General features: G+C 50.9%; 39 protein-coding genes (2 of these 39 cut by a window edge). 14 read left to right on the top strand and 25 right to left on the bottom strand.

The genetic code is table 11. The features are described 5' to 3' along the window. The 8 genes from HGH92_RS15005 to HGH92_RS14970 form a co-directional block, all read right to left on the bottom strand. Positions 1 to 923 carry the 5' end (the start) of an alpha-L-fucosidase gene (locus HGH92_RS15005; RefSeq protein WP_168871621.1) on the bottom strand. Its footprint begins 937 nt before the window's first position, so 923 of the gene's 1,860 nt are visible here — the first part of the coding sequence; the start codon lies at positions 921 to 923; its stop codon lies beyond the left edge, outside the window. Further along, positions 920 to 3,448: a glycosyl hydrolase family 95 catalytic domain-containing protein gene (locus tag HGH92_RS15000; protein ID WP_168871620.1), complete on the bottom strand. Its 2,529-nt coding sequence runs from the start codon at positions 3,446 to 3,448 to the stop codon at positions 920 to 922. The genes HGH92_RS15005 and HGH92_RS15000 overlap by 4 nt, the downstream gene beginning before the upstream one ends. Positions 3,449 to 3,471: 23 nt before the next feature. Beyond that, positions 3,472 to 5,949, bottom strand: coding sequence for a glycoside hydrolase family 2 TIM barrel-domain containing protein (locus HGH92_RS14995; protein ID WP_247654949.1), 2,478 nt, complete (start codon positions 5,947 to 5,949; stop codon positions 3,472 to 3,474). Between the two features lie 650 nt (positions 5,950 to 6,599). Further along, on the bottom strand, positions 6,600 to 7,202 hold the full coding sequence (locus tag HGH92_RS14990; protein WP_168871619.1) for a response regulator transcription factor: 603 nt from the start codon (positions 7,200 to 7,202) through the stop codon (positions 6,600 to 6,602). A gap of 959 nt (positions 7,203 to 8,161) precedes the next feature. Then, a complete protein-coding gene (locus HGH92_RS14985) occupies positions 8,162 to 9,508 on the bottom strand; it encodes an alpha-L-fucosidase (protein ID WP_168871618.1) in 1,347 nt (448 codons plus the stop codon). A gap of 32 nt (positions 9,509 to 9,540) precedes the next feature. After that, the gene (locus HGH92_RS14980) at positions 9,541 to 11,697 is read right to left on the bottom strand and encodes an alpha-galactosidase (RefSeq protein WP_168871617.1); all 2,157 of its coding nucleotides are present in this window, start codon (positions 11,695 to 11,697) and stop codon (positions 9,541 to 9,543) included. Positions 11,698 to 11,721: 24 nt separating this feature from the next. Next, positions 11,722 to 13,509: an alpha-L-fucosidase gene (locus HGH92_RS14975; RefSeq protein ID WP_168871616.1), complete on the bottom strand. Its 1,788-nt coding sequence runs from the start codon at positions 13,507 to 13,509 to the stop codon at positions 11,722 to 11,724. A gap of 424 nt (positions 13,510 to 13,933) precedes the next feature. Next, positions 13,934 to 14,131, bottom strand: coding sequence for a hypothetical protein (locus tag HGH92_RS14970; RefSeq protein WP_168871615.1), 198 nt, complete (start codon positions 14,129 to 14,131; stop codon positions 13,934 to 13,936). Between the two features lie 1,487 nt (positions 14,132 to 15,618). On the opposite strand from HGH92_RS14970, the gene HGH92_RS14965 reads away from it, so the two are divergent. The 7 genes from HGH92_RS14965 (at position 15,619) to HGH92_RS14935 (ending at position 24,584) form a co-directional block, all read left to right on the top strand. Continuing rightward, the gene (locus HGH92_RS14965) at positions 15,619 to 16,191 is read left to right on the top strand and encodes a TetR/AcrR family transcriptional regulator (protein WP_168871614.1); all 573 of its coding nucleotides are present in this window, start codon (positions 15,619 to 15,621) and stop codon (positions 16,189 to 16,191) included. Between the two features lie 45 nt (positions 16,192 to 16,236). Beyond that, a complete protein-coding gene (locus tag HGH92_RS14960; protein ID WP_168871613.1) occupies positions 16,237 to 16,674 on the top strand; it encodes a universal stress protein in 438 nt (145 codons plus the stop codon). A 223-nt stretch (positions 16,675 to 16,897) separates the two neighbouring features. Next, a complete protein-coding gene (locus tag HGH92_RS14955) occupies positions 16,898 to 18,565 on the top strand; it encodes a hypothetical protein (protein WP_168871612.1) in 1,668 nt (555 codons plus the stop codon). A 33-nt stretch (positions 18,566 to 18,598) separates the two neighbouring features. Continuing rightward, entirely contained in the window at positions 18,599 to 19,522 is a 924-nt protein-coding gene (locus HGH92_RS14950) for a hypothetical protein (protein ID WP_168871611.1), read from the top strand. A gap of 13 nt (positions 19,523 to 19,535) precedes the next feature. Further along, positions 19,536 to 21,143, top strand: coding sequence for a T9SS type A sorting domain-containing protein (locus tag HGH92_RS14945; RefSeq protein WP_168871610.1), 1,608 nt, complete (start codon positions 19,536 to 19,538; stop codon positions 21,141 to 21,143). A gap of 103 nt (positions 21,144 to 21,246) precedes the next feature. After that, positions 21,247 to 23,832 carry a phosphatidylglycerol lysyltransferase domain-containing protein gene (locus HGH92_RS14940; protein WP_168871609.1) on the top strand — a complete coding sequence of 862 codons (2,586 nt, stop codon included), beginning with the start codon at positions 21,247 to 21,249 and terminating at the stop codon, positions 23,830 to 23,832. 44 nt (positions 23,833 to 23,876) lie between these two features. Continuing rightward, complete coding sequence (locus tag HGH92_RS14935; RefSeq protein WP_168871608.1) at positions 23,877 to 24,584, top strand: AcvB/VirJ family lysyl-phosphatidylglycerol hydrolase; 708 nt, start codon at positions 23,877 to 23,879, stop codon at positions 24,582 to 24,584. A gap of 102 nt (positions 24,585 to 24,686) precedes the next feature. Here HGH92_RS14935 and HGH92_RS14930 read toward each other — a convergent pair whose 3' ends face one another. From HGH92_RS14930 to HGH92_RS14910, 5 genes are all read right to left on the bottom strand, one after another. After that, complete coding sequence (locus HGH92_RS14930; protein ID WP_168871607.1) at positions 24,687 to 25,016, bottom strand: LytR/AlgR family response regulator transcription factor; 330 nt, start codon at positions 25,014 to 25,016, stop codon at positions 24,687 to 24,689. A gap of 423 nt (positions 25,017 to 25,439) precedes the next feature. Next, complete coding sequence (locus tag HGH92_RS34350) at positions 25,440 to 25,592, bottom strand: hypothetical protein (protein WP_235021499.1); 153 nt, start codon at positions 25,590 to 25,592, stop codon at positions 25,440 to 25,442. A gap of 352 nt (positions 25,593 to 25,944) precedes the next feature. Beyond that, the gene (locus HGH92_RS14920; RefSeq protein ID WP_168871606.1) at positions 25,945 to 27,312 is read right to left on the bottom strand and encodes a peroxiredoxin family protein; all 1,368 of its coding nucleotides are present in this window, start codon (positions 27,310 to 27,312) and stop codon (positions 25,945 to 25,947) included. A 408-nt stretch (positions 27,313 to 27,720) separates the two neighbouring features. Next, complete coding sequence (locus tag HGH92_RS14915; RefSeq protein WP_247654948.1) at positions 27,721 to 29,859, bottom strand: DUF5916 domain-containing protein; 2,139 nt, start codon at positions 29,857 to 29,859, stop codon at positions 27,721 to 27,723. Between the two features lie 256 nt (positions 29,860 to 30,115). Further along, on the bottom strand, positions 30,116 to 32,725 hold the full coding sequence (locus tag HGH92_RS14910; protein WP_247654947.1) for a family 20 glycosylhydrolase: 2,610 nt from the start codon (positions 32,723 to 32,725) through the stop codon (positions 30,116 to 30,118). Positions 32,726 to 33,126: 401 nt separating this feature from the next. On the opposite strand from HGH92_RS14910, the gene HGH92_RS14905 reads away from it, so the two are divergent. Next, positions 33,127 to 34,590: an FMN-binding glutamate synthase family protein gene (locus HGH92_RS14905; RefSeq protein ID WP_247654946.1), complete on the top strand. Its 1,464-nt coding sequence runs from the start codon at positions 33,127 to 33,129 to the stop codon at positions 34,588 to 34,590. Between the two features lie 38 nt (positions 34,591 to 34,628). Here the strand turns inward: HGH92_RS14905 and HGH92_RS14900 are convergent, their stop codons facing one another. The 7 genes from HGH92_RS14900 to HGH92_RS14870 form a co-directional block, all read right to left on the bottom strand. Then, positions 34,629 to 35,387, bottom strand: coding sequence for an amidohydrolase family protein (locus HGH92_RS14900; RefSeq protein ID WP_168871604.1), 759 nt, complete (start codon positions 35,385 to 35,387; stop codon positions 34,629 to 34,631). Between the two features lie 172 nt (positions 35,388 to 35,559). Then, positions 35,560 to 36,285 (bottom strand): 6-phosphogluconolactonase, encoded by a 726-nt coding sequence (gene pgl / locus HGH92_RS14895; protein WP_168871603.1) that lies wholly within the window; start codon positions 36,283 to 36,285, stop codon positions 35,560 to 35,562. A gap of 123 nt (positions 36,286 to 36,408) precedes the next feature. Beyond that, on the bottom strand, positions 36,409 to 37,914 hold the full coding sequence (gene zwf / locus HGH92_RS14890; protein ID WP_168871602.1) for a glucose-6-phosphate dehydrogenase: 1,506 nt from the start codon (positions 37,912 to 37,914) through the stop codon (positions 36,409 to 36,411). A 24-nt stretch (positions 37,915 to 37,938) separates the two neighbouring features. Further along, a complete protein-coding gene (gndA, locus tag HGH92_RS14885) occupies positions 37,939 to 39,360 on the bottom strand; it encodes an NADP-dependent phosphogluconate dehydrogenase (protein ID WP_168871601.1) in 1,422 nt (473 codons plus the stop codon). 162 nt (positions 39,361 to 39,522) lie between these two features. Then, positions 39,523 to 42,102, bottom strand: coding sequence for a phosphoenolpyruvate carboxylase (locus HGH92_RS14880; RefSeq protein WP_168871600.1), 2,580 nt, complete (start codon positions 42,100 to 42,102; stop codon positions 39,523 to 39,525). A 363-nt stretch (positions 42,103 to 42,465) separates the two neighbouring features. After that, positions 42,466 to 43,311 carry an energy transducer TonB gene (locus tag HGH92_RS14875; protein ID WP_168871599.1) on the bottom strand — a complete coding sequence of 282 codons (846 nt, stop codon included), beginning with the start codon at positions 43,309 to 43,311 and terminating at the stop codon, positions 42,466 to 42,468. 585 nt (positions 43,312 to 43,896) lie between these two features. After that, positions 43,897 to 44,766 carry a hypothetical protein gene (locus HGH92_RS14870; protein WP_168871598.1) on the bottom strand — a complete coding sequence of 290 codons (870 nt, stop codon included), beginning with the start codon at positions 44,764 to 44,766 and terminating at the stop codon, positions 43,897 to 43,899. 508 nt (positions 44,767 to 45,274) lie between these two features. On the opposite strand from HGH92_RS14870, the gene HGH92_RS14865 reads away from it, so the two are divergent. The 6 genes from HGH92_RS14865 to HGH92_RS14840 all read left to right on the top strand — a co-directional run bounded on the left by HGH92_RS14865 (position 45,275) and on the right by HGH92_RS14840 (position 51,017). Beyond that, positions 45,275 to 46,105: a YitT family protein gene (locus tag HGH92_RS14865; protein ID WP_168871597.1), complete on the top strand. Its 831-nt coding sequence runs from the start codon at positions 45,275 to 45,277 to the stop codon at positions 46,103 to 46,105. A gap of 114 nt (positions 46,106 to 46,219) precedes the next feature. Continuing rightward, positions 46,220 to 47,341 carry an acyltransferase family protein gene (locus HGH92_RS14860; RefSeq protein ID WP_168871596.1) on the top strand — a complete coding sequence of 374 codons (1,122 nt, stop codon included), beginning with the start codon at positions 46,220 to 46,222 and terminating at the stop codon, positions 47,339 to 47,341. Positions 47,342 to 47,426: 85 nt separating this feature from the next. Next, positions 47,427 to 48,212 carry an SDR family oxidoreductase gene (locus HGH92_RS14855; protein WP_168871595.1) on the top strand — a complete coding sequence of 262 codons (786 nt, stop codon included), beginning with the start codon at positions 47,427 to 47,429 and terminating at the stop codon, positions 48,210 to 48,212. Between the two features lie 65 nt (positions 48,213 to 48,277). After that, on the top strand, positions 48,278 to 49,021 hold the full coding sequence (locus tag HGH92_RS14850; protein WP_168871594.1) for a (Fe-S)-binding protein: 744 nt from the start codon (positions 48,278 to 48,280) through the stop codon (positions 49,019 to 49,021). A gap of 9 nt (positions 49,022 to 49,030) precedes the next feature. Continuing rightward, complete coding sequence (locus tag HGH92_RS14845; protein ID WP_168871593.1) at positions 49,031 to 50,446, top strand: lactate utilization protein B; 1,416 nt, start codon at positions 49,031 to 49,033, stop codon at positions 50,444 to 50,446. Next, entirely contained in the window at positions 50,427 to 51,017 is a 591-nt protein-coding gene (locus tag HGH92_RS14840) for a lactate utilization protein C (RefSeq protein ID WP_211092650.1), read from the top strand. Before HGH92_RS14845 ends, HGH92_RS14840 begins: the two co-directional genes overlap by 20 nt. Here the strand turns inward: HGH92_RS14840 and HGH92_RS14835 are convergent. The 5 genes from HGH92_RS14835 to HGH92_RS14815 all read right to left on the bottom strand — a co-directional run. After that, positions 51,014 to 51,640, bottom strand: a complete 627-nt coding sequence (locus HGH92_RS14835) for a hypothetical protein (RefSeq protein WP_168871592.1) — start codon at positions 51,638 to 51,640, stop codon at positions 51,014 to 51,016. The two genes, HGH92_RS14840 and HGH92_RS14835, sit on opposite strands and share 4 nt — an antisense overlap. 134 nt (positions 51,641 to 51,774) lie before the next feature. Beyond that, a complete protein-coding gene (locus HGH92_RS14830; RefSeq protein WP_211092649.1) occupies positions 51,775 to 53,205 on the bottom strand; it encodes a SusD/RagB family nutrient-binding outer membrane lipoprotein in 1,431 nt (476 codons plus the stop codon). Between the two features lie 14 nt (positions 53,206 to 53,219). Beyond that, positions 53,220 to 56,402: a SusC/RagA family TonB-linked outer membrane protein gene (locus HGH92_RS14825; RefSeq protein ID WP_168871591.1), complete on the bottom strand. Its 3,183-nt coding sequence runs from the start codon at positions 56,400 to 56,402 to the stop codon at positions 53,220 to 53,222. 455 nt (positions 56,403 to 56,857) lie between these two features. After that, the gene (locus HGH92_RS14820; protein ID WP_168871590.1) at positions 56,858 to 57,244 is read right to left on the bottom strand and encodes a hypothetical protein; all 387 of its coding nucleotides are present in this window, start codon (positions 57,242 to 57,244) and stop codon (positions 56,858 to 56,860) included. A 191-nt stretch (positions 57,245 to 57,435) separates the two neighbouring features. Further along, a protein-coding gene (locus tag HGH92_RS14815; RefSeq protein WP_247654945.1) for an N-acetylmuramoyl-L-alanine amidase crosses the window boundary here: on the bottom strand, positions 57,436 to 57,671 show its 3' portion. Its footprint extends 598 nt past the window's final position; 236 of the gene's 834 nt are visible here — the last part of the coding sequence; its start codon lies off the right edge, out of view — the gene reads right to left on this strand; the stop codon is at positions 57,436 to 57,438.

The following is a 57,671-nucleotide window of genomic DNA, read 5'->3' as shown; positions in this document are numbered from 1 at the left end:
GGCCTGTCGGAAGTGTTTTTATAGTCACCGAAGGAAATATTGCCGGTACGCGCCAGTCTTCCGTTCACCACCACGTTTTTATCCACCGCGCGGATAGCTTCCAGGATACGGATATTTTCACTCAGCGGCAGCTTGTGCGGTGTATCAAACCAAAGGATGTCCGGGTGGTATTTGCGCAGCAGTTCCTGAATCTGCGGAATGGATTTTTCGTTGACATACCTTACCGCTTTGGGCAGTAGTTCCGGATGTGCGTCGTACCAGTTGCCGCCGCCATGCAGGTTTTTATCTCCGCCGGGATTATTATAATCCCAGTCGTTGCCGGGAGCGTCCGGATGTTCCCAGTCAAACGCATGGGAATAATAGAACCCGAAACGGATGCCATATTTCTTACAGGCGGCAGAAAGGGCAGCCATGGGGTCCTGTTTAAAAGGCGACTGGCCGATACTGTAATCACCGATGGCGGTGGGATACATGGCCACGCCATCGTGATGTTTGGCGGTAATGATGAGGTAACGCATGCCTGCGTCACGGATCATTTTCACCCAGGCATCGGCATCAAAGTGTACCGGGTTAAAGTGCTGTATCAGTTTTTGCGCGTACTCCTGCCGGCTGATTTTCTCCTTGCGCATCAGGTGTTCGGCATAACCTTCCACTTTTTTACCGTTCCATTCGCCACCTGGCACGGAATATACGCCCCAGTGGATAAAGCAGCCGAAGCGCGCTTCGCGCCACCAGGCGATGCGCTGGTCGTGGTTTTTCATGGAGGCGGTCCACCAGCCGTTGACAGCGGTATCGATGGCCGCTTTATCCCGGCTGGCAGCCCGCTGTGCAAGGATGCCGTCGTCATCACCCTTTACCTGGGCAACAGCAGCAGTGGATATAACGCCAACGGCTATACTTAATATTGTTTTTCTAAAAGTCATTGTATGTCGTAGGTTTTACCGGCCACGGTAGGCACATCATACTCATATGCTTTTTTAAGTGACAGCTCCGCCAGTTTGGAGGCATCTTTCACTTCTGTCTTTACTGGTATGGGCAGGGGATAAAAAGGATTGTTGTTGATACCGGAGGCTTGCTGCAGCGCGGCGCCATTGATTTTCACCGGGCTGGACGTGCGTATGCGCAGGTTACCGCCCAGTGATGAACGTACCACCGCATGGGTGAGCTGACCGTTTTTCCATTCCATATCGACTTCAAAACCACCGCGTGCCTTTAACCCCTTTACGCTGCCGGCAGGCCACACGTCGGGCAGGGCGGGCAGCAGGTGAACGACGCCGTCATGGCTCTGTACCAGCATTTCAGTGATGCCGGAAGTAACGCCGAAGTTACCGTCTATCTGAAAAGGCGGATGGGCATCGAACAGGTTGGGATAAGAGCCGCCGCTGTTGTCGGCTACGCTCACTTCCTGCCCGCCGGCGAGAAACAGTTGTTTATTCAGCATCGTATAGGCGTGGTTGCCATCTTCGAGGCGCGCCCACCAGTTGATCTTCCAGGACTTGGACCATCCGGTGCCACCATCACCGCGCAGCAGCAGGCTGCGTTTGGCCGCTGCGGCGAGCGTTGCGTCCCGGCGCGGGTTGATGAAGTTGCCCGGAAAGAGACCATACACATGAGAGACGTGCCGGTGGCTGTCTTTCGGGTCGTCCCAGTCTTTATACCATTCCTGCAGCTGGCCATACTGCCCTGCGTGGAAGGGATACATATCTTTCATCCTGTCTTTCATTCTGGCGATCAGGTCAGCATCTTTACCCAACACTGTGGCGGCACGTATCGTGTTGGTAAACAGGTCATGAATGATAGACAAATCCATCGTGGAAGCAATGCTGACAGAACCTTCCCTTTTGCCGTCTATGAGGAAATTATTTTCAGGCGTAGTGGAAGGGTTGGTCACCCACTGACCGTTTTCGTTTTTAATAAGCCAGTCGAGCATAAATTCCGCAGCTCCTTTAAGGTCGGGATACATCTGTGCCAGCTGTTGTTTGTCGCCGGTAAACAGGTAGTGTTCCCACAGGTGACGGCTCAGCCAAGCCCCGCCCATAGGCCATATTGCCCATTTGGGATTTCCGTTGGGGTCGCTGAAATCGAAACCACCTACCGGGTTGGTCATCGCCCAGATATCTGTGTTGTGATGGGCGGTCCACCCGGAGGCACCGTAATTAACGGCAGCGGTTACACGTCCGCGTTTGGCCATTTTATGGATGAAGTCAAACAGTGGCTGGCCGCATTCTGACAGGTTCGCGGTTTCGGAAGGCCAGTAGTTCATCTCCGTGTTGATATTGATCGTGTAATTAGATCCCCATGGTGGCTGCATTTCCTTGTTCCACAGGCCTTGCAGGGAAAGCGCAGGGCCGCCTTTACGGGAACCGGCGATCATGAGATAGCGGCCATATTGGTACAATAGCGTGGTCAGTTGCGGGTCGCGGTTGCCGCCGGCGCCGGTATAGGCTTTCAGCCGTTCATCCGTGGGCAGTTTTTCTCCACCATCCGTGCCGAGGTTGAGGGCAACCTTACTGAACAAGCGTTGGTAATCTGCCAGGTGTGTATTCAGCAACGTTGTGTAGGAAGCGTTTTGTGCCTTCTTCAGTGGCGCCATCGCGGCGGCAGCGGGGTCACCGGCCCAGTCTTCCGGGCTTTTGTAGCTGGTACCGACAGACACCAGCAACATCGCTTCGGTGGCACCATTGACGGTAATACCGGCAGTATCGGTTGTTACTTTTCCACCGTTGGTGTGGGCGTCGATGTGTACTTCATAGTTGATGCCTTTATCGCCGTAAACAATTTGTTTGGCTTCATAAGGGCGGCTGGCCACATATTCCGGGCAACGGCCTTTCATCACAATGTAGTGGTTGTTGAGCGCCTTATTCGTATGTGGCATCGGGTTAGCGAAGCTGGTATGGAAACGCAGCATGCCCGGTTTACTGGCGGTATAACGGACAACCAGCAACTGTGCGGGATAACTCGAAAATACTTCCCGGGTGTAATGCACACCGTTGGCCGTATAGGAAACTTTGCTGACGCTGCGGTTGAGGTCTAGTTCGCGGTAATAATTCTCAGCGTTCTGCGGCACGTCGGCTTCAATAAAAAGGCTCCCCAGTGTAATGTAACGCGCGCTATAGGTGCCCATCATTTTTTTGGCCAGCTTGTCGGCTTCTTTGTATTTGCCTTCGTTGAGCAGCTGGCGCATCTGTGGCAGTGTTTCTTTGGCAAGCGGGTTGTCGCCGTTGCGTGGCGTGCCGGACCACAGAAAACCTTCATTGAGCTGAAGTTCCTCTTTTTGCACACCGCCGAAGACCATTGCGCCAATGCGGCCATTGCCCACGGGCAGCCCCTCTACCCATTGCCGGGCAGGCTGTCGGTACCAGAGCTTCAGCAGGGAATCGGCCGGGGTGGCGGCATTGGCCTGCCACGAAAAAATCAGCAGCCCTATCCCGGTAAAAATTTTTTTCATGAGCACATCGTGTTTGAGTACAGTTAATAGGTAATGGTAGTGAAGCCGGAGGTCATGTCTTTAGCAGCAACGGCTATTACAGCGGTGCCGGCAGGCTTGTCTGTACGCAGGAAAATACAGCCCTGACCGTTAGCCAGCTGCACTTTGCGGGAGCCGCTGGCAGTGCCCTGATCGATGATCAGCTGGCCATCGCCTGCCAGTGAGAAGGTGATTTCGTTGGCTGCGTCGAGGCAAAGCACACCTTTTTCATCTACAGCTTTTACACGCACCTTACGAAGATGATCGCCGGTAAAGGATTTATCTTCTTCCAGTACCAGTTTTACAGGTTTAGACCAGGCGGCGGTCTGGTATTGCCAGCTGAGTTCATCCGTAACGCTTTCTTTTCCCTGGCGGGCCACCACTTTTATCTGGTTGGCGCCGGTCTGCAATGGCACCTGCCAACGCAGGCCTGCTGCGGGAAAGTCCTGGCTGTTGCGTTTTTTGATGCCGGCGCTTTTACCGTTTACAAACAGCTCTGCTTCCGTGCAGTTGGAATACACCCGTATTTCTTTGGCTTCTCCTTCCCTGCCCCAGCGTACGGGCCAGCCGTGACCGTAAATGTGCGCCATAGGCGCTTTGGTCCAGTACGACTGGAACACGTAGTATATTTCTTTCGGCGTGAGGTCGCGGGCCACAATGCCTTTCTGATTAACATAAGGCACCGGGTTTTCCGGCCGCAACGGTGTGGAAAAATCTTTAAACACCCAGTAGGCCGTGCCGGTCAGCTGAGGCATGGTTTCCTGTTCCTTCAGGTGCCAGTCTACCAGGTTCACCGCGTAAGACTCAGACCAGTCGCCATCTTTGGAGGCCCTTGCATTGCCGCCGGTAAGCGCAAAATCACCAGTGCGTTCATCAGCGCCTTTGCCGGTAGCTATTTGTTTGATGAACTGTTCCGGATCTTCCGCAAAGCGTCCCTGATGACTGTCGGCGCCCCATTCAGCATGGAAGAAATGCGGCACCCGGGCGATCTCTTTCAGGCTTTCGGACTTGTATTCCGTATAGCGCCCGCGGTACCAGCCGGCCCAAATGGAGGGCGAGTATACGTCCACGATATCTTTACAGAAATCACAGCGGCGAATGGTGGTTTTGCGGGTACTGTCCTGCTGATGCGCCATGGTATTAAGTTCCGACATGAATGCGCGGATTTTCTCTTTATCGAATTCCGGGAAATCTCCGGGCCAGTCGTTTTCGTTGCCCAGCCCCCAGAGGATGACGGCAGGATGGTTACGGTGCTGGCTGATCATGTTGGTCAGCATCCTGCGTGCCTGTTCCTTGTATGTATCACCACCGAGGCCGCCTCTGCACCAGGGAATTTCTTCCCATACAAGGATACCGAGGCTGTCGCACAGTTGCAATACAATACGGGACTGCTGATAGTGCCCCAGGCGGATGAAGTTGGCGCCCATGTTTTTAATGAGGAGCATTTCTTTCCGGATCATGTCTTCCGTCATGGCGGCGGCCACGCCGGCGTGGTCTTCATGGCGGTGTGTGCCTTGCAACAGCAGCCGTTTGCCGTTGAGCAGGAAAGGCCCCTGTTTCACAAATTCAAAGTGCCGGAAGCCGGTATGGTCTTTCCATTCGGCGGTACCGGCGGCGGAGGTGAGGCGGGCTTCCACCGTATACAGGCGGGGCTGGTCGGGTGACCATAACACCGGCTTTTTCAGGGAGATGCCTGCCAGTTGTTGTTCACCGGAAGATATATCGATGTCCTGACGGATTTCTTTTACCACCTTATGTTGCGGGTCGGATATCCGCAGTTCCAGTGTGCCGCGGCTGATGTGGCCGGGATTACGGAATGCCGCGCTGATGGTGAGGGTACCGTTGCTGCCGGTGGCGTCTGTAACGGCTTGTATATGCAGTGTTTCGAATGATAACGCCGGCGTATATACGATATTGAGGTACCGGTACAATCCGCCGTATACATTAAAGTCTGACATGTCCGAAGGGATCATTTCGAGGTCGCGGGTGTTGTCGCAACGTATGGACACCGGTACCTTTCCTTTAAAGCGTTTGGCTTCCGGCGATTGCAGGAACTGCTTCACCGCATCGGTGATGTCAACAGTCCATTCATCGTAGCCGCCGGTATGGGAGCCTACTTTGGTGGTATATACGTATACCGCTGTTTTTTGTCCTGCGCCTTCAAAATGCAGCAGCGTACGCCCGTCGGCGTAGGGATTTTTAATATCCAGCAGGGAGCGGTACCAACCGGGGCCTTCGTAGTAGTTTTCTTCCGGGCTTACGGCGTCTGTAGCGTTGAAGCAGTGTGGCAGGGTTACCGGTTGCCACAGGGGCACTGATTCGGGGCTGCCGTCTGCGACGGGCCTTACGGCTTCCCAGATGCCGCCGAGGTCTCCCCGGAGATATTCCCAGTGCCGGGTAAGGCGGGTTGATTGTTGTGCCTGACAAAAGTAACCGCCTGACAACAGGCACCATAACATCCACCAAAATCCTGTTCTTTTCATATACGTTGTTGGTCAAAAATTGTTGGTCAAAAGAAACGCCGTTACCGCCATTGCCATGGCAATTCATTGTATTACGGAGTTCTCAAAGCGATCCTGAATCTGGTTGTTGACGCTATTTCCCGGCAGCTGTTTTTGTCTCATAACGTGTTTTTACAGCAGGCCTGAAATAGAATAGTGAAAGTTATGCAAACGGTTGCATAACTTTCACTATTATTTTGTCTTTTATCGGTATTTTTTTAAACCGTGATGGGCATGATCATGGCTGATCCGTTTGATGGGCGCGGATCGGTACCGTAATCAACTGCCTCTGTGGCAAGTCCCGGGCAGGAGCCCGCACGCCGCCCGCCGATAGTGGAACGGCGCCTGTTTTTAAAGCACCTTTGCTTTCATCGATGATGCCCATGTGCAGCAGGTATATGCAAGAGCTCCCCTGTCGGCGTAAGCGCTTACAGGCTCTCCGTTTTGTCACATTGCTGTTGACACATGTCTTTCATTCAGAAGGATTAGGTTACCGGTATGGGTTATATGCATTTGGCCCGCATACCAGGGTTGGCATTAACATCGGTTTCCATTGAGGGCTTCAGGCACAGGCGCCAGTACTTACACCGGTTGCACTTTCATGGCACAGGTCATCATTTAACCGAAAAAGTTCATACCAGCCGTTCTTTCATGGCTTTCACGATGGCATTGGAACGGGAATTCACGTCAAGTTTACGGTAGATGTTCATGATATGCGAGCGGACCGTTCCCACACTGATATGACAGTGTTCGGCGATCTGCTTGTAAGTATCACCATTGACCAGGCAACGCAGGATTTCTCTTTCACGGGGTGATAATCCATAAGGATCATGAGTACTTCCGCGTTCTTTCCGGAAAAACGCCAATACCTTGTTTACTGCCACCATATTAGATTGCAGCGCTGTTTCGTAGACTTGAGAAATGAACTCGGTCAAAGACACGGGCGGTATATGGTCCGCCTCAAACCCTTCCTCCCGGACGGGCATTTCGGTCAGGGATTTACCTTTCTCATTTAAAGTCAGCAAAATCACGTTTATGTCGGGATACGCAGCTTTTACAATACTGGCAGCCTCAATTGCAGTCAATCCAGGTATCTCTATATCCATAAAAACAAGGTTACAGATATCTTTAGCTAATTGTTGTAACATGTTCGTTGATTCGCTATGCAATGCCGTCACTTCATAAATCTCCCCTTCTCCTAAATGACCAGCATTTATAGGCCCCACTTTTTTCATATTATTCCTTTTGGGTTATGTATATTTCGTATGAAAATCTTCCATTTTTAACCGTAAGTCTGGAAGCTGGTATGGCTGAATATTTTGCATAATGGAAAGTTCACACGGTTTCCATACCCCAAACAAATTTGAAACAATTACTATCAGCAGTCAATCGGATACGTATATGGTTTTTCAATAAATATTAATATACAATTTGTTCAATATTAGAGTAAAAACTAACAACTAACGTGGTTTAAATCAACAAATTAAGGATTAACTGAATTACAATCAACTAGTTATCAGCTTTTTGAAAGCCGGCTATTTTTGCAATTCTAACAAATTATATTTAATCATATATATTACATTTTAACCATTTCTGCACGTTTTTCTACTTCCTTATCTGTTTTTTCAAATTTGGTTTTCCGGTATGGGTTGATGTACACCCGGGAAAACATAGGGCTTCTTGTATGCTTCTACCATTGCTGCTGTTCCGTAACTGGTTGATGAACTTCTCTGACAACCTTACAGTATTGAGTACTTCTTGCTTCATCGGCCCCGGCTGCCGATTTATGGTTTATCCGGGAAAATATGGTTTTAATGGTTTTAGTGTTTCACCGTGGTTCTTCCGGTGCCCGGTATATACGTTCCCGTTACTAACGGTATACACCTGATCACCCGTTGCACCCGGCTGAATAATACGGATATGGTTGCACCATTGCTGTATTGATGACATTGGGATGTCCGGTGTTCCGGCATCCTGAAGCTGATTAAGGCACCGGTTGTGTCATGGTATGTGCTTAATCCTGATTAATAGCTTCATTTCGAATGTTTAACAAAAAGAAATGGTACGATAAAAATAATATCTTTTTTCACAAAAAGAAGTCTTTTTTCTGATAGCTGAAAAAACGCAAAAAGCGGAAGGCTTATTATAACCCTCCGCTTTTGCGTTTTCATACTCATTGCATACAGATGCGGAACTACTCCAGCATCAGCTCGATTACCGGAATTTCCACGTCCGGCTTACGTACCGGCACATCTATGGCCAATGCGCCTTTATCGGTTTCTTTCATTTTCAGTTCAGATCCGTCATGCAGGAACTGCGCATATTTTACCTTGCCTTTCAGTCCCGGCAGCTCTATGCGTTGTAACGGATAATCGAGCAGGTGCACATACAATCTTTTTGTGTCGGGATTATAGGTAAGCAGGGTATTATCCGGCCGTTGAATACCGGCAGGCGCCTCTGTACAACCATAGATGGAACGTCCGTTGACCTTCATCCAGGCGCCCATGCCCTGCAGGCGCTCCTGCGCACGGGCATCGAACAGGCCGCGGGAAGTAGGTCCTACATTGAGCAACAGGTTGCCGCCTTTGCTGACAGATTCTATCAGCAACACCAGCAACTGTTTATTGTCCTTCCAGGAAGTCTCATCGCGGTAATATCCCCAGGAGCCGGAGAAAGTCTGACAGGTTTCCCAATGTATCCGCTTGCCGTTACGGGTAGGCCACTCAGACACCTTGTATTGCTCCGGCGTCGCAAAATCGCCGCCATCATCATATTCACCGAGGTCCAGCCTGTCATTGATAATAATGCCCGGTTGCAGCTTACGCACCATTTTGATCAGCTCCACCGAATTCCAGTCGTTATGGTCCTTTCCATTCGCACCCGGATAAGAGAAGTCTGTCCACAGGATATCAACCTTTCCGTAGTTGGTCATCAGCTCCCGTACCTGGTTAAACAGATAGGTACGGTACTTTTCCATGTCACGGCCTTTATTGAGCCTTTCGTATTCCTTCGGATCATTGACACGCTGCGGATGCACCCTGTCGATGGTAAAGTCCGGATGATGCCAGTCAATCAGCGAATAATAAAACCCGACCTTCAGTCCTTCTGCCCTGAAAGCGTCCACCCATTCCCTGATCAGGTCCTTTTTGGCAGCTGTCTTTGTCGCTTTATAATCGGTGTATTTGGAATCAAAGAGACAGAAACCTTCATGGTGCTTGGTCGTGATCACGGCATACTTCATACCGGCGGCTTTGGCCATGCGGGCCCACTCACGCGGATTATACAGGTCAGGATCGAAGTTGTCGAAATACTTCTGATAAGCGCTGTCTGTGATGCGCTCATAGTTTTTAATCCACTCATGGCGGGCTGGCAGGGAATACAGGCCCCAGTGTATAAACATGCCGAAGCGATCGTGCAACCACCAGGACAGGCGCTTTTCTGTTTGCTCCGGCGTTTCGTTGAAAAGTTTCTTCTGTTGCGCCTGCACCTGTACCTGCAGACAACACAGCAGCGTAATAACGGCGAATGTCAGTTTCTTCATAAGTTGTAATTAAAAAATTTCATGATTGATGTTTACTCTGCTACCAGCCAGGTATACCCGGACGCCGGGATAGTCACTTTCACATGTGCGGTATACTGACGGTCAAGGCTATACGTTTTTAAAGCACCTTCTTTCTCTCTTATTTTCACTGTTTGTGTAAGCCCGGTATAATACAGCGGCAGCGCCACTTCCCGGGTAACCGGCGCGGTGGTGGGATTATAGAGCATCACCATGGCTTTCTGTGGCAAGACGGAACTGACATGCATAATACCATCCCAGTCACGGCCATCGGCACGGCGCAGGTGTATCACGTCGGTATTAAGGATATCCCGGTATTTTTTGTACCAGCCTATCACCTGCTGCACCAGTTGACGTGTGGCATCGGTATCATACAACCGCGGTCCGCGGTAACATGCCTGTATGCCGGCGCCATAGTATTGCATCATTAGTTGCTCATAAGTGCCGAGATGGTCTTTCAACGGCTCCAGCGTAGCATCAGCGCCACCGCCATGGTATTCGCTCAGCGGCACAAAGCCCCAGCTCATGGAAGGTGTTTTTTCCCAGGTACCATCGAAAATATTCTGCCGGTTGAGGATCAGTTGTTCTTCCCTTGGCAGTGAGAAATTCACTTCGCGGTAGCCCAAACCGATTTTATTGGTGCCGTCCATAAAGTACCAGTCAGGCGCATTGATGTACACGCCTTTGGCATTCAGGAAATGGTACAGCCCTTTTTGCAGCTGCATTTGTTTCCACTGGGAATCGTCTTTGCCACTATGCCCCGGATGCGTGGCAGAAGCACAGACATCACCGGGGTAAGGCCCGTCATTTTCGAAAATGTCGAAGCCGGTGGCGGTAATGAAATGTTTCAGTTTATCCAGGTAGCCCAGGCCCCATTTACTGCCCAGGCAAGGGGCGTTGCCGAAGAAAGCGCCACCGGGTTTGCCGGTAGCAGGATTGATCACATCGTCTTCATCACTGATACGCCTGCTCGAAAACAGGGAGTAACCGCCCAGCATCACTTTTTTACTATGGGCATAATCAGCCAGGGCTTTATATTTGGCGATATTGGCTGCGCTGGTGTCTTCCATATTGAGGCCGCTGCCGAAGCTGAGGATCACACCTTCGTAGCCGGTAGCCGCACATTGATCGATGATATTCTTCACCTTCACCGGGTCAGTACTGACCAAATGCATGAATATGGGATTTTCTGTGGTCCACGGCGCCACTATCCGGTACATGCGGCGTTTGGCCAGCCCGTTACGTTCCCTGTCATAACTGTCGAGCAGCAGTTCGTACGTACGGATGGATTCAAAATGTTCCCCTGCGGCCATTGTAATACCTACCGCCACTTTGGGATGTACTTCCAGCAAACAGGGTGTCTGTAAATCGTAGTTCACCTGTGAGGTATAGGTGCTGTCCGTTTTCCAGTGTGTGGTCTGATCGCTGAGCGAAGCGGTCATGGAGTTATTGAACGTATAGTTGCTTTCCACGTAAATGCCATGCGGCGTCTTTATCTTGTCCGGGCTTCCTACAACTGTTGACTCTTCTTCCGGCGTGGCCAGTATTTCATTGACAACCTGGTCCAGCTTCAACGTTTGCCCGCTACCGTTAGTCACCTCCAGCCACTTGGCCAGCAGCGGGATACCATCAAAAACTTCGTAATGCACTTTTACAGCAACGCCCTGTAGCTCCGGCGCCTGTGCTTTGTAGGTAAAGATCACGGCTTTGCCGGTAGCCTGACGGGGATTGGAACACCAGCGGTTGGCTTTCCAGTCAAGCACAGGTTGCAGGTCAGTAATCTGATGGCCGGCATATACAAAATCATGGTCACCGGCCTGCAGGTTGCCGAGCCATCCGGGCAACAGATAGGCCTGCTGGCGTTGACCGGCAGCGCCTCCTACCTGGTATGCGCGACCATTGATAAAAAGGCGGGCTTCAGGTTTTACGGCACGCAGCAGCTGTTCTCCGCTCACCAGGTTGCGGAAATCGGTACAAATAACGTTGGGGGCAGTACGAAAACTGCGGCTCAGCAAACCATTACTGAGCACTATTTCTTTTCCCTTTTCCGTGGCGGTAGCGGTATACCCTTTCGGGTCCACCAGCCAGTCGCGGGCCGGCATCTTTGTCTGTGCCGTTGCCAGCGTGGCGTACAAGCCTGCTGTCAATAGCAGGGGCATCGTTTTTTTCATTGGTCACTATAAATTTAGCAGTCCTTATTTCACCGGTTGAAGGATGACCTTGCGCAACCGGAACAATTCCTTTTGATTGCCTGACACTGGTTTTACGGTCAGGTTGTTGATCCCCGGCTTGTCCACGTGCAGGATACCGATGGCGTGCCGGATAAACATCATAGGCTTATGGCTGTCGAACTGACCGGTAAACAGTGTCAGGAAAGGCAGCTGCTGGCCATTGAGCGTTACTACGCCCTGCTGTGAAGCGCTGGCCTGTTCGCAGGCATATTCCAGGACGATCCTGTAATCTCCCGCGTCCTGTATGTCTAGCGGAAACACAAGTGCATCTTCCGGTGTGGTCATATCATAGGCGAGGTTGTCATGTTTCCAGTCGCCGAAATAGTGTGACCATGTAAACAGTTTGTTTTTGGCAGCGCCGTTATAGATAGCCCATACAGTGGGTATTTCGGCCTGTGGGTATTGGCTGCTGACGGTTTGTGTGCGCAGTTGGGAGCGGTCTGACTGATTGCCGCCGTATTCCATCACCAATACGGTATTACGTGTATCCGGCAGCGTTACAGGCAGTTGCACAGTGGTTTCCCCTGGTTGTTGCCGGAAGTTGAGTGTTGTACTAGTGCCCAGTATTTTAACGGACTTCACCTTTGCGTCCACGCCGGGCACCCGCAGCTGGCGATCGGCCGGCATTTCCCATACATGGAGGAACAGTTTGCCGGGTTTGCTGGTCGTAACGCCCCAGGGCTGCGCAGGGATAAGTCCATAGGTAGTACCATAGATACTTTCACCATATTGTTTTAACCATCTGCCGGTAGCTTTCAGATAGTCGATGGAGTACTGCGGCCATTTGCCATCGCCGTCCGGTCCTACGTTGAGCATCAGGTTACCTCCTTTGGAGGCTACATTGGAAAGCAGTTGTATAATTTCTTTGGGAGATTTAAAGTTGAGGTCATGTTGAATGTATCCCCAGGAATCGTTGTGGGTATAGATAGATTCCCATGCGCCGGTGATAGGCACCGGAGGCACTTCAGAATCCCCAAAATCGCGGTAATCACCGAGGCCATGGCCTACCCTGCTGCTGAACAGGCAATTGGGCTGCAGCAGGCGCAGGCTGTCAATCATCTGTTTGGTCTGCTCCGGGGTGAGCCCTCCCGGCATGTCAAACCACACCAGTCCCAGCTGGCCGTAGTTGGTGAGCAGTTCTCTCAGTTGCGGGATGGATTTGGTGCGATAATACTGCTGGTAGTCCTTGTCTTTGGTTTTAAAGTCCCAGCTGTTGCCGCCACCGTTCGGTTCGTGCCAGTCGAGGAACTGGGAGTAATAGAAGCCGAACCGGATGCCTTTATCGCGACAGGCTTTGGAGAGCGCTTTCATGGGATCTTTGCCATACGGCGACGCATCTACGATATCGAAGTCGGTCACTTTGGAATCGTACATACTGAATCCCTCGTGATGTTTGGCGGTGATGACCATGTATTTTACGCCCGCTTCACTGGCGATGTTGGCCCATTCCTCTGCGTTAAATCCTTGAGGGTTGAAGGTTTTAGCGACGGCAGCATATTCTTTTGCCGGTGCTTTTGCGCGATTCATGATCCATTCACCGCTGCCGTAGTAACTGCTGTCTTTCCAGCGGCCGCCTAGTTTAGAATACAGCCCCCAGTGGATAAAAAGGCCGAATTTGGCTCCGGTGAACCATTTCAGGCCCGGATGGGCAGGGTTGTTACCGCCGGATTTCGTCCACATATCTGGCATATCCTGGGCAAAAAGGGCAGGATACCAACATACCGTCCATAACAACAGTACAAGTCGCTTCATAACGCTGGATTTTTATAGCACCGGTCAAAAAATATACATAAGCACTGGCATGTGCAAGCGGCTGGAAAATGATATCAGGGAAAGGGAAAATGATATAAGAAAAGGATAGCATTCAAGGCTATACGCTTACGTTAACGAATGGTTAACCAATTTTACAAAATGTAATTTCTATCTTCGATAACAGAAGTTAACACTTGCATCCTGCATGATAACTTTTTCAACGGTTAGTATTCATCTTATTCAACATATTACTAGGCTTCAATTTTGATTATCAACATCTGTCAGTAGCTCTATCTTTCTGCAGATGACATGTGAATGTTTTTAAAGCCCTTGCTGCATTGTCACAGCAAGGGTATTTTTTTGCGGTTTTACTGAGATATCATTGCAGCAGCTGATACTATTCCCATTTGCCGTCCGGTGGTTGTTAAAGCCGGATAGGTTTGTATTTCAGTGCTTTATTCACCACTTCTTCCGGCGTAAGGTCTTCCCAGTAAATATAGTCGCATACGTTGGGATCGGGCACATGCTTCTCCAGCAAATCAAGCATATTGCCGATCTCTTCTTCGGTGCCCGCTGCGACGGATATCTTTTTCACCAATTCAACTAATTCTTCCCTGGTCATTGTGTAACGCTGTTTTAAGTGTTATTGCAGGATTAATTTACCTCGCCCGGCGTAGCGCTCCCGGGGCTTTGATCACCGTTGATGTAAACAGTTGCCGGCTGACATCTGCCATATGGTCGCAGTCAGGCCCTTCAGGACTTTACAACCCGCGGCCGGTGAATTGCGTTTTTCTTCCTGACGTTCTGTTTAAAAATAAGGGCTTTAAGTTTCATTTTCAACTGTCGATGATTGTAGGTCAACAATATTCGCTCCGGCCTTCCCGCATCATTATCGCAGTTGTTTTCCTGTAATAATAAGGGAACATATGGTTATTCTCCACAGCAGTGTTTTTTGAGCAAATCATACTGCATCATTACCGCAGAGCATATCAGGTGTGCTCCGCAGTAATGTTTTTGGGATGCTCCAACGCAATAGTATTGCAGTATTCAGGGAATCAGGTTGACTTATGGTAAAGTCATGGGAAGAGCTTTTCACCGGTAACGGACAATAGGTCACCCGGCTATCATGCAGGGCCGGATCGTAGCCAGTCCGTAGGTGCGTGACCGTGTCCCGGGTGTCAACCGGCTTCAGGCAAGGCTTTCCTGGAAGAGCGGCCGGCGGCTGACCGCGACTCCCCGTCAGTGCATGCATTCCGGGTATTCGCCACAGTATGGAAGGCTGTCAGCATTCCGCAGCCACCTTTTCAGCGTCATTATGGCATTGAGATGGCGGCTACCGCTTGTCAGCAGGGTGTTTCACGGTCTTCCTTCCGGCAATTGAAAAAACAAATACCTGCCAGGCCACATTTCCAGACGACGCTACAGGGTATGTGGATAACATCTGTGGATAAACCGGCAATTTGCCGTCTGCAGATAGTCAACCAGCAATACCATCATCACGACAGACAAGGTTTTTATCAGTTATCAACATCTATGTGGATATCGTGTGTGGATACCTGTTAATAAGTGTGGATAAATATCTAAATCCTATCAATCCTTATCCACAAAGGGTTTCAGTCGATCTCAACAGCGTTTCCATTTGTTAATCCGGAGACGTTTAGATTCTATTAACTAAATCAGTGGGGATTGCCAGTAATATTACGGTACTAACACTGCGTTATGAAAAATAGTAACAAATGAAATGCATACATCTAACAAATATCTCAGCTAAACCCCAATCGGCTTGTCCAGGCCAGTTGGATTTTTCTAATCAATGGTTGACTAATTTTAATATGCTGGTTAAACCAACGTTTTTCCAAAGCGTGATTTAATCAACAGACTACAGTACCCCTGTGGTATAAACTACGGGGGTTGATCGTGATGGGTTGCTTAACGGTTATTTTTTCCTCTTTACTGCCCGTTACCCTGATTTCCCCGGTTTGCCCCTCTTTTTGCTGCTATAACGTCATTTCCGTTTTTCTCACAGGTACCTGTAAACACGTTTCAATGAGTCTTTGAAAACACTTAAAACAGCTTTTTAGTGAATAAATATTCACTTATATTTGTAAGGTGAAACTGAAAGACGATAAGAAGTATGCGCGTATTCTCAGGGCCGTGCTGAAGCTGGTGGCTAAAAAGGGACTGGCAGGCATGACCATGGGAGATATTTCCAAAGAAGCAGGCATCGCCACCGGCACCCTGTACGTATATTTCGATAACAAAGATGCGCTGATCAACGCATTATTTGCCGCCTGCCGGGAAAACTCCATTGCGGTGTCCTTCAGGGGATATGATGCGCAGCAGCCGTTCAAGCCTGGTTTCCGGCATATCTGGATGAACATACTCCGCTACCGGCTGCAGAACTTTGAAGAGTTTATTTTCCTGGAACAGTGTTACCACTCTCCCTACATCACTGCAGCCACACGGGAAAAGGCCAGACAGCTGGCGGAACCGTTTTATGCGCTGATAGCAAGAGGGCAAACGGAACAACTGATCAAAAATGTGGACCAGAACCTGCTGATCACCTTTATCATCGGCTCCATGAACGAACTGGTGAAACAAACGCACTACAGTGGTACGGCCCTTACAAAAACCCGGACAAGTATTACGTTCGATCTCTGTTGGGACGCCATCAAAGCCTGACAGTTATAATAAATGAATAATTATTCACAAATAAATACACCGCATATGGCAGAAATCATGATCGCAGTCGACCTGAGTCCATTCTCCGAACAGGTGATCAACACAGGCGTTGAGCTGGCTGAAAAAATGCAGGCTTCCGTTACGTTGTTCACCGTGATCGAAATCGGCATAGGCCTCGGCCTGCCGGAAGCTGGTCCCGTATTTACCGATGACATACCAGGCAGGATTAAAGAAGCAGAAGACATTCTTCAGACTTACAAAAACAAATACCCGGCTGCCAATATCAACATCCGTGTAACGACCGGCAATCCAAAAAACGAAACACTTGACGAGGCCCACAACGGGGAACATGCCATCCTGGTGGTTGGCACCCACGGACGCACCGGCCTCAACCACATGCTGGTAGGCAGCACGGCGGAATACATTATCCGTCACGCCCGTATACCCGTACTCGTGGTACCCTACAACAAGGAAGAACACTAAGCGGCAAATTCTACAATGATAAGACAACAGCAAACGGCCCTGTCTGTTGTAAATATCCCGGCTCCGGCCGGGATATTTTTTTGATGGTAACCTAACGGGAAAGCGTATATTTATATTGAATTAGTTACTGCATATCTCTCCGCATCCCCCACTGCACAGCCCCCAATCAGGGCCCTATACCGCATTGTTTCCATTATCCACTCAACCCTAAATTTTCTTGTGCATGAAAAATCATTACACAACTCTTCGCCTGGCAGCGCTATTCCTATTACTATTAGCGTCCACGGCCGTACGGGCACAGCTCAAAATCGGCGATAATCCGGCCACTATCAACAAGGCTTCCATCCTGGAACTGGAAAGCCTTCGTCAGGGTTTGCTCCTCCCCAGGATCCCGGACACCACCCTGGCGCCGCTCACTACCGCCCCCGACGGGATGATCATCTACTTCACCGGCACCCAAAGCCTGATGGTACGCCGCGGCGGATACTGGGCCAAACTGGCCGACAGCCTCGCCGTTTCAGGCAGCAGCTGGCAACTCAAAGGCAACGCAGGCACGACCACTGCCAACTATATCGGTACCTCCGATAATCAGCCCTTGTCTGTAAGGACAAACGGCACGGAAGCCATCAGCATTGCCGCTAACCAGAACGTTGCCCTTAAACAGGTGCCCACCAGCACCTCGCTGATCAGCGTCCTTGTCATCGACCCGGCCACCGGCACCGTTAATCAGCGCAACCTCTCCGCCGCCGCGTTTAATGACGCGATCCGTACGCTCAACGGCGTAGCCAGACAGGGATTTACCATCAAGGCGGACACCGCCAACGCAGCCTACGGCGTTACCACTACCGCCGCCGATAGTACCATTACCATGAACGTTCCCATCGTGAACGGCACTACGCAGAAAACCGGTCTGCTCACCTATGCCGACTGGGCCAGTTTCAGCAGCAAACAACAGGCGATCACCATCGGCGCTTTTGTCAATACGCCCACCAACGCCAACGGCCTGGCGCTGGACCCCGCCACAGGCACCCTGCAAATGGTGGCCGCGGACGCTACTAATCCGGGCGGCGTGTCCGTTACCAGCCAAACCTTCGCGGGCGTGAAAACATTCCGCGACAGCACCAGTATGGCCGGCAGCCTCGGCGTAACCGGCGCGGCAACAGTAGGCAACGGCCTGCGTATCACCGGCGGTGGCGCTAACATTACCGGTAACGTCACACTGGCCACAGCACCACCCAATGTAAGCACCGCCACTACCAGCGTGCTTTTCCGCAATCCCACCACCGGCGCTATTGAAAACAGGCTGGTAGACTCCACCGCTTTCTCGGTCGGCATACGGCAGATCAATGGTCAAACCGGACCTGCCATCTCTTTTCTCACAGGTAAAAATGGTACTGATGTCAATATAGACAGCACATCGGCCACCAACCGCCTCACCATCAACGTACCCGATGCCAGTACCACTGCGCGCGGGGTGGTCAACGATTCCACGCAGACTTTTGCCGGCAACAAAACCCTGCGCGATTCCCTCGCCGTGGGCAAAGGCGCCAATATTGGCGGCGCGGTCAGCGCCAATTCCACCCTGCAGGTAAGCGGATCAATGTCTATGAATATCCGGTCCGTCAACAGCTCCGGCAGTCTCACCGAAACAGATAACACCGTACTGGTCAACGCTTCTACCGGCTCCGTGACCATCACGCTGCCACCGGGCACCAATATCGTTGGCCGCGTATACACCATCAAAAAAACCGGCGGCAGCATCGACAACAGCGTAGTGATCCAGCCCACCGGCGGACAAATTGAAGGCGGCAGCAGTTATACCATCTACAACAATTACACGTATGTAACCATTCAGACAGACGGCACCAACTGGTGGGTCATTAAGAAATAGACAACGATACATTACTGGTGCTAAACTGTTATTATGCTGAAATACATATTGCATGGCTGCGCGCTCACCTGCGCGCTGTTGCTGCTGTGGCAAAGTCTGCAGGCGCAACAGCTGCTGCTCAGTGATACCGTCTCGGCCACCACCAAATCAGCATTGCTGGAAATCAGAGCGAAGTCGCAGGGCCTGTTGCTTCCCCGCATACAGGACACTACCGTGGCACCGCTCTCCTCTTCCCCCAATGGCATGCTGATCTACTATATCCCCGCCAGCAGCGTGATGGTACGGCGCAACGGAGGCTGGTCACAGCTGGCTGATAGTATAGCCGTCACCGGTAGTAACTGGAAACTGACCGGCAATGCCGGCACCGATACGCTCACCAGGTTCATCGGCACTACCGACGCCACCGGCCTGGTATTCCGGACCAACAATACCAAACGCGTGGCCATCTCGTCTACCGGCAATGTTGGCATAGGCACATCCTCGCCTTCCGCCACCCTGCACGTAACAAGCGGCGTGGCCAATACGTCAGGGGTACTGCTGCAAAACCTTACCAGTGCTTCACCCGTTACCGCCAGTGCCGCCGGTATCGGCGTGGATGCTTCCGGCAACGTGGTACGCACGGCCACCGCTCCCTTGTTTTATAACAAAAGCGGTTCCTCTCCGCTGACCAATACCATCAAGATATGGGCAGACACGCTGTACAACGCAGGCGGAGGTTCCGTTACGGCCAATATCTCCAATGCCGGTTTCACCAATATCCTGAGCATTCAGGCTACCGGCCTGGGTGGTACCGGCAGCGGCGTTTCGGATGCGCCCATTCCTGTCGTGACCAGCTACACGGTGACTGCCGTCAATATGGTCATCATCCGCGGCAATGCCGGATTGACGATCCTAAACGGTATGGCACAAGACACTGATAAAACACATAAAGTCTTTCTCACGGTCATCGGCTATTAGCCGGCCTAAAAAAATGCTTATCCGGAACCTGTTATTCATATCGCTTCTCTTACTATTTCCCGCCACCATGGCGGGGCAGGCAGCCACGTGGCTGCATTCCGATGCGCGGGTAGGTATCTTCGGCAAAGACACCATCAGCATCTTCGGGGATATGGTCAATGAAGGGGATATTCTTTCCACATCCGGTTCCGTGGTAAATTTCTTCGGGCTGCGCTGGCGTAACAGCAACAACGCTACGATACATGATGAAAGCATTGACGGCTTCAGCGCTGCCGGCGGACTATTCCGCTTCGCCCAACCCGATCCGGCGCTGTACCAGCACATTACCGGCGGCTTCAGCGCGGTAATGAATACAGGCGCCAGTTTCCCAAATCTCAGCGTGGAAAGCTCTCCGGGCCTGATACTCGACGATCTCAGCGATATGAAAGTGGTAAACGTGCTGGATATACGAAAAGGACATATTTTCCTCAATGGCTGGAACCTCGTGGTAGGGCACCATACACCGGGAGATATACGGCATTATTCTCCGCAGCATTTTATCGTTACCGGCGGCGGCTTCCTGTACCGTAAACAGATCGCCGCATCCGACGGTACAGTCGTATTCCCAGTGGGTACCAGGCCTTCTTCCTTTACACCTGCGGCCATGGCCAACAAAGGCGCGACCACAGATTTTCGTGTAGGCGTTACCGATAGCACCTTCCTGGACCTGACCACCGGCCGTAACTTATTACTGACAAGCGTCAACAAAACCTGGCAAATAGATGCGTCCCAACCGGATGCAGCTATCAACCTGTGGCTGGTGCACGGTTTGGGCGATGAAGGCCCGGTATATGAAGCTAACCGCAACACCAGCTACCTGGCCCGGTATCTTCCCTCCGGCTGGGACGTGGCAGCACAACGGGCCGCACCGGTATCACCGAATATCTTTTCCACTGCCGGGCCAGACAACCAGGCAGCCTACGGCGTCAGGGCATTCCAACATCTGACCACCACCAATTATTTTACCAGCCTGGTGGCGGAAACAGTCAACAGCCCGGAAACGACCACCCTGCAATACTTTGAAGCTACCCGCAGCAGCAGCAATGCTGACAGCGTGCTGCTGCGCTGGATCACCGGCCGTGAATATTTCTGCGCCGGGTTCACCATTGAACGTAAATACGCCGGCACTCCCAACTTCGACTCCATCGGCTTTGTAAAAAGCAGCGCGCCGGGCGGTATCAGCTATTTCCCCGTTGGTTACGCCGGTACTGACTATCAGCCCAATGATAAATTTATCTTCTACCGGATCAAAGTTATCATGACCGACGGCAGTTACTTCTACGGGCCTGTTCGTCTCGTAAAAGGCAAAAACGCCAAAGGCGATATCACCGTCTGGCCCAACCCGGTACGTGGCCGGGTAGTACACATCTATTATGGCGCCGGCATTCACGTGAAAGCCATCGCCCTGCTGGATGTCCCTGGCAGGCGCATCCTCACACAGGAGTACCAGCAGCCGCTGCCTACCCGCAATTACTACGAACTGGACATCCCCACTTATCTGGCGAGAGGTATCTATTTCTTACAGTTCCTGGATGAAAATGGGCAAACTATACATACAGAAAAAATCGTATTAATGGAATAATGCAGATATTAAAATCCGCTTAAACTCATTCCTGCGAAGATTTTTACACCAACGGGTAGGTTAACTTTGTGGTTGACGACAAAATCGAGTATAACCATTTACCATGCCTCTTGAAAAAAAGTTTCTGTCTGCGGCTTTTCTGCGTAAGCTCCACTGGAAGGAGTTGTTAGCCCTGTTATTTATTCTGTTGGCGATTTATTTTTTCCGTTCCCAACGCCACGAACTGAAGTCACTGGTGCCGGCTATTGAAAGGGCCGACCGGGTGTGGATAATAATTGGCGTTGCCGTAACGGGCATCTACATACTGTTGCAGGCATTGATGTACGTGTTCAGTTTCCGGTCGGTGGGTTCCCGACTAAGTACTTACCTGGGCACCGAACTTTTTCTGAAACGGAACCTGTTGTCCGTATTCCTGCCTGCCGGTGGCATCAGTTCACTGGCCTATGTGCCGCAAAGCCTGCGACGGGCGCAGGTGCACAAACAGCAGATTCACCAGGCTTCCGGCATCTACGGTTTTATTGGTATTCTTTCGGTTTTCCTGGTAGGTATTCCGGTAGTGATGTATGCCATGTTGCATACCGGTAGCATGAAAGATGCCGGCTGGGGCCTCGCAGCCATCTGTGCTTTGCTGGCGCTGGTAGTATGGCTGGTGCGGTCCATGCAAACCAAAGGTAAAGCCTATCAACTGCTGATACGGTACTTTCCGGCCACGGCGCACAAAGTGGACGAGATGTTTACTTTTCAGTTGTCATTGTCTTCATTCACTTACACGGTGCTGGCTTCGGTGCTGATAGAAGTGGCCGGCGTGGCACATCTTTATCTCAGTATGCTGGCCACTGGTGTCACCCCGTCGCTGGAAGCGGCCTGCGTAGGTTATATCGTAGCCACTATATTCCTGATTATCTCTCCCTTCCTGCGCGGACTGGGAGCCATTGAGCTGTCGCTGGCTTACCTGCTCAGCAACTACGGCTACAGCACCCTGCAGGCGTTAGAGATAACGCTGCTGTTCCGTTTGTTTGAATTCTGGTTGCCGCTGGCCGCCGGTATGGTGGCCTTTGCACTGAAAGGCCGCGACCTGGTGCTGCGCCTGTTGCCTCCTATCCTGATTTTCCTGCTGGGAATGGTCAACATATTCTCCGTACTGACGCCACCGTTAGCCTACCGTATGCACCTTCTGCGGGCTTATATCCCCGGTACATCTATCCATGCCTCCAATCTGCTGGTGGTATTTTCCGGGCTTATCCTGCTGGTGACGGCCACCTTTCTTTTCAGAGGGCTGCGCAGCGCGTGGATCGTTGCGTTATGTGTATCGTTGCTGTCCGTGTTTGGCCATATCGGCAAGGCGCTGGACTATGAAGAGGCCAGCCTCGCGCTGGTGACCAGTTTCCTGCTGCTGGTCACCGCCCGCCAGTACCGCGTAAAAAGCAATCCGCAACTGGTCAATATCGGTGTGGTTACGGCGGTGGCCACTTTCCTGCTGGTATTGTTTTTCGGCACCATCGGCTTTTATTTTCTGAACGTAAGACACTTTGGTATTGACTTCACCTGGCAACAGTCCCTGCGGCATGCTTTCCACTGTTTTATGCTGCTGGAAGATGATGGCTTGCAGCCTGTAACACGGTTTGCGCGCGAATTTATGTCGGCCATCCGGGTACTGGGCGTCAGTTCATGGGCTTTCCTGTTTTATACGATCATCAGGCCGTACCTGCATGTGTCAAAGCATAACAACACCACGCTGGAGAAAGCCCGCTTCTACCTGAGCCAGTATGGCGATTCTCCCATGGACTACTTTAAAGTGGGAGAAGATAAAATCCTGTACGTATCCGATCAGTACGAAGGTTTTATTGCTTACCGCGTAGCCAGCAGTTTTGCTATTGTGCTGGAAGAACCAGTTTGCAGTGAAGACAATAAATTGTTGCTGCTGGAAGAGTTTGAACAACAATGTAAGAAGATGGGCCTGCGGCCTGCTTTTTACCGGGTAGATGAAGACAGCACCTATTATTTCAGTCAGCTGAAGAAGAAAAAGATGCTGATCGGGCAGGAAGCCATTATGGACATACGAGACTTTACGCTGAGCGGCAAGGACAAAAAATCCCTGCGCAATGCGCTCAATAGCCTGGCCAACAAAGGTTATGTGACCCGGTTGAATCCGGCGCCGCAGTCCGCCGCCATGTTATCGGCGCTGAAAGTAGTAAGCGATGAATGGCTGCAGCAGTATGAAGTCAAGGAGATGACTTTTTCGCAGGGACTTTTCGATGCAGCTGCTATGCGTGACCAGGACGTGATCACTGTTACAGATGCGGACGGCAACATTGCCGCCTTCCTCAATATCATCCCGGATTATGCGCCCGGCGAGTGTACCTATGACCTGATACGTAAGCGTACCAATGCGCCAGGCGGCGTGATGGACGCGCTGATCATTGCGCTGATACAGGACGCGCAGGACAAGGGCCTGCAATACCTCAACCTGGGCATGGTGCCTATGTCCGGTATCAGTCAACCGGAGAATACCGCCGAAAAGATGGTAAAATATGCCTATGAGAAACTCCGCTTCTTCCGGCATTACCAGGGGTTGCGGGAGTTCAAGGACAAATATGCCACCATGTGGACCAACAAGTACCTGATTTACGAACACGATTTTGATTTGATCCAGCTACCGGTAGCCCTCAGTAAGGTGATGCAGCCCTGAGTACGGAACAGATTTTGATTTGGAGGAAGGAGATATCTTTGTATATGCTAACCAGAGATTTATTACAGACAGGCAGGTGGTGGCTGATAGGAGTATTATTATGTTCCGCTTTACAGTTGCCCGCGCAAACCAATGTGAACAAATTGCCCGTGCAGGTGAAAGCCCCTCCTGCCGGCAGTACGGCGCCACTTATTCTCTACATTACCGGAGATGGCGGTATGAAGAAGTTTTCCGCCAACATGATTGATGCCTTTCAGCAACACAACTATCCGGTAGTGGCGTTGAATGCGCTGAAATATTTCTGGAATAAAAAAACGCCTCAGCAGGCGGCCATTGATGTAGCAGAGTTGATCCGGTATTACCAGTCGGCCTGGAGCAGCAATCACGGGGTGATACTAATTGGGTATTCCCTGGGCGCCGATGTGTTGCCTTTCATCTACAATCAGTTACCGGATAATATTTCCTCCCAGGTTACACAGGTCGTGTTTTTATCTCCTTCCCGTTTTACAGATATGGAGGTGCATATTTCCGATATGCTGGGCCGGTCGTCCAGTAAGGGGATGAACGTCACCGCAGAGATGAACCGTATTACCGACAAGCCGGTGTTGCTGGTATTTGGAGCCGGAGAGAAGGATTTTAACCTGGCAGATCTTACCATTGCGCATTACCGCAAGCTGGTATTGCCGGGAGGACATGCCTATGATGAAGATGCCAATGGCGTGGCGGGCAAGATATTGTCAGCTATCCGGTAATTTAAATCACTGGCAGGTATGGGCATGAGGAGATCATCCGGAAGAACGGTTATTGGTCGTCCGGTTGCCTGTTATTACAGGGAAGTTATCATGATATCCTTATCAACTTTCCGTTACTTTTCCGGCCATAGCGGCGGAAAGGGATGCAAGGGCCTGTTGACTGACAGGAATTTTGACATTACCGATCATCAGGTAATTTTCTCCCAGCCGGGTAATGTGGCGATATGACACTACGAACCATTGATGTACGCGCAGGAATGCAGACATGGGAAGCTGGGACATGATCCAGTCAAGCGTTTCCATAGTAGCGAGGCGTTTCTCCTGCAGGTGTAGCAGGATGTGGTCGTTCATCACTTCGAGGTACTGCAGCTCATCGTACGGTATCTTTTCATGCTGGTCACCGCAGCGGAGCGTAAAATAATTACGGGACATAAGATTTGTTTTGGTAGCGATTTGCGATAAGATTGTCTGTGAATATAAGAAAGAAGCAGGTGACTGGAGAGAAACCTGCGTGTAATCTAAAATCTAATCTAAACCGCGTTATAAAAAAGTCTTTTTATATGGGACCCCGGTTTGAGCCGGTTAGGGAGCAAACGGGGTTATTATTCATCTCAGTAAATATGAGAGGAATAAAGCAGGAATTTGTTAATCACTTGTAAAGATTTTAAGCTTAATAAAAAAATGGACAGGACAGGAATGTGACTCCCTGTTGGCTGTCCATTTTTCAAGATGTAACAAAAGATTCGTACTAACAGGGGTAGGCCTGCTGGTGTAAATCTTAGGCCCACTGGGGGCGGCTGAAGCGCAGTGATTACCTGTCGGTGATCTGTCAGGTGAAATCCGGGCGCCGACTTTTTACCAGAGATTGATCAGGAGGAGCATCATTACTGCACCAGCGGCGGTAACCAGGTTCTTGGAGAACCGGATGTTGAATCCACCTTTTTCTGAGTAGTAATAACTTTCTTTGTACCGGTCGTACTCAATGGGAGCACCTAACTCCTTCATCATTTTGAGGAATTCATAGAGTGTTCGTTCGGAAATACGAAGCCGCTTGGCTAACTGAGCGGGTTTACCGGTCCCTTTGATCCTGATTAGGTAATCAATGGTTTGTAGTCGATCAAAATAACGCTTTGGCATGTGGCATAGAGGGGCTTAACGGTTATATATTGAATTTACGATAATAACTAAGATTAAACCAGATTTCCCATATATATATTTTATTATAAATATTAGTAACCTGATTTAAACGGGTTTCTCTCTAAAAATCGGCTGCGGGTCAATGGCGCTGATGCGGTTGTTTTGCGTACTTTTTCTTAACGTGTGAACAGATAAAATATTGGATATAAGCAGAAAAATGGGGCTACTGCAATAATGCTGCATAGATGATGTCAGCAAGTGCTGCGCCGTGGTCGACAGTGGGGTCTGGCGGCCTTGTTGCATAGATACTGCCGTTTTTGCCAACCACGATGAGCGCGGGATAACGGCTGATGTTGTACTGTTCCAGCACAGTGGCGATTTGTCCGTCGGCCCGCAGCTGTACGCCGGGATACTTCGGAGAGGCGTTGCTGTTACAGTTGATATGTACAAATACCACCTCTTCTTTATTGAAGCATGTATTGATTTCCGAGAGGGAAGGCAGCAACTGGTCGTCTGCGTCATAGAAATGCAGCAGCACCACTTTACCGGCAAAATAATTCAGGTTGACAGGGTGGCCGGCGCTGTCCGGAAGGCTGAAAGCCGGTGCCGGCATACCTTTACTGATACCTTTCTTTATTTTTCCGTACTTGGCTGCGATGGCCTGCTTGCATGCTGCATGCTGCACGATGGACAGATAATCCTGCGCACAATTTGCCAACACCTCCTGTTGTCCGCCGGCAGCAAGACTTTGCAGCAACTGATGCGCCAGCAGCTTATCCCGCAGGATGCCGGTATAATGTGATTTGATCCAGTCATAGATCTCCCGGTCGGTACACTGACTGTGCTGCTGCATAAAATAATCTGCTTCCGCTTTCTGCAGCAGGTAATTCAGATAACGTATAGCCAGGGCCGTAGTATCAGAAGGCACAATGGCCGGCAAGGCGGGCATGATAGCCTGCCGGTACAGGGAAGCCTGTTCAGCTACAGCAATCCCTTCCGGTGAAGCATGCCAGAGACAGGCTATCATTCTGGCAGCGGTTTCCCCGAGCACATTGGCCCGCACAACCGCATATTCAGCGGCGGGAAGGCTGTCATGATAATATCGTAACACCGCTTCCGCGGCCGTCATTTGCCGGCGGTACCATGCCACCCGGGAAGGCGCATCATCCCTTGCCGGCTGTGACACCCGCTCCTGCGCCCTGCGCGAGAGATATTGCGCCCGGCAAGCCGGTGCACCGTTTCCTGCCAGTATCAATGTATCATCAGTAAAATTCAGTGAGAGACTGTCACCAGGCCGCAGTGTGCCATAAAAATTGCGCGGCCCGCCGGCATCCAGGTAAAAAAACAGTACCGCCACAGGTTCCACCGGCAGCCGGAAACAAAAAGAGTCTTTCTGTAATAAGGTATCCTGGCTTTTTGCCGGCAGCACGCCCGGATCACTCCACCACGAAACCGATACCGGTTGCCCTTTCCCTCCTTTCCCTCCTTTCACCCTGCCTGAAATAGTGGTAAATGCCTGCGCAGACGCCTGCTGCGCTATCATCAGGAATCCTACTGAAAACAAAAGCGACAGTTTTAGATGACATTGCATACACGATAATTTTAGGGACATGAAAAATCCCCACAGTAAAAACCGCAGGGGGTTGTATTCACAACGATAGTAAATGAAAACTCTGATGTTTTGAGCTGTTTTAGTTTTTTTAGGATGCGGCCATTGTGTTTTTCGATCACAATGATAGATGGAATTGCGAATTGAAATGTTAATGAGATCTAAACATCTGCTTATTAACAAAAAACGGTAAAAAGAGGCACCAATGGGGCAATTACGACAGTTTTGTAGAAATCGATTGAATAAAGGGACAGGCCCGGCGGAACGCGTAGGCGAAGCGTGCAGGCGAAAAATGCAGGTGCAGTGTATAGGTTGGCGTAGACTGTAGACGAAGGGTGTAGACGAAGGGCGTATAAATTTAGAAAAACGTATATCCGACAAGGTTAGTTACTAAATATTAAACCAATACACCAGCTTCAACACCAATGCTCTGTTTTTCACATAAAAAGGCTCCGGCAAATAGTTATCCGTATATACTATAAACAGATCGGAAGCCGGCCGGTACCGCCACTGGAAGCGGGTATTCAGGTTGATGTTTTTCTGCTGTTCGTTGTACTGCATGAAACCGGTAAAGAACAGTGTATTCGTCATCGTTACATCCAGCCGCGGGCCTACCAGCCAGAAAGAGTTATTGCCCCATGGCTGCGGCAGCCGTATATCATTATAGTTGGCGCTGAGCGCAATGCTCACATAAGGCTGGAAACGATAGCCCAGTTCTGCATTGGTCATCAACCGTGTGCCCTCTTCGTAGTACCCGCCGTACCGCGCCGAGAAAGCGTAGGTGAAAAGGCTCTGGGGCTTGGACACATAATCCGCGCCGATGGTGTTCCAGTTATGCCGGGTGCCCGTCTTCAGGCTGTCTTTACGGGTATTGGTCGGATCGAAAGGATTCAGCAATTGTATATACGTGTTGGAAGCCCATATATTCAGGGTATTACGCTTGCGGAAAACGATCCCGTAATTCAGCATGGACTCATTATCGGTACGGTGGAAATTCTCGTCCATAAACCAGGTGCTCGTCACCTGCGGCCCATGGCTCAGCACAGCGCCCGACTGCGGGAAGAAAAGCCTCGTCACCTGTGGCATCACTTTAACATAACCCTGTCGTGGCACATATCCCACTTCGGCGTTGTAATTCCGTCCAACATACTCATGCTGCCAGCTGATGTTCCACACTTTGCTGGTATATTGCAGGTTGGCAGCGTGCGCAAAGTCATGACCGGTCCTGCCAGGGCTGTACGATTTCAGCAACATGGCTTTGCCTGTCCAGAAGTTATTGGAAGAGGCCAGGTTGTACTCCAGGCCTACGTTTCTGTTATACCGGGAATAAACAGGTTTGTCTTCTACTTTGGACGGATCATAATTCAGTGATTCCTTGTTGATAAATATAAAGCCCACATTAGAGCGGGAAAACACCCGGCGTTGCAAAGCGGCCACAGTAAAGTTCTGTGCCGGCAAGCCGGTCTCCTCCTGTTTGCCTGTTTGCATGTTCATCACCCCGAGGCGCCAGTCTTTATTCAACTTGCCACTCAATCGCGCGCCAAAATGAATAGGCACGCCAAGGCCTATACGCCGTGAGAAAAAAGGCCGTATGGTGCTGTAGCCGAAATTGGAGAACTGGTCCCCGTTTTCCAGAAAAAACTGCCTTTTTTCGGGAAAGAACAGTTCAAAACGGTCCAGGTTAGTGACCTGTTTGTCCACGTCCACCTGGGAAAAGTCAGGATTGACCGTCAGGTCCAGGTTTAAGGAAGAGGTTACTGCTATTTTGGCGTCGAGGCCAACGTCCCGGCGGAACTTGGCAGGCGTGCCCTTGTCATAATCTTTGGCTATACCGCCCAGGAGATATGGTATCAGGGAAATGTTTGGACCTGCTGCGGGCGGCACCGTGTCCCAGTCAAGGCTGCCGGTATAGGCCAGCGACGCGGTGGCAAACTGCCGCGGTACCGGTGCCCAGGCGGACTTCTCCGTGGTTTTGAGGTCGTTACGGCTGAAGTTGATGCCCCAATGTGTAATGCCTTTTTTATAACGGATCGTCTTAAAGGGAATAGCCGCTTCAAAAACCCACTTGTCTTTATAATTTTTTACGACGGAAGTCCATTTATTGTCCCAGCTAAGGTCCACTTTGCCCCCGTCATACATCAACCCGTCCCATTGCGCACCGGCTGCATTGGCACCGAAAGAGAAGCCATTGGTCTGATCATCAAATGGGTCCATAAACAGCAGGAAATTATCATTCTTCAGAAAAGCGAAATCCCGTCTGAGCGACTCCACCATATACGGCCCGGCATCCGGCGTATAACTTTCCACCAGCAGGTAGATGTGCTGCTGATCGTAAGTCATGCGAACATCGGTGCGCAATCTGGCGGCACTGGTGTCCATTGGCAGCACCATATGAAAATTGCCGGCTATGTCTGCATCCTGCCAGGCTTGTTCATCAATGATACCGTCAATTTTGACAGCCGAAGTGGCTTTCTTTATCCGCAGATGGAATGATTCGTTTTTCTTTTGCTGCTGCGCCTTTGCCGCCAACGATACAGTTATACAGCATAAAAGGCACAAGAGACGTGGAATGGTACGCACAGTTTGGTTGTTATGGGTTGAACGAACAAAATACAAAAAAGGGAAAACGGCGTTAGAAAAAAAGGATAAAAGGTAAACAGGAATTACAAATTACGAATTACGAATTACGAATTACGAATTGAGGGCTTCTTTTACAGAGCAGTTATTAAGTAACCGTTCCATAAAAGAAGCCCTCAATTCGTAATTCGTAATTCGTAATTTGTAATTAACTCCGGTTATTTTTCAGCTGCGCGCTGGGTTGCGGCACTTTCACGGTAGTAGTACGGCTACTGCGGCCGCGGGTATTAAACACCCTTACTTTCACTACTTTGCCACCAGCCTGGATGGGGCCATTGTATACCGGGCTCTTTAACGTAGGCTCTTCACCGTTAGTAGTGTAACGAATCACCAGTCCCGGCATCTGCACATTTACTTTTACAGTGCCTTCGTCTACAGATACGCCGGCAGTAGGAATACGCCAGTTATAGCCGCCATTGTAATAGTCCAGTCTTGGCATTTCACGTTTGCCCATTACATTGGAAAACACGCTCCATGCCTGTGCATACATGGCATCGGCTTTGGCGGTGTCTTTTTCAGTGGCCCATGCCGGGTCCTGCGCCCATGCTCTTTCTGCAAGACCGAGCAGCTTAGGCAGCATCATATATTCCATCCGGTCGGACGTGGTCACGGTTTCGCTCCACAACAAACCCTGCAGGCCACGGATATTGGACTGACCAAAACCTGTCAGCCTGTCTTTGCCCACGAACATGGCAGGTGTTACGGGATTACCTCTGCCATCTACTTTGGAGTTTTTATAATAATCGAAAGGAATGAAATAGAATGGTTTGTCTACATCCACAAAACCGCCCCAGTAGAATCCCGGTTCATCGAAGGATTTCATGGCGGCCATGTCAAAATAGAAATTGCTCACGCCGGACAGGATAATTTTGTAGCCTGCATTCGCCAGGCGATAGGACAGATCTTCCTGTCCGCCGCCGATAACATTGTTCCATACGTTGAGCTGGAAATTGTCATTAGCAAAGTCCGGATTGGGAATGCTGGCCGCTTCGCCATCGATCGTGGTTTTACGCATACCGGCTTCTTCCCAGCCGGCTGTTTCCAGGCCGCGGGCTTTCAGCAGGTCATTCACCTTACGATAATAGTAGTACCACAGGTCGTTCACATTTTTGATGCTTTTATCCTGCTGCATAAGGGCCAGGCAGGCAGGGGATTTTTCGAACACGCCATGAGGCACTTCGTCACCGCCCATATGCACAGCCGTCAGTGGCGCACCGGCTTCTTTGTACATGGACTGCAGTTCATCCACCACTTTCTCCAGGAAACGGTAGGTAGAAGGCAGGGCGACGTTCATCACGTTGTCGTTCCAGTTCTGTACGGAGCGGTATTCGGATTTATCTTCCAGGTCAGAGAGCAGGTATTCGGCGGCTTCTTTGTCTTTACCAGCCGCTTTGAGGCGATAGTAGCGGGACTCCATGGATTTTACCGCAGCGCGCGCATGGCCTGGCGTTTCTATTTCCGGCAGTACACGTATATGCCTTTCGGTTGCATAACGCAACACTTCTATAAAATCAGCGCGGGTAAGGTAACCGGAGCCGGCGGCGTTGCTGGTGTCAGGGCCGGAGCCATAAGATGGCGGCAGCATATTTTTCCAGTCGGTGCTGTGGCCACGTTTGGCGCCGACCTGCGTCAACTCCGGCAGGGAAGGTATTTCCAGGCGCCAGCCTTCATCATCGCTGAAGTGGTAGTGCAATACGTTCAGTTTATACAGCGCCATTACATCGAGGATACGCAGCAGGTCACGTTTACTATGGTAGTTACGGGCCACATCGATCATGAATGCGCGGTAGTTGAAGCGCGGGTGGTCGCTCACCTGTACAGCGGGAATGCTGACAGATTTTTGCACCGCAGACCATGCAGCAGGTGCTATCAGGGATTTGAGGGACTGAATGGCATAAAAAGCGCCTTCATCGCTACCAGCGGTGATGGCAGCGCCTTCAGGCGTCACTTTCAGTGTATAGGCATTGGCGGCCAGGCTTTTATCCAGCTGGAAGGTCACCGTTTTTTTACCGGGAGCGCGTTTGCCCAGCAAAACCGTCATTTCGTTTTCGAGGAATTTGCCTGTTGCCTCCAGGCCCGCATCTGCCCTGACCACCGGGGGAGCATCCAGCACCAGCGTCCCGCCGGAGGCGGTAACAGACACCGGTGTGGGGAAAATCAATGGCAGCTGCGAAGCAGGTATGTCCTTAATGGCAGCATTCTGTTTAAATATATCCGTTGGCGTTATAACGGCGGTTTTATCGCCGGGATAACGCATAAGTTGTTTCGCGGTAGTAGAAGGGCGGATAGTATAGTCCTTTATGGGCAGGCCCGTTTCTTTCTGGTCGTCCCATACGAGGTACAGGCCAGCCGGGGCATCCGTGAAGTTAACAGCCCAGGCGTCGCCTACGATGCCCAGCTTCAGGGAATCTCCCGGTTTGATGCCGGCAAAATCCGCTGTGGGCGTAAAGCGGTACAGGTCACCGTTGATGCCCTCCACTTTTACATTCCCCGGCAAAACGCCATCCTTTACCGTACGCACGAAGTTGAAATACAACTCCCAGCCTTTGGCTGGAAAGGGTTTGTCGCTGGTGTTGACAAACGTGAAGGTAGACAGGAAATTGGCTTTTCCCTGGTAATTGTTTTCCCCCACTTCCCAGCTGGTTTTCAAGCGGGTAGCGTCAAACGGGGCAGCTTTTTTGGTCTGGGCAAAAACGGAGGTGCCGGCGAGCAACAGTCCCGTTGTCATGAGTTTCCCTAAAAACTTATGCCTGATCATGTTTTGAATAAATTAAAAAACGATAAAAATGAATGCTACAATGGTTATGAATACAGGTGGATGAAAATGGCATTGGTACCGGTCGTGTCTATCACCCTCTATAGCATCCGTGTAATATAAAACCTATCCGCCATAAATACAAATAAGCGTACAGCAGGCCCCCGGCCGCAACAATAGGCAGGATGCTTTTGTTAATCGATTGCAGTATGATGGCACCGTTCTGAGGATATTTTATTTAACTTTAGTAGCCTAACGATTAAACGATTTATTTTATGGCAAAAGCGTTTATTGGATGTTCGATTGCAAGCTTGATTCTCATCATTGGTCTTGGTTTCTTTTTTCCCTGGGTTTACTGGTTGCTCATTCTTGTCTTGCCGCTCATTATTATGGGGGCCATGGACATGATGCAGACAAAACATGCTATCATCCGCAACTACCCCATTTTCGGGCGTATGCGTTACTGGATGGAGTCTCTGCGCCCCAAGATCTACCAGTACTTTGTGGAGAGTGATATTGACGGCAGCCCGGTGAACCGGGTAGACCGGTCCACTATTTATCAACGGGCCAAGCGGGAACTGGACTCGCAGCCTTTCGGTACACAGTTCAACGTATATGCGGAAGGGTATGAATGGATGGCCCATTCCATACAGCCGCACGATTTTGACACGATGAACAAAGACCCGCGGGTGGTCATTGGTGGCCGTGATTGCCGCCAGCCTTATTCAGCCAGCATCTTCAATGTGAGCGCCATGAGCTACGGATCGCTCAGTTCCAATGCAGTAGAGGCATTGAACGGAGGTGCCAAAATCGGCAATTTTGCGCATAACACCGGTGAAGGTGGCATCAGCGATTTCCATCTGAAACAGGGAGGCGATATTATCTGGCAGATTGGTACCGGTTATTTCGGTTGCCGCGACGAAGATGGTAATTTCTCTGACAAGCTGTTTGCAGAAAAAAGCGTGCTGCCACAGATAAAAATGATTGAGCTGAAACTCTCACAGGGCGCCAAGCCTGGCCATGGCGGTATCTTACCGGCAGCTAAAAACACTCCTGAGATAGCCGCTATCCGCCACGTAAAACCACATACTACCGTCTACTCCCCTCCTTTCCACAAAGCCTTCAACAGTCCGCGGGAGATGATGCTTTTCATCAAAAAGCTGCGTGAGCTGAGCAACGGCAAACCGGTAGGCTTCAAGCTGTGCATCGGCCAGCACCGCGAGTTCTACGCCATCTGTAAAGCGATGATGGAGGCAGACATCTACCCAGATTTTATTACGGTAGACGGCGGAGAAGGCGGTACCGGCGCTGCGCCGCCGGAATTCTCCAACTCCGTGGGCATGCCGCTGATGGACGGACTGGCATTTGTGCATGATACGCTGACAGGTTTCAACATCCGTCACCATATAAAAATCATTGCATCCGGTAAAGTGCTGACAGGTTTCCACCTGCTGCGGGCACTGGCTTTGGGGGCAGACACCTGCAACAGCGCCCGCGCCATGATGATGGCCCTTGGCTGCATACAGGCGTTACTGTGCAATACCAACCGCTGCCCTACCGGCGTAGCCACGCAGGACAAATGGCTGGCCGCCGGCCTTGTAGTGGATGACAAAAAACAACGGGTGGCCAACTATCACCGCGACACCATTGAGAGCGCCGTGGAACTGACAGCTGCCATCGGTCTTCCTGACCCGCATAAAATTACCCGCCGGCATATCTTCCGCCGGGTGTTCATGAACCAGATCCGCACTTTTGAAGATATCTATCCCAGCACCCCGCAGGGTTTCCTGCTGGAAGGTCAGATACCTGCCCATCTGAAGGAACAGCTGGACACCGTGACGACAGACACCTGGAATTTCGGGATATAGCGTATTTCCGGCCTGTCCGAATTAAATAATCAGGAAACTTATGACTGATACAGGGCGCGGGCGTTATCGCGACAAATTTTCTCTGCCAGTGAAAGCGGGAAATTTTTGGTAATCAGCTCCAGATCTGCCAGTACGAAGGGTTTAGGTGCCCTCGTTGATGGCAGGTCTGTACCAAATACCAGGGCTGCCGGATTGATAGCGGTGATTTGCCGCATGGCGGTGACCACATCAAAATCGCAGCGGCTAAAGCCGGTAGCTTTAACGATCGCGCCCTTTTCCACCAATGGCAGCAGGTGTTTGAAGCCTGCTTTTGACAAGCCCAGGTGATCGATCACGATCTTAGGGAGCTTATGCAGCGTGGTGGAAATACCGGGCAGTTGCCGGGAATCAACGTACAGCTCCACGTGCCATTTAACAAGGTCATACACCCTTTTACCCAGTTGTTCCAGGTATTGAATGCTTTCTGATCCGCCCCGCTGAATATTGAAGCGTACAGCGCGTACGCCCGCATGGTGCAGTGCGATGATTTCCTCATCGGTTGTATTGGCCGGGATTTGTGTAACGCCTGCAAAACCCGGTCCCAATGCGTTTAAGGCCGCCAGCAGGTATTGTTGGTCAAAACCCTGAAAAGAGCCGGACACCACTGCGCCGCCGGTTACATTCAAATGAAGCGCTGCCACTCTTTCGCGGTAATCGTCAACAGTAAAGGTAGGGGGAACGTATCCGTTGTTGGGGATCAAAGGATACCTGGGGTCAATAATGTGCAGATGTGCATCATATATGGGCTTATCAAACATAAAACTGAGAATAACATGATTACTACTTATTCGCCTGATGCGTTTATCGCATTAAAGTAACGGTTAATTACTGAATAAAAAATAATTTGTTTGGCGCAATATATAAATCTCTCCAACTCAAAATTATCTTCCTGCAACAAACATATCAGGCGAATCAGCAGGCATTATATTATCATAGTTCCATGGCGGAAGCAGCTGCCTCGTCCACAAACCAGTGCAGCTCACCCTCCTGCGGACGGATCAGCTGGGAAGGGAATTTATCAGCGTCGAAAGTGCCTTCTATCACGCTCTTCAGCGTAAGTGCCTTGTTGGCGCCCGTAGTCAGGAACAACACACAGGCCGCATCGTTCACTACCGGGGCAGTGAGCGTGATACGGTACATGTCCTGCGCAGGCAGGAAAAATGCTTTCACCCAGGCTTCCTCTTCATGCACCACCGGCATACCGGGGAAGAGGGACAAGGTATGACCATCGTCACCCATTCCCAACAACACCAGGTCAAAGGTCAGCTCTTCATCCTTGAAATATTTACGCAGTATTTGTTCATACTCCAGGGCAGACTGCTCAGGGCCAATGTCTGTGCGCATTACATGGATATTATCAGGATTTACCGGCACTTTGTCCAGCAGCACGTCATAAGCCATGCGGGCGTTGTTGCGTTCGTCTTCAAAGGGCACAGCACGTTCATCGCCCCAGAAGAAATGTATTTTTTCCCACGGAATAATTTCGGCATAAGGAGGTTTTGCCAGCAGCGAGTATAACTGTTTGGGGGTATTACCGCCGGACAGTACAAAGGTGAACTTTTCCTGGTCCTGTAATACTTCCTGTATATAGTTGCTGATCCAGGCAGCCACGTTTTCACTGAGCTGGGCGGGATCTTTGGCGATGTGTAGTTCCATAAAATCAGGAATTACGAATTACGAATTACAAATTACGAATTGAGGGTCCACTTTTGAAATGGTTACTAAGTAACTGCCTGAAAACGGCTCCTCAATTCGTAATTTGTAATTCGTAATTCGTAATTATTTAGAAGGTAAATTAATCCATGTATGTCCGTCTCTGGCGATAAGCGCGTCCGCGTCGTCCGGCCCCCATGAATCCGGGGCATAATTCGGAAAGTCTTGCGGGGTGCGGTTTTCCCATGTCTCCAGGATAGGCATGATCACTTTCCAGGCAGCATCTACCTGATCGCCGCGCATGAAGAGGGTGGCATCGCCTTCCATCACGTCGAGCAGCAGGGTTTCGTATGCTTCCGGTGCATGTTCGCCATTGGCGTCTTCATAATTGAAGGTCATATCTACAGGGTCCAGTGTCATGGTCTGACCGGCGCGTTTGGCCTGGAAGCGGATACGGATATCCATTTCCGGCTGAATGCTGATCGTGAGCCTGTTGGGGCGCCATGTCTGGGCTGCTTCCTGCGGAAACGCGTAGTGGGGCGCTTCCTTGAACTGCAGGATGATATTGGTCGCTTTCTGGTTCAGGTATTTACCGGTGCGCACATAGATAGGCACACCCTGCCACCGCCAGTTGTCGATGTAGAATTTCACCGCCGCGTAGGTTTCCACGTTGGATTTAGGGTCTACTCCTTTCTCTTCGCGGTAACCGACTACTTTTTCCCCTCTTTTCCAACCGGAAGAATATTGACCGCGTACTGCGAATTCGTGCACTTTATCCGGTGTAATACGGCGGATGGCGTTAAGCACGTCCACTTTTTTATTCCGGATTTCATTGGCGTCGAAAGACACGGGGGCTTCCATACCGATCATACAGAGGACCTGCAGGATATGGTTCTGCACCATATCACGCAGGGCGCCGGCCCTTTCATAATAACCGCCACGGCCTTCGAGGCCTACGCTTTCTGCAGCCGTGATCTGGATGTTATCAATGAAGTTACGGTTCCATACCGGCTCGAAGAGCGCATTGGCAAAGCGGAAAGCCAGGATATTCTGGATGGTTTCCTTGCCCAGGTAGTGGTCTATACGGAAAATCTGTTCTTCGGTAAATTTAGAAGCCAGCAGCTCATTCAGCTCGTGAGCGCTTTGCAGGTCATGGCCGAATGGTTTTTCGACCACGATGCGGGTGCAGTGCTTGTCACTGCACAGGTTGAGGTTACCGAGGCGGGTGGCGATATTGGGCACCAGCTGCGGCGCTACCGCCAGGTAAAAGATCACGTTAGGATGTACGCCCCATTCCTCTTCTTTCTGCTTCACGAAGTCGGCCAGTTTGGAATAGGCAGCAGCATCTTCCGCGTCCATCTGGAGATAAGTCACATGTTGACTAAAATCTTTCCAGTGGCCGTTTTGTTCACCTTTTCTGCGGGAGAATTTGGTGATACCGTCCAGCAGGTGGGTGCGGTAATCGTCGTCGGAATACGGGCTGCGGCCCAAACCGGCAATAGCGAATTGCTCGGGCATCCAATCGTCGAGGAAAAGATTGTATAACGCAGGTGTTAGTTTTCGGTAGTTTAAATCGCCGCTGCCCCCGAAAATAAAGAGGATGGAAGCAGGAGGGCGTTTATGGATCTGCATATATTAAATTAATAATGAACTTTATTAGTTGTTACGCTGCCATTCGGTGTGGAAAGTACCAGGGATGTCTGTCCGCTGGTAAGTATGCGCACCGAAATAGTCGCGCTGGGCCTGTATCAGGTTGGTCGCCATTCTGCCGGTACGGAACGCGTCGAAGTAAGACAGGGCAGACATGAATCCTGCGGCCTGTATACCGGCTTGTGCCGCCTGTGCCACCACGCTGCGGGTGTTGGCTTCCACAGACTGTACGAGGTAGGCCACGCCTTTGTCCAGCAGGATATTGGCCAGGTTGGCGTCTTGCTGGTAGGCCTGTGTGAACACTTCCAGGAGGGAAGAGCGGATAATACAACCGCCTCTCCATACTTTCACTACTTCCGGCAGCGGGATTTCCATCTGCAGGTCGCGGGAAGCTTCGTGCAGCATGGCCAGTCCCTGTGCATAGCTCAGGATAGTGGCGAAATACAGGGCATCATGCACCTGTTTGATCCACATGTCACGGCTTACATGAATGGTCTGGTCCGGCGCGGTGTACAGCTTTTCAGCTTCCAGGCGCTGGTCTTTGTAGCCGGAGAGTGTACGCATTGCTACCGCGGTGTCTATCACCGGTACTGCCACCGGCAGTTCCATCGCGTCTTGTGAAGTCCACTTACCGGTGCCTTTGGAGCCGGCTTTATCAGAGATCACGTCCAGCAAACGGGCGGATGTTTTATCATCCTGTTGTTTGAAGATGTCTGCGGTGATTTCCACGAGGAATGACTGCAATGCGCCATTGTTCCATTCTGCAAATACCTGGTGCAGCTCGTCGTTATTGAGTCCTGCGCCTTTCTGCAACAGGGCATAACTTTCACTGATCAGTTGCATAATGGCATATTCTATACCGTTATGCACCATTTTAACGTAGTGGCCGGCACCTTCTTTACCGAGGTAGGCCACGCAGGGAGTGTCTTTTACTTTGGCCGCAATGGCTTCCAGCATGGGCCTCACCTTGGCATACGCGTCGAGATCGCCGCCCGGCATAATGCTGGGGCCTGTACGGGCACCCTGCTCTCCACCGGAAACGCCCATCCCCATAAAGTGGATGCCTTTTTCGCGGAGGTACTGGACCCGGCGTAAGGTGTCAGTATAATGGGAGTTCCCCCCGTCTATCACCACATCGCCCTGCTCCAGCAGCGGGATGAGGGATTCAATTACATCATCCACCGGCTGACCAGCAGGTACCAGCATCATCAGCTTGCGCGGACGTTCCAGCAGTTGTACCATGGTAGCCAGCTCTGCAACTCCTTTCACGGTTGTTCCGGGAGTTGCGGCAGATTCCAGCGCGGCATTTTTAGCAGCGTCTTTATCAAAGCCGATCACGGAAAAGCCATGATCCGCCATGTTGAGTAACAGGTTCCGGCCCATTACCCCCAGGCCAATCATTCCAAAGTCATATAAGCTGTTTGCCATATTGAAGTGTAGTTAAGCTAAAGGAGATGTAAAAGTAGGGAACAATTACGAATTACAAATTACGAATTACGAATTGAGGGCCCGCTTTCTGGCAGATTTAACAAGTAAACTACCCACAAGCAAGCCCTCAATTCGTAATTCGTAATTTGTAATTCGTAATTCTTAGGCTGAATTACGGCCGGCGTTGATGATACCGAAGGAGCAACGCATGATCAGTTTTTCATACGTTTCACGGCCATGGCCGTTGTTGGGATCAGCATCCAGCTCACGCAGGCGTGTCAGCGCATATTGCTGCGTGGTGAGCAAAGGCAGTACGATCCGCTCCCGCATCTGGATAGACAACTGGTCGATCGGGCTGGCTTCCATCAGTTCTGATTCGCCGGTCAGGCGGAGCAGGAACTTTTTGGTCAGCTCAAACTCATCATAAATCGCCTGCCATACCTCCCCGTACTGCGGATGTTTGGCCAGATAGGCGGTAAGCGGGAAATAGCTCTTTTTCATGGCCATTTCGCAGTTATCGAGCAGGGTGCGGAAGAACAGCGAATGCTGGTACAGGTGCTCCAGTTCCGGCCATCTGCCTTGTTCATCGAGGTGTTTGAGCGCGCTGCCCACACCATAGTAACCGGGCACATTTTGTTTCAACTGGCTCCAGGCGCCTACATAAGGCACGGCCCTCAGATCATTGAGGTTGAGCTTTGCATTGGCGTTACGTTTACTCGGGCGGCTGCCGATATTGGCTTCCGCATAATAACGCAGCGGGCTGGCATGGTCCAGGTATTCCAGAAAATAAGGATGGTTCTTCAGTTTGTTGTAAGACGCATACCCGGCATCAGCAAGGGACTGCAGCAGGTCTTCCTCCGCTTCGGTGAGGGTCACCTCGCGGGAAGAGAACAGCTCGTTTGTAATACCGGCGTGTACCAGCTGCTCCATATTGAACTGGGCGGCGTCCACGGTACCGAAGTTGGAGCTGATGGTCTGCCCCTGTATGGTCTGTTGTATTTCCCGGTTGGCGATGTTACGGCCCATGGAGGCATAGAACTGGTGGGTTTTTCCGCCGCCACGGGCGGGAGGGCCTCCCCTGCCGTCGAAGAACACCACGTCCACGTCGTATTCTTTGGAGATGCGTGTCAGCTCTTCTTTGGCTTTATAAATGCTCCAGTTGGCCATGAGGTATCCGCCGTCTTTGGTGCCGTCGGAGAAACCCAGCATGATGGTTTGTTTACATTGCCGGCGGCGCAGATGTTCGCGGTATTCCGCGTTTTCATACAGCGCTTTCATCACTCGTCCGGCGTGGCGCAGGTCATCGATCGTTTCAAACAACGGCACAATATCGATGGTCATGGACTCCCGTTGCCAGCCGCTGAGCAGGAACATGCCATATACTTCCATTACATTGAGCTCGCTGGTAGAATGACTGATAATATAGCGGTGGCAACCTTCTTCGCCGTTGGCCTCCTGTATCTGTTTGATGGCGGCCACGGTGCGCAGGCTGTCCTGATGCAGGGGCGTGTCCAGCAACGCGGGGTCAACGGCCTTGCTGATATTGAGCAGGGCTTTGATTTTGCCTGCATCATCGAGGGACGCATAATCTTTCGGGAGCGCATCGGTTTTGTCGACCACGGCGGCTATGAGCGCCTCATGGACAGAGCTGTCCTGGCGGACATCCAGGGAGGTGAAGTAGAGGCCGAAGATTTCCACTTTACTGGCCAGGTTATCCACCAGGTGTACAAATAGTCCGTTGTGCTGCTCCACTATTGTTTTTCGTATATCCGCCAGCGTGTCCAGTATTTCCTGGCGGCTGATATCCGCTTTATGGCCGGCGGTGAAGAGGTTGCGCGACAGTTTGTCTTCCAGTGCGGCCACCACGTTTTCCACGCCCTTGAAGGTGAGGCGGCGTTTCAGGTTACGTACTTCCCTGAAGTAACAGCGCATGATCGAAGCACGGAGGGCGGCGGCCACTTCCACGGTGGTAGCGGCATTCACAAAGGGATTGCCGTCACGGTCGCCACCGGGCCAGAAGCCCATGCGGATAACCGGGTTGCTGCTGCTGACGGCCCCGGGGAACTGTGCTTTCAGGAAAGAAAGGATACGGCCACCGGCGCGATAGAATATATTTTCGAGGAACCACACCAGGCTGATGGCTTCATCATAGGGTGTGGGCTTCTCTTTTTTGAAGAAGGGTGTTTTGCCCAGCTGTTGCAGGTACATGTTCACCTCGGAGGTATTTTCCTCCACAAGCGCCCGGGCCAGATCGTTGATGATACCGAGCACTTCGCCGGGATAGAACTGGGTAGGGTGGGCCGTCAGTACGAGGCGGACGGAGAAATGCTTCAGTTTTTCCTTCAGTTTGGCCTGTGCCTGCTCCTGGATGACTTCCGATTGCAGGTGGCGCAGGGTGCCGGCGCCTTCCAGGTCGCGGATATAGCGGAATGCGGCATCTTCCAGGGCGTCGAACAGTACCACCTGCCTTTCCGCGTACTGTACGAAGCGAAACAGCAGGTCCGTCCGCTGCTGCTCGTCCGTATACGTGGTATACTGTTCAAAAAAGGAGTCCATAATGGTCTGGGGACTGTTCCCGCGGGCATATCCTTCCTCGCAGTGGAGGAGGAAAAGGGAAAGAAAGATGCCCGTCTTCTCTACCCGGTGAAAGGGCAAAGAGGTGAAGAGACTGTTATACAGCTGGAACTTTGTGCCAACAAGGTTCTTAAACTGCTGCAACGAGTTGTTTACCGGCGCTTCCATACTAAAAATCCGTTTATAGTGCTGAAGAAGAGAACTAAGCGGCCGTTAAATTAATAATTATTCTGTTTAGTTGTTTATATATCAAACGCTTTATTTTTTGATTATTATTTTACACAAAACAAAAATGTTTGAATATTTTCTAATAAGAAAACTAAAAATCCCGGCCGCATTAAGCAGATCACAAAATACAGGCCGGGACACGCACAGGTATGAGAACAGCGGAAGGGAAACTGACGTACATGGTCATGGCAGTGCCCGTACAATCAGTCGATTGCAATTTTTTTTAAGGTTAAATGAATAAAAATGATGGAATCGGGTAACGGAGTGTATAGGTGTTCAGGTTAAATGGATGGCAGGCCGGTGCTATTGATTATCGAGTCTAAAAGTGACCGGCAGATTGAAGATGACGGTTACCGCCTTTCCGTTTTGTTTGCCAGGTTTCCAGCTAGGCATTTTACTCACTACGCGGACAGCTTCTTCCTCCAGACCAGCACCTTTATGGGCACCCACCGTCTTTACTTCTGAAATACTACCGTCTTTGTTCACCACAAACTGAACGAATATGCTTCCCTGAATACCATTTTCCTGTGCCATATTCGGGTACCGTAAGTTCTTGCTCAGGTACTTCATCAACGCCGCTTCACCACCAGGAAACTCCGGCATAAACTCCACAAAAATGAACCTCTCTTCTCGTTCGGGAGCTAGTGGCACATCTACAACTCCCGTGGTGGGACCTCTGAGATCATCCAATCCTTCGGGGCGGCCATTCGGGTCTCCATCCTTGTTTTCAAAACCGATGGCGTTGTTGCCGATGTCTTTGATGCGCGGCGGTTCTTCATCCGGTCTTACGTCTTTGTCTGGCGCTACGACCAGGCTGGCGAAATCTACAGTAGGCGCGGATGGCGGCGGTGTAGCCTGTACTGGCGGCGGTGGCGGAGGTAAAGGCTGTTCCAATACCGGGTCTTCAATTGGGTTGATCATCACAGGATCTTTAAGCGCCAATGGCTTATTAATATTATCCCGCGCCATTAATGTATTATTCAGCACATATCCACCCATCACTACCAATACAATAGAAGCGGTGCCCATAACGGCATTGCGTACACGCCGGTCATAACGGTTGCGTAGTGCATAAGCCCCATAGTCTTTGTTTCTTCCTTCGAAAAGGATGTCGAGGAAATCATTCCCCGGGATTTTAGCTGAGTCCATGGTAAATGTGTTTATTAGTTAGATGGCGCAGCAAAATATTTTCCATAACAAAATGAAAAAAAATTTTCCCTGACGGGAGGTGGCAGGGCAGGGTTAACGGGGAACAACAAGGTAACCGGCAAGTTATATTGTCATAATAACGACAGGGATCAAATTTCGTATATTCAATACCGTTATATTTTTTTCAGCGGTTGATAAATTTACACTCAGATTGAATTATGTGCATTCACCAGTACACTGTTGCTGCAGATGGCATTCCAGACAAGGTCATAACACCGGGGATTTAAATCGTTTTCATAACGCTGTAAAAAAAGAAGCCCCGGTGCGCGACCGGGACTTGCTGGCACTGGGAGCCTTACCTGAAAACAGATGGTTCCTTCATGATAAAATTAGGCTTTCCGAAAAAAGTATAAGCGTTTACGTTAATACGCCTTTCTCATTAGTTGTTCCCTGATGAGCAACAGGCGTTCTCATAGGACAAATAAAGTCAGGTAATGATCTCCGGCTGGTGAGGCGGTCATCCTACAACACCCACCAGTATTGTTCGGGATAACGCCTCTTTACCGGAGTATATAGCTTCCGTTGTTATCTGCTGGCGGTTGCCGGGTGGGTGGCCAGGAAACCGAAATGATGTAACTGGCCCTGCCCTGCGGTCTGGATGTATTGCACCCAGGCTTGTATCACGGGTTTCTCTTTGTTCAGGGAGCGGTCATAGCTCAGCACCACCTCCTCGATGGGAATACCCGGCGGGGGTGCTGTTTCCAGCCGGTTGATCAATATATCCAGATCGGTGTAGAAGTCTTCCGTGCTTTCGAGCTGTCCGTTCCCGTTCAGGTCGAGCGGTATCACGGTGATATCGTGTACCGGTTTACGGTTGCGCAGGTCATAGATGAAACCCGGATTATTAAAGGATATCGCAGCGGGATCTTCCTGTACGGCTTTCAGTAGTTGCTGGTCGTCGCCCGGCACCTGTTTCCCTTTGATATCTTCAAAGGCGGCGCCGTAGAAAGCGGCGAAGGTAACCGGGGCGCAGGATTTCTCGCGGCGGTTATATACCACTGCTTTTTCCGGTGCAGCATCTGTTCCTTCCTTTTTGAAATACAATGTCCGCAGCGCGTCTACCGTCAGGGGTTTCGCAGCGTAGCCGCTATGGGAATTGGCCACTGGCAGCAGCGCATAACGCGCTACCGGTGTATATTGAAATTGTTCATTTTTATGATTGATCCGTTGTGCGGTAAAATGGATGGCTGCCTGTGCCGCCGCAGGGTCTCTGGGCGATACCAGCCGGAATACGGTACCGGGGTGTGTTTGACGGAACTGATCTATCCATTCCTGCACCAGAGGAAATGTAAAACGTGTACCCGTTACTGTTATAGTATCTGAAGCCTGTTGCGCGCTGGCTGGTAAAGTAATTGTCCACGCAGCCGCCAGGAGGATGTATCCGAACGTTTTCATAGCAAGTGATTTTGGATGGGTAATATGCCAGGAGGCGCGGGTAGGTATGATACTGAAAAATTTACCACCAATAAATTTGCAGCATACCATCCCCGCAGGCCTGACCAGGCATTCTATTTACAGCTTACAGAACGCGAGATGATCGGTCAACAGCCACAACAACTTTGCAGCACTATCTTGTGATGGAAACAGGTATGATTCACCTTTGATATATACAACGTGTGGGAACGTAGTCCACGGTCCTGAGTATGCCGATTCATAGTGTATTGTTTTACACAATTGTCAATTAATGGCGGCTGCTCTTTGCTGGTGGCTCAAAGGATGCCGGGAGTATTGCCTTGTCCTCCCTTTGTATGATCGTAAACTATTAGTCTACTGAATTGGTAGACAAATATACATCGAGTTTTAATAATTCCAAATAAATTTTAAGATTTTTTTCGTGTTAAGTTGCGGGGACAGCAGCCGGTACAGGAATATTTTGCATACATAAATCATTTATTTTTGCCCCATGAAATCACATGTGAAGAATATCCTGCTGCTGATCGCCGGCGCACTGATATTTGCTGTAGGTATCAACTACCTGGCCATCCCCAATAAACTTTCTGAAGGCGGGGTTATCGGCATTACCATCGTTACCTATTATTACTTCGGCTGGTCGCCCGGCATCACTAACCTGATCATCAACGTGTTCCTGATCATTGCGGGTTACCGGCTGCTGGACAGGCGGGTGATGTTATACACCATCCTGGGCATCATTTTCTGTTCCCTTTTCCTGTACCTGACAGAAAACACCCTCACCCCTGTTACCTCCAATACCTTACTGGCCGCTATCTTCGCTGGTTTGCTGGTAGGCATTGGCATCGGCCTGGTATTCCTTTCGGGCGGCACCACCGGCGGGTCGGCCATCGTAGCGCGGATGTGCCAGAAATACCTGGGCTGGTCGCTCGGCAATGCCATGCTGATATTTGATATTATGGTCATTGCAGCGTCGTCCTTTATCATCGGGCTGGAAAAAACGATGTATACTTTTATCGCTGTATACATCGGCGCGCGGGCAGTGGATTATATTGTAGACGGCCTCAATACCAAAAGGGCGATCACTATTATCTCCCAGCATACCCCTCAGATTGCAAAAAAGATCACCGGCGAGATGCTGCGCGGCGCGACCGTACTGCATGGCCATGGCGCCTATACCGGCGATCCGAAAGAAGTTTTATATGTCATCATCGGCAAACAGGAGCTGATGCGCCTCAAAGAAGTGGTGCAGGAGGCTGATCCTGAAGCCTTTGTAGTGATCCACGAAGTACATGAAGTATTAGGTAAAGGGTTCTCCAAATAAAATTTTCCAGTCGCTCATTTTTCCGGGGTATTTGGATTTTGGAAAAGAGATGTCTATATTGTAGACACTCAAACGCATTCCTTACCATCTTATCAACCAAATAACCCGGGGAAAATGACACAAAGCTCCCAACGCTTTTTACCGCTGGACGTGTTCCGCGGCATGACTGTTTGCTTCATGATCATTGTAAACACCGGCGGCACAGGAGGCACCTACTGGCCGCTGGACCATGCCCCCTGGCATGGATGGACGCCCACCGACCTGGTATTTCCTTCCTTTCTTTTTGCCGTCGGCAACGCCATGAGCTTCAGCATGAGAAAATACGAACAGCTGGGTAACGCCGCTGTTTTAGGTAAAATCTTCAAACGCACCTTCCTTATTTTTCTGCTGGGATACCTCATGTACTGGTTTCCCTTTGTACAACACACCGATGCAGGCCTGGCCTTCAAACCGTTCAGCCACACCCGTATTCTCGGCGTGTTGCAACGTATTGCACTCTGTTATTGCATTGCCTCGTTGCTGATACATTATCTCCCTAAAAAAGGCGTGTGGACCGTCAGTGCCCTGTTCCTTTTCGGCTACTGGGCCATCCTGTGGTTCTGCGGCACACCTGGCGACCAGTACGGCATCCATGGCAATGCAGGCCTGACGCTGGACAAACTGATCATGGGCGATAACCATCTTTATCATGGAGAAGGCTTTGCCTTTGACCCCGAAGGGATACTCAGCACCTTCCCGGCGGTAGTCAACGTGGTGGCAGGGTATTACACCGGCCTTTTTGTGCAACAGCAGGGGCGCACACAGCAGGGACTGCTGCGGATGGCCCTCGCCGGCATAGGTCTTATTATACTCGCCTATGCCTGGAACACTGTCTTCCCGATCAATAAAAAACTGTGGACCAGCTCCTACGTCCTGCTCACGGTGGGCATCGACCTGATATTGTTATCGCTCTTAATACAGTTGATTGACATGGCCGGCTTTACCAAAGGCACCGGCTTTTTCACCGTTTTCGGTAAAAATCCGCTGTTCCTTTACCTGTTGTCCGAAGTGCTCGCTATCCTGTTTTACTTCTTCCGGGTGGGCGACCAGTCGTTGTATCAATGGATCAATGACCAGCTCTTCCAACCGTTGTCTCCCGGTAAATTCGGCTCCCTCCTGTTTTCACTGGCGTTTATGCTGCTCTGCTGGACAGTCGGGCTTATTCTCGATAAAAGGAAGATCTACGTCCGCGTATAATCTATTTGGTTATTTTTTATTTGGATATTTGGGCATTTAAAGAAACCCACTGAAAGGCTAAATATCCAAATAAAAAAATAACCAAATGAATATATCCTTACAAGGTAAAACCGCGCTGGTATGCGGCAGTTCACAAGGCATCGGCCTGGCCACCGCCATAGAGCTGGCCGCACTGGGCGCCACCTGCATCCTCACTGCCCGCAACGAAGAAAAGCTGAAAGCCGCCGTTGCCCAACTCGCTGCCGATGCCGGGCAGCCGCACCGTTATATTGTAGCTGACTTCACTAATCTGGACGAGATAACCGACCTGGCGGCTGACTTAGCCCTGGAAGGCCCGGTACACATCCTCGTTAATAACAGCGGCGGACCGGCTGCCGGTCCTGTTTTACAGGCTTCCACCACTGCATTTTCCGATGCTTTCTCACAACATCTGCTCTGCAACCAGGTACTGGCACAGGCGCTGGTTCCGGGTATGATACAGGCAGGATATGGCCGTATCATCAACATTATCTCTACCTCTGTAAAAGCCCCGTTAAAGAACCTCGGCGTGTCCAATACCACCCGCTGGGCCGTGGCGGCATGGGCTAAAACACTGGCCAATGAACTGGCACAGCACGGTATCACGGTCAACAATGTGCTGCCGGGTTCCACTGCCACCGACCGGCTGGAGAAACTGTTCAATGCCACCGCCGCTGCACGGAACGTATCACCGGACGTCGTAGCAGAAGAATGGCGGAACGAGATACCCATGAAACGGTTTGGCGAAGCACATGAAATAGCCGCCATGGCCGCTTTTCTGGCCTCCCCCGCCGCGTCCTACGTCACCGGTACCAGCATCGCGGTAGATGGCGGCAGAACACCGGTATCTTAATTTTTATGGTCAACCAATACCCTGACTTTGCTGTTATGCATTAGTACATCTGCAAATAGTCCTGTATGAGAGTTGGCTTGTTTATTCCTTGTTACATTGACGCTATTTACCCCGAAGCAGGTATTGCCACGCTGGAGCTGCTGGAGCGCTTCGGACTGGAAGTCGTATATCCGTTGAACCAGACCTGCTGCGGCCAGCCGATGGCCAACGAAGGCGACCAGCAACACTCCGCTGCCGCCGAACAATTGTTTGTGGACAACTTCAGGGAATTTGACTATATCGTAGGGCCGGCAGGCAGTTGCGTGAAACACGTAAAACTTCATCTTGACGCTATTCCACAAAGCCCCGAAGTGTTGCACGTACGGGAACGGACCTACGAACTGGTGGAATTTCTCCACGATATCGTCAAAGCAGCAGCCTTTCCCTGGGCCTATTTTCGCTATAAGGTGGGTTTGCACAATAGTTGCAGCTCCATCCGCGGGCTGGGCATAGCCCTGCCATCCGAAACGATGGGCACTCCCTTCAATAAGACAGCCAGATTGTTACAGATGGTAGAAGGCCTGGAACTGGTGCCGATGGACAGGCCGGACGAATGCTGCGGTTTTGGCGGCACCTTCTGCGTGACCGATGAAGCCGTGAGCGCCAGTATGGGCATTGACAAAGTACACGATTATATGCGGCACGATGCCGAGTTTGTTGTTTCACCCGATATGTCATGCCTCATGCATCAGCAGGGGATCGCCCGGAAAGCAGGCATCCACCTGAAATTCCTGCATGTGGCACAGGTACTGAACGGAGGTCCTTTTTAATATTTTTTTATGGGAGACGATAAAAAAGTAGATGTTGCCGCCCACGCCGCCGCCTTTCTGGCACAGGACGACGTGCATGAACCGATGCACGACAAAAACCTGTGGGCCGCCCGTATGAAAAGAGATGCTGCCGCGCGTGAAGTACCCGAGTGGGAAACCCTTCGCGAGCTGGCTTCACAGATCAAGGAGCATACCCTCACCCATCTGTACGACTATCTCCTGGAATTTGAATCCAATGCCATCAAACGTGGCGCTAAAGTATACTGGGCCAGGGACGCAGCAGAGCACAACCAGCATGTGTGGAATATCCTGCAGGAAAAGAACATTAGCGCCGTCATCAAAAGCAAATCCATGCTGCAGGAAGAATGCGGCATGACCGCTTTCCTGGAAAACCGCGGCATTACCGTTACCGAATCCGATCTGGGGGAAAGGATACAGCAGCTGGACGATCAGCCGCCCAGCCATATTGTGATGCCCGCCATTCACAAAACGGCGGAAGATGTGGCACAGCTGTTTGCCCGTACTATCGGCACTGACCCGCGTAACACAGACCCGCACTACCTCACAGAAGCCATGCGCGACAATGCGCGCAGGCGCTTCCTGGAAGCCGGTGCGGGCATGACAGGCGCCAATTTCGCGATTGCCGAAACCGGCAGCTTCGTGGTATGTACCAATGAAGGCAATGCCGACATCGGCGCGGCCGTTCCGCCGGTGCATATCGCCAGTATCGGCATAGAGAAACTGTTGCCCAAAGTAAAAGACCTGGGCATTTTTATCCGCCTCTTGTCCCGCAGCGCACTGGGGACGCTGGCCACCCAATACACCTCTCATTTCAGCGGTCCGCGTAAAGGCGGTGAGCTGCATATCATCCTCACCGACAACGGTCGCAGTAAGCGGCTGGGCATGCCCGATTTCTGGACCTCCCTGAAATGTATCCGTTGCGGCGCCTGTATGAACACCTGCCCTGTTTACCGCCGCAGCGGCGGCCTGGCATATGGCGCCACCTATTCCGGCCCTATCGGCATTATCCTCGACCCTACTTTTGATGAATCCAGGTACAGCGAACTTCCTTACCATTCCTCGTTATGTGGCTCCTGCACAGCAGTATGCCCGGTGAAGATCAACATCAGCGACCAGATCCTGCAATGGCGGAAAGTGATGGCAGCGAAGAAATACCTGCCTGTATCGCGCCGGCTGGCCTTCGGCGCTGCAGGTAAGATCTTCGAGCATCCACAGCTTTTCCGCAGCGCCGAAACCATGGCCAGCGGGGCTATCCGCTTCACGCCGGACTTCCTGCTGTACAACAGGGTTTTAAATCCGTGGGGACGTCACCGTGAGTTACCCCATTTCGCCGGACAAACATTCCGGGAATGGTATTTACAATACCGAGCTAAAAACAATGAACATGGAGAACAACGCCCGTAATCAGGTACTGGCAGCAGTAGAGCGCCAGATGCCTGCCAACAAGACCGCCTATCCGGAAACACCGGATTTCCCCCGTATGAAAACCGATTTATTGGCCGCTTTTGAAAACCGCGTAAAAGATGCCGGCGGCGAAGTGTTCCGGCCTGCTGATGCCGCAGCAGCCCAGGCTTTGCTGGCGTCACAGTATGCGCAGGCAAAAGTCATCTGTTCCGCGACGCCTGAAATAACCGGTAACCGGGACATTCATGCTGTTAATAATCCGCATGACCTTGCCGATGTAGACGTAGGTGTTATCCGCGCCCGTTTTGGCGTAGCGGAAAACGGTATGGTGTGGCTCACCGAAGAAGACCTGGTGGTGAATGCATTGGGGTTTCTGTCGCAGCACCTGGTCATCCTGCTGTCGCCGCAGGCCATTGTAGGAGATATGTATGACGCTTACCTGCGCATACACCTGGAAGATACGGCCTACGGCTGTTTTATGATGGGGCCTTCCGCTACCGCAGACATCGGCGCGGTACTGGTACACGGCGCACAGGGAGCCAGAAGCCTGAATATCTACCTGTTAGCTTAACAGGGAACAAAATAGACAATACGAACCAGTTTCCCGTTCTCAAAATAAAAACGTACACTGCTGTCGTTGTCTTCCACATCCGCGTCCCGCAGGGTGATCATATCTGTGTAGCCACCATTTTCCGCCTGTTGTACTGCCCTCGGAAAATGTTTTTTCACATCTGCCCATGTGGTGTTACTGCTGAAAGTAACACCTGCATGCACGACCGTATGCCCTGGGGTGAGCTTGTATTCACTGCAGTAAAGCGTGTCTTTGTATAATTCAAAACGGGAGCCGTCTTTATAGAAGTATTGGAAATTGTCTTCAAACTGGGTGCCGCAGAGATATTCCCAGTTGGGCTCCACCAGGCTGTCCGCTTCTCCCAGCGCCGCCGTGAAGCGCGGCAAGGTGGTGTGCAGCGGCACTTTGTTGTCTATCAACGCTTTCGAAAACTGAAAGACTTCTATCTCTTTCCAGTCAATGTCCTCATGGGCTTCCAGGACCGAGTCTTCGTCTTCCACTTTTTCCAGAGAGGTGATGGCCAGTTCAGAGGGAGCCGGCACAGCAGTGGGTTCATCATCGGCAGTATTATTATGGCAAGCAGTGGCACATACAATCAATAAGGATAAAAATACTCTATGCATTCCCGGTCAGTTGTTGATGCCGCTAAATTAAAAACTTTATTTATTATATGTTAATTTTTTAAATGTATGTTTGAAATTATAAAAAAGCCGGCATGAATCCTCACGCCGGCTTTCAATTTATCAACAGCTAAAAACTAGTACTTATCAAACCACAGTTTGGTGGTCAGCAGGTCTGCGCCTTGTCTGGCAACGGCCGCCTTGTAATTGGTGCCGTTGAGCGCCTGTTCACTGGAGGGATATTTAAATCTTACCGGCATACTGCCGCCCAGCGCGCCGGCATAGGCAGCCTTCAGCTGGGGATAGTCCAGCCTTCTCCATTCGGTGAAGCCTTCGATGCCCTGACCAAAGAGTGCCAGCCATTTCTGTTCACCGATACTTTTCTTAAAGTTCAGCGCGTCATAAGCTACGCCTGGTTGTACCGCATAAACAGCAGCAGCGGCTTCAGAGAGACCGTATTGCACAAAGGAAGCGGCGATAGCCTGATTATACAGCGTGAGCGGGTCACCGGCAACCAGGCCGCGTTGCGCTGCTTCTGCCAGGATAAACAGTTGTTCGGCATAGCTGAACAAAACCGCTGGAGCCGTGGTGGCGGTAAACACCGCACCCGCATCGGATGTTTTGCTGAATCCCAGTCTGGCAGCGGAATCGCTGGGAAGACCGTTGGTCACGCCGATGATCACATTGGTATCTTTGGGCATGGTAGCGTATATGCTTAACCGTGGGTCGTTCAAAGCCTTCAACTTATCCACAATGGATTTGCTGATACGGTAGTCATTGCGGGTTTCGCGGTTGCGGCCTACCGGGTTCTGGTTGGGCGATGCGAGGTAGTTGAGTTTCACCACAGCGTCTTTGGGCAACAACGCGCCGGCACCGCCGGCAGTCACCTCGTCAAATACCGTTTTGGCGATTGTCGGTTCGCGGTCGGCTATACGTAAAGCGATACGTATGCGCAGGCCGTTGGCAAACTGCTTCCAGCGGGTAACATCACCGCCCAGGAGGATGTCGCCATCGATATTGTTGCTGCCGGGCGTGATGGTGGCCGCAGCTTGTTTCAGCTCGTCCAGCAAACCGGTGTACACATCTTTCTGGCTGTCGTATACCGGTGTCAGGTACTGAGCGATCTGGCCAGCCTGTTTGTAAGGCACATCACCATAGAGATCAGTTAGCTGCTGGAAAATCCAGGAGCGCATGATCACGGCCACGGCTTTATAATTGGGGTTATGCAGACTATCGCCCAGCTGTGCCAGCGTGGTAAAGTCTTCAATACCCTGTGCATAAAAATTGCTCCACACGTTCTGTGTACCGGTAGCACCGGCAATATAACGGTCGGCGTCCGTGTATTGTATTTTGGACCAGTACTGTACATACAACAGCGTTCCGTCCATGGCCGCATCAGGTCCCCAGTAGGTATCCACATTGGCTTTGATGCCGTTGCTCAGCAGGTAATCCGGCTGTACGGTGACAGGTTCGTTCGGGTTCTTGTTGATCCGCTCCAGGTCTTTGCGGCAGGAAGCCAGCAGCACAATAGCGAACAACAGGTAAGTTGGTATCAACAATTTTTTCATAATCCGGTGCGTAATTAAAATGAAACATTCAGGTTAACGCCAATGCTGCGGGTGGTAGGTATTTGCAGTGTCTCCAGGCCCTGACCGTTGCCGGTATTGAAAGCGGTTTCCGGGTCAATATTGGGAACATGTTTCTGCAGATAACCCAGGTTTCTGGCCACCAGCGCAATATTCACGGACTGCAGCTTCCAGCGGTCAGTCAGTGTTTTGGGCAACGTATAACCCAGCTTGATTTCACGCAGCTTGATAAAAGAAGCGTCAAAAACGGAGCTTTCATTCAGGCTGCTGTTGTATACGGCTTTGTAATAATCCTCTGCGCCCAGGATGACGTTATTCTTTTTACCATCCGCCGTATAACCGTCGAAGATGATACCATCATGGTGTACTTCGGCGCCATTGGGAGCGGTAGCGGAATGTGACGGCAGCTGGATATTCTGTTGGCCGCTGCGGTAGTAAGGCAAACCACCGTGTTCTTCATCACGGCCTGGCAATGTGGTGGCCAGTACACCGGTATAGTTACCGGTATAGTTGGTGCCGGAATAGATAGAGCCGCCCTGTTTGGTGTCTATCAGGAAACCGAGGCTGAAACCTTTAAAGGTGAAAGTATTGTAAATACCACCTGTCCATTTGGGCGTGTAATAGCCCAGTATCTTTTTATTGGGGTCGATGGCCGGCGTACCGTCAGCATTAACGATGATCCTGTTTTGTGCGTCACGCTGGTACGCTGCACCATACAGTGCGCCATAACGTTGTCCTTTGCTGGCCAGCACCTGCATATTGCCACTGCTGCCCAGTACGTAGTTGTTCAGGAAACCTTCCTTGTCCAGTTCCACTACTTTGCTCACGTTACGGGCGTAGTTAACGTTAACGTCCCAACGGAAACCGGAGCGTGTAGACACCGGCGTTACACCCAGCATTACTTCCACGCCTTTGTTACTGATCTCACCGGCGTTCATCAGTTTTTTCAGGTAGCCGGTAGTGGGGCTCACGTCTGCCAGCAGGATCTGGTTGCGGCTGTTGGACTGGTACCAGGTGAGATCGAGGCGAATGCGGTTATCGATAAAACCCGCTTCCAGTCCCAGTTCTGTAGAGCTGGTAATTTCCGGTTTCAGGTTTCTGGCGAGGAACTTATCCGATACGGTCAGCAACGGATATTGTCCGAATGGCTGATTGAACGGGTAGGTGTTGATCAGTTGATAGGGATCTGTGTCTTTACCTACCTGTGCCCAGCCGCCGCGGATTTTAAGCAGTGTCAGGGCTTTGCTTTTAATGTTCAGCGCGTCGGAGAGCACAAGGCTTCCATTCACGGAAGGATAGAAATAAGAGTTGTTTTCTACCGGGAGCGTGGACGACCAGTCGTTACGGGCTGTCACGTTCAGGAAGGCGTAGTTGCGGAACCCGAGCTGTGCAGAACCGAAGGTGCTGTATACCCGCTGCCTGGTGAACGAGCTGGTAGAGATCAGCGGATCACGGGAGTTGTTGAGCGTATACACGTCCTTCACCGCCAGTTTCGGCGCCTGCTGATAGTTTTGTTCAAACCGGTTGTTACGGATGTTACCACCTGCGAGCACGTCCAGGTTGAAGTCATGGCTCAGTTGCTTTTTGGCGTTGAGGGTAAACTCTCCGTTGGTTTCATTTACCATGTAGGCATCTTCTGTATAAGAGCCAAAAGGAGTGCCGTTGGTATAGTAAGCGATTTTGTATTTTCTTCTGTCCTGATAGTAGTCAGTACCGATGCGGAAGTTAGCGGTCAGCCAGTCGGTGATTTCGTATGACAGGCGGGCGTTTCCGAAGAAGCGGTTACGCAGCTGGCTGACAGTATTTTCATTTTGTATCCAGTAAGGATTGCTATAGTAGCTGTGGTTCCAGTTGTAGTCGGTGCCATCGGGGTTTTTATAGTCCCTGAGCCTGGCCACGTCCACCTGGCGGCCAAACCAGATAAACTGTAAGGTAACGCTGTTGCCTCTTCTGCCGTCTACGCCGGGCAGGTTGTCTGCGCTGCTGCGGATATAATTGGCGTAGGTATTAAGCGTGAGTTTGGGCGCAATGCGGAAGGTGTTGCTGGCCGTGAAGGTATTGCGGGTGATGCCCGTGTTAGGCAGAATACCTCCCTGTTTGGTGTTATTATAAGAAAAACGGTAGTCTATTTTTTCAGAGCTGCCACCTACAGCCAGACCGTTGTTAAGCGTATAGCCGGTCTCGTAGAAATCCTTTACGTTGTTGGGATGTGGCACAAACGGCACGGCTTCGCCATTGGAGAAGAACTGCGGGATAAGACGGCCGTCCATTTTAGGGCCCCAGCTTTCGTCTGTACCGTCGTTAAGGCCACCGCCTTTACCATCTTTATAGGAGAACTGTCCACCGGCGCCCTGACCGTACACGTTCTGGAAGTCAGGCAGGATCAGCACTTTGTCGAATGTGGCGTTGGAATTGACGGTGACGCCTAAGCCGCCTTTCACGTCCTTGCCTGTTTTTGTTTTGATGAGGATTACGCCGTTAGATGCGCGGGAGCCGTACAATGCCGCCGCATTGGGGCCTTTCAGCACGCTGATGGAAGCGATATCATCGGGGTTCACATCGGAGATGGCGTTCGCGAAGTCACGGCCCGTGCCAACGCCCAGCTGGCTGTTGTCTACCGGGATACCGTCCAGGATAAATAGTGGCTGGTTATTCCCTGCGATAGAGGTTTCGCCGCGGATCACGATACGGGAAGACCCGAGGCTGCCCTGGCTGTTGGTTACCTGTACGCCGGCAATTTTTCCTGACAGCGCATTGACGAGGTTCGTTTCCCTTGCTTCGGCTATATCCTTTGATTTCAGTTCCTGCACCGCATATCCCAGTGATTTTTTCTCTTTGGAGATGCCCAGCGCGGTCACCACCACTTCCTGTAGTTTGCTGTCAGATGTTTCCAGCGCGATATTCACCACGCGATTGTTGCCTACCGGCACCAGGGCTGTCTGGAAACCGATAAAGGACACCTGTAAAGTATCGGTAGCGTTGGCATTGATCGTATACTTACCATCAGCATCCGCTTGTGTGCCGCGGGAAGCGCCTTTTACCCGTATAACAGCACCGGGTACACGCTGTGCATCGTTGCGGGAGGTGACTACCCCGCTTACCCTGATTTCCTGGGCAAAGCTCTGCTGTAGCCACAATAATGCGGGCAACAGGCCGAGCAGCCTTTGTACGTACTTCATTCGTAACTGGTGATTTAAAAATAGTTTTGGTCGTTGGCGGACAACTATGGTTCTTCCGTTTACTACCGATTTGGTTTTGGTCTTTGCAGTTGGTGTACGATCGTTGGTGTGATCATGGCTGTACAACCGTCAGGAATGACAATCGCGTGCACATGACCAGATATCTCGCGCAAAAGTAATCAAGATTTATTAATCTACAAAACCGATAGACTAAACATAAATCTAATTTATTTGATTATTACTGATTTTTCTGCTTCTGATCATCTATCATCAGCATATAAACGGTTGATCAATAGATCAATATATAGGGTGACGGCCGGGCAGGGCATCACTATAATTAATGGTTATGGGAGATAATGACGGGGAATAAGCAGGAGGAATCCCCGGGCACAAGCCCGGGGACGATCAGCTCAAAGGCAACAGGGACGGTCAAAAGGGCCGTCCCTGTGATGATGTTACGGGTTCAGTAATTTTTTCAGCTCGATCTTACAGGTATCGAGGTTGGCAGCAATAAGTTTATCCTGACAGATGGTGCCCTTGTATCTGATAGTGATTTTGTTTTTACGCAGTACGATCTGGTAGTATTCGGGGGCATCTGGTGAGTTTTCCCAGGTAACAATGCCTTTTTCTTCAATACCGCCGGCTACTCTGTCTTCAATGAGCGCATTGATTTTTTTGCGCAGGTTGTCAGCGAAATCGAAGGAAGTTTCATTTTTTACCAGGCAGGTGGTGTCGGACACCGGTTGGTAATGGATTTTTGCAGAAGCGGGCCGTTGGCCGGCAGCCATTAATAACAGGGCAGCTGGCAACAGCAACAGGTGGAATTGGAGTGTGCGTTTCATGGCAAGAGAAAATTATGATAACAAGGAAATAGGTAATAGCAATGCCGTTGTGATGTTTGGGTCTCAGATTTTGGTTACAGGTTCGATCTAACTCATTATTAAAATACTTCATTTATCGCACTCCACAAAATAAATAAAGTATAGGCGTAGGGGTAACCGGCCCCTGAAGTGTCATTGCTCCAAAGGCCCGGCTACTGGTATTTTTTCATCACGCTGTACAGCACTTTGTTGTCGGTGTCTGGTGAGGGGAGAACGGTGTCCTGCGGCATAAAGTGCCGTTTAAAGGCTTGCATGGCCGCGGTGGTATCTTTCAGGTCGTAGCCGATGATACGAAGGGCCTGCCATTTATCGAATGCGGGAGGAACCGTTATCCGGGCAGTGTCATCGTACCAGAGGCCGAAACCTTTTGCCGCCAGCTGTTGCCAGG

It is taken from the genome of Chitinophaga varians (assembly GCF_012641275.1).
Lineage (GTDB): Bacteria > Bacteroidota > Bacteroidia > Chitinophagales > Chitinophagaceae > Chitinophaga > Chitinophaga varians_A.
The sequence above is the reverse complement of the archived record's forward strand: the minus strand, read 5'-3'. Positions and strand labels throughout refer to the sequence as shown.

Bases quoted from the DNA above. Each gene is read 5' to 3' on its own strand.
- HGH92_RS15000 (WP_168871620.1), bottom strand. From the start codon at position 3,448: ATGAAAAAAATTTTTACCGGGATAGGGCTGCTGATTTTTTCGTGGCAG.
- HGH92_RS14995 (WP_247654949.1), bottom strand. From the start codon at position 5,949: ATGAAAAGAACAGGATTTTGGTGGATGTTATGGTGCCTGTTGTCAGGC.
- HGH92_RS14990 (WP_168871619.1), bottom strand. From the start codon at position 7,202: ATGAAAAAAGTGGGGCCTATAAATGCTGGTCATTTAGGAGAAGGGGAG.
- HGH92_RS14985 (WP_168871618.1), bottom strand. From the start codon at position 9,508: ATGAAGAAACTGACATTCGCCGTTATTACGCTGCTGTGTTGTCTGCAG.
- HGH92_RS14980 (WP_168871617.1), bottom strand. From the start codon at position 11,697: ATGAAAAAAACGATGCCCCTGCTATTGACAGCAGGCTTGTACGCCACG.
- HGH92_RS14975 (WP_168871616.1), bottom strand. From the start codon at position 13,509: ATGAAGCGACTTGTACTGTTGTTATGGACGGTATGTTGGTATCCTGCC.
- HGH92_RS14970 (WP_168871615.1), bottom strand. From the start codon at position 14,131: ATGACCAGGGAAGAATTAGTTGAATTGGTGAAAAAGATATCCGTCGCA.
- HGH92_RS14960 (WP_168871613.1), top strand. From the start codon at position 16,237: ATGGCAGAAATCATGATCGCAGTCGACCTGAGTCCATTCTCCGAACAG.
- HGH92_RS14955 (WP_168871612.1), top strand. From the start codon at position 16,898: ATGAAAAATCATTACACAACTCTTCGCCTGGCAGCGCTATTCCTATTA.
- HGH92_RS14950 (WP_168871611.1), top strand. From the start codon at position 18,599: ATGCTGAAATACATATTGCATGGCTGCGCGCTCACCTGCGCGCTGTTG.
- HGH92_RS14945 (WP_168871610.1), top strand. From the start codon at position 19,536: ATGCTTATCCGGAACCTGTTATTCATATCGCTTCTCTTACTATTTCCC.
- HGH92_RS14940 (WP_168871609.1), top strand. From the start codon at position 21,247: ATGCCTCTTGAAAAAAAGTTTCTGTCTGCGGCTTTTCTGCGTAAGCTC.
- HGH92_RS14935 (WP_168871608.1), top strand. From the start codon at position 23,877: ATGCTAACCAGAGATTTATTACAGACAGGCAGGTGGTGGCTGATAGGA.
- HGH92_RS14930 (WP_168871607.1), bottom strand. From the start codon at position 25,016: ATGTCCCGTAATTATTTTACGCTCCGCTGCGGTGACCAGCATGAAAAG.
- HGH92_RS34350 (WP_235021499.1), bottom strand. From the start codon at position 25,592: ATGATGAAGGAGTTAGGTGCTCCCATTGAGTACGACCGGTACAAAGAA.
- HGH92_RS14920 (WP_168871606.1), bottom strand. From the start codon at position 27,312: ATGCAATGTCATCTAAAACTGTCGCTTTTGTTTTCAGTAGGATTCCTG.
- HGH92_RS14910 (WP_247654947.1), bottom strand. From the start codon at position 32,725: ATGATCAGGCATAAGTTTTTAGGGAAACTCATGACAACGGGACTGTTG.
- HGH92_RS14905 (WP_247654946.1), top strand. From the start codon at position 33,127: ATGATGCAGACAAAACATGCTATCATCCGCAACTACCCCATTTTCGGG.
- HGH92_RS14900 (WP_168871604.1), bottom strand. From the start codon at position 35,387: ATGTTTGATAAGCCCATATATGATGCACATCTGCACATTATTGACCCC.
- pgl (WP_168871603.1), bottom strand. From the start codon at position 36,285: ATGGAACTACACATCGCCAAAGATCCCGCCCAGCTCAGTGAAAACGTG.
- zwf (WP_168871602.1), bottom strand. From the start codon at position 37,914: ATGCAGATCCATAAACGCCCTCCTGCTTCCATCCTCTTTATTTTCGGG.
- gndA (WP_168871601.1), bottom strand. From the start codon at position 39,360: ATGGCAAACAGCTTATATGACTTTGGAATGATTGGCCTGGGGGTAATG.
- HGH92_RS14880 (WP_168871600.1), bottom strand. From the start codon at position 42,102: ATGGAAGCGCCGGTAAACAACTCGTTGCAGCAGTTTAAGAACCTTGTT.
- HGH92_RS14875 (WP_168871599.1), bottom strand. From the start codon at position 43,311: ATGGACTCAGCTAAAATCCCGGGGAATGATTTCCTCGACATCCTTTTC.
- HGH92_RS14870 (WP_168871598.1), bottom strand. From the start codon at position 44,766: ATGAAAACGTTCGGATACATCCTCCTGGCGGCTGCGTGGACAATTACT.
- HGH92_RS14865 (WP_168871597.1), top strand. From the start codon at position 45,275: ATGAAATCACATGTGAAGAATATCCTGCTGCTGATCGCCGGCGCACTG.
- HGH92_RS14860 (WP_168871596.1), top strand. From the start codon at position 46,220: ATGACACAAAGCTCCCAACGCTTTTTACCGCTGGACGTGTTCCGCGGC.
- HGH92_RS14855 (WP_168871595.1), top strand. From the start codon at position 47,427: ATGAATATATCCTTACAAGGTAAAACCGCGCTGGTATGCGGCAGTTCA.
- HGH92_RS14850 (WP_168871594.1), top strand. From the start codon at position 48,278: ATGAGAGTTGGCTTGTTTATTCCTTGTTACATTGACGCTATTTACCCC.
- HGH92_RS14845 (WP_168871593.1), top strand. From the start codon at position 49,031: ATGGGAGACGATAAAAAAGTAGATGTTGCCGCCCACGCCGCCGCCTTT.
- HGH92_RS14840 (WP_211092650.1), top strand. From the start codon at position 50,427: ATGGAGAACAACGCCCGTAATCAGGTACTGGCAGCAGTAGAGCGCCAG.
- HGH92_RS14835 (WP_168871592.1), bottom strand. From the start codon at position 51,640: ATGCATAGAGTATTTTTATCCTTATTGATTGTATGTGCCACTGCTTGC.
- HGH92_RS14830 (WP_211092649.1), bottom strand. From the start codon at position 53,205: ATGAAAAAATTGTTGATACCAACTTACCTGTTGTTCGCTATTGTGCTG.
- HGH92_RS14825 (WP_168871591.1), bottom strand. From the start codon at position 56,402: ATGAAGTACGTACAAAGGCTGCTCGGCCTGTTGCCCGCATTATTGTGG.
- HGH92_RS14820 (WP_168871590.1), bottom strand. From the start codon at position 57,244: ATGAAACGCACACTCCAATTCCACCTGTTGCTGTTGCCAGCTGCCCTG.